This is a genomic window from Synechococcus sp. R65.1 (assembly GCF_047461755.1).
GTDB lineage: Bacteria > Cyanobacteriota > Cyanobacteriia > Thermostichales > Thermostichaceae > Thermostichus.
In genome coordinates this window covers 1-54,794 of the sequence record NZ_JANSHU010000006.1, presented here as the reverse complement: position 1 = coordinate 54,794, position 54,794 = coordinate 1, and the positions used below count along the sequence as shown (strand labels likewise).

The window sequence follows — 54,794 nt, the reverse complement described above, 5'->3', positions numbered from 1 at the left end:
GGCTGATGAGTCCCAGCTTGGCCAAGCGAGCACAGGCATAGCGAACTTCCAGAAGATCTGCACCCAACGCCCGGGCCACGTCAGTTAGCCTGCGCGAAGGCGAAACCTGCTCTAGGATCCCCCACTCCAAGGCAGAGAGCTTGTACAAGGGCAGCTCGGTGCTGGTGCGCCAGAAGTAGCTATCTGGTTGGGGCAAGTCTTCTTCCGGACGCTGATCCCACTTGATCTGCTGCAGCGCTTCTAGAACTGCAGCGGTGGCACTTTTGCTCAAGCCCGTCATCTCTCGATAAGGCATGGGTACGCCGGTCAGGAAACTGAACTGCCCCGCTTCCAGGGCAAAGAGGCAGTAGAGACCCACCTGGAGCTGATGGCGAAAGAGCTTGGCCAAATCTGCAGGCGAGATCAACCCCTGCCGCTGTAAATAGCGCCCCAGAGGCTCTTGCGCACCACAGAAGGAAGCCAACTTTTCCACGACCCGATCGCTAACAAGAGCGGAACGGGCTAACAACCTCTCTAAGCGGTGCTCCTCTTCGGGGGGCAGAGTAGCAATGACCCGACCTTGATAAAACCAGATTTTGTAGATGCCGTTTGGGGCCCAGATGGAAAGTTGCCCTGTTTTGCTGCCCCTTTCAACTAGCTGCAACAAGTCAGGCAAAGAAAATTCCCGGAGGTCTCCGACTATGGCCATGGCCAGCCTCCCTCGCGTAGTGTTTTAGGGATCCCCGCAACACATCCTATTCTCGACCAAATATTTTTCCCGGACAACTGTGCAGTAGCGGAAAAGGCTGACTTTCCCGCTACCCGACCTGGCAGCAGTTACCCTGAATCCCGAGTCGTTGACTCGACCAGCTATTTCTCGCGAATGCTCCTAAGAAGCATGGAGAGGCGGCTGACCAAGGAGGGCTTAACCGGCTCCCTTGTCTCTCCACGGTTACTTGCTCCCGAAGCCTTAGAAGTGCCCACCAGAGAAGGCTGAGGCATAGCTATTGGGCCTTCACAGGGAGCGATGAGTCCAAGCTTAGCTAAGCGCGCGCAGGCATAGCGCACCTCCAACAAATCAGCCCCCAATGCCCGCGCTAGATCAGCTAGCTTGCGGGAAGGAGAGACCTGCTCCAAGATCGACCACTCCAGCGGCGAAAGCTTGTATAGAGGAAGCTCAAGGCTGGTGCGCCAGAAGTAGCTGTCCGGCTGAGGCAAGTTTTCTTCCCGACGTTGATCCTGCTTCAGCTGCTGCAGCCCTTCCAAAACTACGGCCGAAGCCTCCTTGCTTAAGCCAGTCATCTCTTGATAGGGCAACGGTACGTTGGGTAAGAAGCTGAACTGGCCCGCTTCCAAGGCAAAGAGGCAGTAGAGCCCCACTTGCAGTTGATGGCGAAAGAGCTTGACCAAATCTACAGGGGAGATCAACCCTTGCTGCTGCAGGCAACGCCCCAGAGGTTCCTCTAGACCCCTGGCAACCAACTGGCTAATCACCTGGCTGTCCACTAGCCTAGAGCCAGTTAGCAGGTTTTCCAAGCGATGCTTTTCTTCAGGGGGCAAAGCGGCAATCACCCGGCCTTGATAAAGCCAGATGCGGTAGATACCATTGGGCGCCCAGACAGACAATTGCCCCGATTTCTTACCCTTCTCCATCAAATGCAATAGGTCGCTCAGGGAGAATTCCTGAAGATCCCCTAGCATTGCCATACTTTTACTCCCCTTGCCCCTCTAGGATCAGTTTCTCCAGTATTTTCACGGATCTTGCTCCGTTAGGCAAAAAACCAAAGAGTGCCCTCATGGGCTAGTCTGAACTTAATCATAAGCCCAGGTTGCAAAAGGTTAAAGATGATGCATTTTTTAGTCAGAGTTAGTCGAACTTGCTAAATTTTCCTAACTTGTATGCAGCAGTTGCTATGTCAGCAGCTCAGTAAAAACTCGGAAGATTAACAAATATTTAACAATCAATGTTCGGTTGTTCGCAGCCTCTAACACTTTTTAGCTGTAGCTACTCGAAAATTCACGGGGCACAAATGTTCTCCTCAAGAGAATCGAATTGAGGGTTACACTGAGGGAGCTCAAGGCCATGAGACCCCCAGCCATTGCCGGGCTCAAGCCAATGCCAAAGGCGGGCAGGAGCACCCCTGCTGCCAGCGGGATCCCCAGCAGGTTGTAGCCAATAGCCCAGAGGAGGTTTTGCTGGATCTTGTGAAAGGTGGCGCGGCTGAGACGGATGGCTTCCACGACGTCCCAGAGGCGGTTGCGCATGAGGATGATATCGGCAGTCTCCAGAGCGGCAGCAGTAGCAGAGTGCAGGGCAATGCCCACATCGGCCTGGGCTAAAGCCGGTGCATCGTTGATGCCATCGCCCACCATGGCAACTCTCTGGCCCTGGGCCTGCAGATCTCGGATGACTTGAGCCTTGTCGGCTGGCTGCACCTCGGCGATGACGCGGATCCCTGGCACCTGCAAAACTTGGGCCACCTGGTGAGCTACCTCGGCTCGATCCCCAGTCAGTAAGACCACCTGTAGGCCCATTTTCTGGAGCTGTTGCAGCGTTGCCTGGGCATCAGGCCGCAAGGGATCCTGGGCCGCCAGCAGCCCTGCCAGGGATCCCTCTACAGCCACGCCCACCACCGTTTTGCCAGCTTGCAGCAACACCTCGGCTTGGGCCTGCGCTGGAGGGGAAATCGGGATCCCCAGGGTAGCCAGCCCCTCGAGGGAGGCCAAGATAACCTGCTTTCCTTCCACCCGCGCCGAGGCTCCCACTCCCGCCTGGGTGTAAAACTCGTCGGCAGAAAGCAGGGGCAGTCCTTGCTCGCGGGCGGCTCCCAGGATGGCTTGGGCTAGAGGATGGCAAGTGCCGCTTTCCACGGTGGCCGCCAGCTGCAGCAGCCGAGCCGGATCCAGGGAGGGGTCGAGGGCAAGGCAATCCGTCAGGTGCGGATCCCCCTGGGTGAGGGTGCCGGTTTTGTCGAAGACGACTGTTTGCAAGCGGTGAGTCTTCTCCAGGACGTCGCCGCCGCGGATGAGCAGTCCCCGCTCCGCTCCCAGGCCGGTGCCTACCAGAATGGCTGTCGGCGTGGCCAATCCCAATGCACAGGGGCAGGCCACCACCAGCACCGAGATAGCCAGCTTAAGGCTGAGGAGCAGGGGAGTTGAAGGAGGGGGGTGATCCCCCAGGTGCAGGTAGGAGTGGAGGCCAACTCCCATCAGGATCTGGCTTCCCCAAAGAGGGATCCCGATCCAGTACCAGAAGGCGAAGATGAGAAAGGCTAGCGCCACTACGGCGTAGGTGAAGTAACCGGCCACCCGGTCGACCAGGCCCTGGATGGGGGCCTTGCGGGCTTGGGCTTCCTCCACTAGCCGGATAATCTGAGCCAGGATGGTGTCTTTCCCAGTGCGCGTAGACCGACACAGCAGCACTCCCGATTGGTTGACCGTCCCGGCCACAACCGGATCCCCTGGCTGTTTGAGCACGGGTAGGGATTCCCCGGTGAGCATGCCCTCGTTGACCATGGCCTGGCCGGCAATAACCTCCCCATCCACCGGGATCTGTTCGCCAGCGCGCACCTGCAGCCAATCCCCTACCCGGACTTGTTCAATGGGGCACCATTCTCCCTCCTGGGATACCCAGTCGGATCCCAGCCCTTTCTGGGCTCGCAGCCGGCGAGCTGAGGTGGGGTACAGGCTCACCAAAGCCTGCAAACTGCTAGCAGCCCGCAGACGGCTCTGCTGTTCCAGCGCCCGTCCCAGCAAGATGAAGCTGAGCAGCATCACCGGCTCGTCGAAGAAGCACTCCCAACCCACCTGCGGGGCCAACAGCCCCACCAAACTGGCCAGGTAGGCGGATCCGGATCCCAGGGTAACTAGCGTGTTCATGTTGGGAGCTAGCCGCCGCGCCGCCCGCCAGCCGTCCAGGACAATGCCCCGAGCTGGGCCAAGAAAAGTCAACGTCGCCAACCCCCAGTGCAGCCAGACGTCGTTGAGAACGGGCAAGCCCAAACGGGTGAACAGATCCAGGTGGCCAGCGGCAGAGACCAGCAGCAAAAAAGTGGCGGCGAGGGCCTGGCGACTTTGGTCTTGGGTTTGCCGCCGCTGCCGGGCCAGGGGATCCGCGGGCGCGTCCAGGGCCTTTTCGCCCGCTACCAAGGGGGCCTGATTTTGGGGAAAAGTGCTGGGAAACCCCGCCTCTGTCAAGATCCGGGCCAGCTGTTCTGGGTCAGGCTGGATCCCGGGGGCAAATTCCACAAGGGCCGACTCGGTAACCAAGTTAACCCTGGCCTTGACCACTCCAGGCTGGCTTAGGAGCAGCTGCTCAACGGTCCGGACGCAGCCAGCACAACTCATCCCCCCTACTTGGAGCAGCAGGGATCCGTTCCCAGCCAATTCTGAGGGCCTATCCTCCACAGCGGGCTTGGCTGGCTGGGTTTCTTCCCCAGGGTGCGGCGCCTCTGCAGGGGCCATTACAGGGACTCCCTCGACCTCGCTTTTTGGCGCCATCGGCAAAATCAGGAATGAGGGGTACTCTCCCCATCCTAACGCTGGGATCCCCGCCACTACCCCCTTTGAACTCGCCGCTCAAACTCCTCGCGGGTGGCATCCACCAGTTGCACTGCCTCTGGATAGAGATTGGGGTGGTTTTGCTTGAGCCAACTCAGGAGGCGCGCCAACTGGGCTGTGCAGAGATCCAGATCGGCCTGAAAAATCACCGCCGCCGCCATGTGCTGGGCATACTCAGGCGGGTGGCCTCTTTGGGTTAGCTCTGCAGTCAGGGCAGCCAGAGCCTGCTGACGAATCGAGGGCAAGGGGCCTTCGGGGGTGGACATGGGCAAGATCCCCTAGTCGGCGGAATAGCGGCGCAGGGCCAGGGTCACGTTGTGCCCCCCAAATCCGAAGGCGTTGACCAAGGCCACGTCAACAGCCATCTGCCGCGCCTTATGGGGGACAAAGTCCAGCCCTTCGCACTCGGGGTCGGGGTTATCCAAGTTGAGGGTGGGGGGAACCCAGCCGTGGTAGATGGCTAGGGCCGTCGCTACGGTGGCAATGCCGCCTGCTCCCCCCAACAGGTGGCCGGTCATGGACTTGGTGGCGCTGATGGCTAGGCGAGGGGCATGCTCACCAAAAACTGCCCTGATGGCCTGCGCCTCGGCAACATCCCCCACCGGCGTGCCGGTGGCATGGGCGTTGATGTGCTGCACCTGGTCAGGCTGGATCCCGGCATCTTTAAGGGCTAGCCGCATCGCACGGGCGGCACCTTCGCCAGCGGGGGCGGGGTTGGTGATGTGGTGGGCGTCGCAGGTGAGGCCGTAGCCGACGATCTCGGCATAGATCTTGGCGCCGCGGGCGCGGGCATGCTCCAGCTCCTCCAGCAGCAGGATCCCTGCCCCTTCCCCCATGACAAAGCCATCCCGATCCCGGTCAAAGGGCCGGCAGGCCTGCTCCGGGGCGTGGTTGCGGGTGGAAAGAGCTTTCATGGCGCTAAACCCGGCCACCGACAGAGGGGTTACGGCTGCCTCCGTACCCCCCGCAATCACAGCCTGTACCTCTCCCCGCTGCAGGAGCCGGAAGGCATCACCAATGGCGTTGGAGCCGGAAGCACAGGCTGTTACCGTACAGAAATTGGGCCCCTTGGCGCCAAAGTGAATGGCCACGTGGCCTGCTGCCATATTTGCAATCATCATCGGCACCATAAAGGGGCTGCAGCGATCTGGCCCTTTCTGGAGATAAATGGTCTGCTGCTCTTCCAAGACCCGGATGCCGCCGATGCCGCTGCCCAGCACCACCCCCACCTGCTCAGCATTGAGATGGGTAATCCGAAATTGGGCATCCTCTAGGGCCTGCTGAGTGGCAGCCAACGCCAGGTGGACAAAGCGGTCAGTGCGCTTGACATCCTTGCGATCTAGGTAGTCGAGGGGATCAAACCCCTTCACCTCCCCAGCAATGCGGCACTCGTGGCGGGAGGCGTCGAAGTGGGTAATTGGCCCAATGCCAGAGCGCCCTGCCAGCAAGCCCTGCCAAAACTCAGCAGGAGAATTGCCAAGCGGGGTTATTGCCCCCAGCCCCGTGATGACGACGCGACGCTTGGAGGGGAGTGGAACGGACATAGGAGCAAGGGCAGGATCTGTAGACAACGCTAAATCAGGGGAAGGCCCCCATCCTCCCGCAGGTTATGCAGCTTTCTTCTTGGAGAGGATGTAGTTGACGGCATCCTGCACAGTGGCAATGCCCTGAGCGTCCTCATCGGGGATCTCTAGATCGAACTCCTCCTCGAAGGCCATGACCAGCTCGACCGTGTCGAGGCTGTCAGCCCCTAGGTCGTTCTGGAAATTGGCTTCCAGGGTTACTTTGTCGTCTTCCACTCCCAGCTGCTCGGACACAATCTTGCGAACACGCTGGTAAACTTCCTCGGCGCTCATGCTTGGAACCCTAGAGTCTCTTAGCTATGGCTATCGAAGCACCCCCTATTGTATCGGAGAAAGGTTCTCCTCTTACGGAGCTCTACCCGCTTTTTTGGCCGCAGAGGGGGGAGGTGGCTTTTCCGGTTCCAGAAAGAGCAGCTAGGATAGTCAACTGCACCTCAAGTTGGATTCTCAAGGAGAACCTGCTTCCATGCCACGCGCTTACGAAACGATGCTGATTGTGCGCCCCGACCTCTCGGAGGAACCCCTCGCCCAACTCCTTAGCGAACAGGAGTCTCTCTTGCGAGAAAACGGGGCAACTGAGCTAGAAATTACCAACCGTGGCAAGCGCCGCTTCGCCGGGTTTGAGATGAAGAAGTTTAAGGAAGGACTGTACATCCAGGTCAACTACAAGGCCGAGCCGAAGACAGTGGCCACCTGGGAGAAGAATCTGCGCATCAACGAGAACGTCCTGCGCTACATGACCCTGCGCCTGGATTGAGTCGACAGAATCCCGGCCAGAGCACAGACTAGAAATATAAGGCCCTAGCAAAATTCCCGTGGCTTTGTTATGAACTCGATTGTTTTGATGGGGGAGGTAGCGAGCGAGCCAGAGCTGCGCTACACACCTGACAACTTGGCAGTTGCCTCTTTGCTCTTGCGCTTCCCCAGCTCGCGCCCAGAGGAGCCGCCCTACCAGGTGCGCGTTTCCTCTTTTGGAGAACTGGCCAAAAGGGTGGTGGACACCTGCCATGTGGGCGACCAAATCACAGTGGAAGGCCAACTGCACATGAATGTGGTGGAGCGAGATGGGCGCAAGGAAAAGCTGGCCGAGATCACCGCGCGCCGTGTCCATCAGCTGGGATCCGCTCGCGTTCTCTCCCTGACGGGGATGGGCGAACCGGCGATTGTGGAATCCTCTGAGGGGGATGTGGTTTCCCCACCGGAGCCGGACGATCTCCCGTTCTAACGGTTGCGAGACTTGCCGGGATCCCCCATGTCTCAGGAACTTGCTGCGGGTGAACCTTTGAGATCCCTGCGGGTCATCGGCTACTCGGTGCAGGGGCGTCCTATTCACCTTTGGCAGCTCACCCAAGGGATCCGCTCCTTGCTGCTGCTCGGCGGGGTACACGGGGATGAGGTGGAGGGCTATGCCCTGATCGAGCGCTATGTGGCTTCTGGGAAACGGGGATCCCTGGCCGGGAAAGCGACCCTATGGGCGATCCCACGCCTGAACCCGGATGGCTGTGCCTTGGGGCAACGGCTCAATGCCAACGGCGTCGATCTCAACCGCAATCTGCCCACCCAAGATTGGATCCCGGCCTCTTTGGAAGCTCGCTATCCGCCCGGAGCAGCCCCAGGCTCCGAGCCCGAGACGCAGGCGTTGTTGGGGGGCTTGGCCCAGATGCGGCCCCAATTTATCCTTTCTGCCCACTCCTGTCAGGCACACCCCTGCGTGAACTACAACGGCCCTGCCCTTGAGCTGGCCCAGGTGATGGCCGCTTGCAACGGCTTGCCCATTACCGCCGACATTATTGGCTACCCTACCCCTGGTTCTCTGGGCACTTGGGCAGGGCAGGAACGGCGGATCCCAACCCTAACGCTGGAAATCCTGCGGGGCACTCCCCTCGATCAAGTCTGGCAAGAGCAGGCCGAGGCGCTGCAGGCGGTGTTGGAGTGGGCAGCCCAAGGCGATGCCTTCTGACCGGTGTCAAGATCTCTGAACTTTCGTTGCCAATCTGCCTAGTTCGTTCAAGATATCTGGGGTTTTCTCACCCAAATCTTCTACAACACAGATAGGTGGGGCAGAGCAGAAACACAGATAGGTGGGGCAGAGCAGAGGGGAGCTTGGAGTCGAGGGAAAAGGGGTCAGAGGTCAACCCCGAAGTCACGCTGCTTCTGCCTTGTGCCCCGCTGTTAGCCATCTGGAGGAAGCCGATATGTTCAGCAGGATTTTGGTGGCATTGGATCGGTCGGAGCTGAGCGAAGGGGTATTTCAAGGGGCTCTGCAGGTGGCAAAAGCCATGCAGGCCGAGATGATGATCCTCCATGTTCTGTCTCAGGAAGAGCCCGGTGCCCCAGAGCCCCCTATGATTCTGGGCATGGATTACAGCTCCGCCATCAGCGCCGAGCTGTGGCAGTCCTACCGGGAGCAATGTGCCATCTTCGAGCAAAACCAGATCGACTACCTGCGCTCGCTGGTGGAGAAAGCGGCTGAGCACGGGATCCGTGCTGAGTACAGCCTCAACTACGGCAACCCCGGTCGGGTCATCTGCGATCTGGCCCGCTCTTGGGATGCGGACTTGGTGGTGGTGGGCCGCCGCGGCCACTCCGGCCTGAGCGAGCTGTTTTTGGGCAGCGTCAGCAACTACGTGCTCCACCGCGCTCCCTGCTCAGTTCTCACCATCCAGGGGGAGACCCTGAAGAAGGGATCCCAGCCCCAGGCAAACCAGGTGGCTGCCCCGCCCTCCTAGGGCGAAGCGGTGGGAGCAGGCGTTCCTTCCTCTGCCCCTTTCTCCTCCAGAAGACGCTTGACTTCTGTTTCAATGCTGTTGAAGGTGCTAAGGTCAAGCACAGCGATATCGGGCTGGCGGCTGCTGCGAGCGTAGGCCCGCAGGCCAGCAGAGCTTAGGCTCAGGGTCAAGGGCTCCTGCTCCGTCTCAGGCTTGGGTGTAATGTCAAGGGTAAGGTCGGGAGCAGCTAGGGCCTTTTGAGCCTCGGGATCGGTTGCGGGCACGAACTCCTTGGCGCGGGCAGCGTTGAGGCTGGCAAAGAGGGAGCTGAGGTTGACTACCTGGCCGGGCCGTTCTGGGTTTTCCCAGCGCACCTCCAGGGATCCCTTCTCCTGGGGCAGAGGATTGAGGGTAACCCGCTCCCCTTGGGATTCCAGGGTAACTGGGCCCACCTGGTTGGGGTTGAGGCGGGCGATGCGGTGATCCCGCAGCTCCTCGAAGTCGGAGCGGAGAATGTCGGCGGTGCTGGTGAGGAGGGTGGCCACCGCCGGGTGCTCGGAGGTGATGACGTACACCTGGCCCTCTTTTTCCGCTCCCAAGGCCACAGTCAGGGTTTTGCCATCCTTGAGCTCAACGGTTAGCTGGGCAGAAGGCTTCTCCAGACCATAAGGAGCCAGCTCCGCTTTGGTTTCAGCCGGAAACTCCACCGCTTGCAGGCGAGACAGCGTACTGAGCAGACGGTCGACATTGAGGTCATCAGCAGGCAGCACCCGGGGCTCGACGATCTGCCAAGTCTCTTCCTGCCGCTGCAAACGGACGACCTCTGCCTCGGCTAGTTGCACTTGGAGAGACTTCACCGCTGCCCTATCAAAGCTCAGCAGGGTTTTGTCCCGCAAAGCCAAGAGGGAAGGCAGCAGGGATCCCTTTTGGCTGCTGGCAAGAAGCACTACTTTTCCCCCTTCGGGCTGGGCGTAGAAGCCAGAGCCGTCGAAGTTGTCATTGCCGATGGCCAGCCGGTAGGGCTCCCCTTCTTTGGGGAAGAGGGCAATCTGCTGGCGCGGCTGATCCAGGCCAAAAGCAGCTAGATCGTTAGCTTCCTCCAAGGTTAGCTGAGGCGTGAGGCGGGAGAAGGTGTTGAGCAACTGCTCCACCGGGAAGTCCAGCGCCGCTGACTGGATAGGCTGGCGGATGCGCCAACGGGATCCCTTTTCTCCTTCCGGGGTCCGCTCCAGGAGGATAACTTCTGGCTGGCTGTCTTTCTGCTGGCGGATCTCGATGCGGGCAATGGTGTCGGGGGCAAAGTGGAAGAGCCGCGCCCGCTCCGCCTGCTGCTGCTGGCGCAGTTGCTGAAAGCTGTCAAGGAGGAAATACCCCAGAAGAGCAGCCACTGCCAAGCCCAAGAGAATCCAAGTGCTGCGCTTGAACATGCTTGTCCTCCTCCAGCTCTACCGCCTTTGCCACCAGAGCACGGCTCCCGATCCCAACGCCACCAGCGGCAGCAGCACTGTTGATCCCAGGATCAGCCAGCGGAAGTTTTGTTCCGTCAACGTGAGACGGCGGTCGGTAATGGACTTGGGGCGGATGGAGATTTGTTCCGTTCGCTCAGCAAGCCAGTTGAGGGTGTTGAGGAAAAGATCGCGGTTGCCCTGCTGCCGCAAGTTGCCGTTGAGGGCAAAGTTGACATTGCCAACCACCACCAAGCGGGCCTCTGGCGGCGCCCCCTGGGATTCTGACTCCTTCTTCTCGCTATCTAGGCGGCGGGTTAGGGCTACGCCGAGGGTTAGGGGGCCGGGCTTGTCTTGATCTGGCTCAAACTGCAGTGGGCCGCTTTCCAGATTGGGGCTGGTTTCCCCCCAGCTCTGGGGGCTGCTGCGCAGCAGAGGGGTAGCTTGGATCCCTTGCCGCTCCTGGGTTTCCACCGAGCGAGCTAGAGGGAAAAGAGTCATCAGCCGCTGGGCAGCTAGCGGGGCAGTGATGGGGTGATCCCCGTAGTCCGTAACCAAGGCTACGGCTGGCCCTGTCCCCAGAAGCTGGCTGATGCTGCTGACCTCCAGGATGAGGTCATCCTTGAGAACCACGCCCCACTCTTGCAGCAAGGGATCCAGGCCGGCATCCACCCGCGGCCCAATCAAGACCAGCAGCCGCCCTCCCTTGGCCAGGTAGTTTTGCAGCTTCTCCACCTCGCCAGGAAACAAAGCCCGCTGCGGCCCCGCCAACACCACTACATCCGCCTCCTCGGGGATCTCGGCCTGGACAAGGTTCAAGGGCTCCACTCGATAGCCCTCCTGCTTGAGAGCGGCCACCGCCTGGGCCAGGGTTGGGGTGCCCTCTCGAGCTTCTAGGCTTACTTCCCCATGTCCCTGGACAAAATAGGCCACCACCTCGCCGCGGTTGACCACCTTGGCCAGCACCGGGGTGAGCTTACTCTCCAACTCAGGGGCGGGTGGCTGGGGCAGTTGCTGGCGGCTGTTTCCAGCTTCCACCACCAGCGTGTTGTTCTGGGTTACCTGCAGCCGCTGGACGGTGAGAGGATCGCGGTTGGGATCGACGAACTCAAACTGGAAGCGGTCGGGGTTGAGGCGGCGGTAGCGCTCCAGCTGTTCCCGCAGGTTGGGATCGGGAGCGGTGGTTACCGCCCAGACTTTAACAGGTTGCGCCAGTCCCTGCACCAGTTGCCGGGTCTGAGGCGACAGGGTAAACAGGCCCTCCTCGGTGAGATCCAGGCGCAGGTCGTAGCGCACCGCCACCACATTCACCAGCACCAGAATGACGGCCATAGCCGTCACCGCCACCAGGATGTTGGCGTTGGTTTGAGTAGAGCGCAGGCCCAGGAAGACGCCGACTTCCCGTTGGTGGGTGAGGCCCCACACCACCACTAGGGCCAGGCCTGCTGCCAGCAGGCTCAGCGGCACAGCCGTCCAGCCCGTGAGGATAGCCCCCACCACCAGCCCAATGGTGATGACGCCCAGCCCAAGGATCCCCGTCCAATCTGCAAGTACCCGCCAATCCTTCATCAGCACACGTCTCCCAGGACAACCCTAGCCTTGCTGCCAGCGCAGGCTTTCCACCGCTTGCACCGTGGCAAACAACCCCAGCAGGATGATGCTGAGGAAAAGGACGATGCTACTGCTGCTGAGGATCCCTTGCACCCAGTTGCTGTACTGCTGCAGCAGCGAGACATGCCGCAGGGTAGCGGCAATCCACGTGTTTTCCTGGCCCGCTGCAGCGTCGATGACCCAAAGCAGCAGGATGAGCCCAAAGGTGGCCACTGCAGCAATGAGGGTGCTGTCGGTTAGGGAAGAGATGAACAACCCCAAAGCCATGACGCTGCCGGCCAGCAGAGCAAGCCCTACGTAGCCCATTAGGGTTAGGCGGTAGTCCACTGCTGGGTTAGAACTGCTCAGCACCAGCACGTGGTAAACCAGAGGCGGCAGCAGCAAGGTAATGAAGAACACCCACACCGCCAGCCACTTGCCCAGGGCCACCTCCAGGTTGGTAATGGGGGAAGTGGCCAGCAGCTCCATGGTGCCCCGCCGCCGCTCTTCGGCATAGGAGCTCATGGTGAAGATGGGCAATAGAAATAAGGAAAGGGTGCCCAGCAGATTGAGAAACTGCTGCGACAGGATGGTGGCAGCATCAAAAGGGTTCTCCTGGCCAAACTGGGCAAACAGATCCACCTGCTGGGAAAAATTGATGACCCGCACCAAGATGTTGACAAAGAAAAACCCTGCCAGCCCCCAAAACACTGCCGCCACCACATAGGCAATGGGGGAGGTGAAGTAGCCGCGCAGCTCTTTGCGGAAAATGGCAACCACGCCGTTCATGCCGCTTCCTCCAACGCGCCTGCTGCTTCCTCTTGGGTGGTGAGCTGCAGGAAAATTTCTTCCAGAGAAGCCTGAGGACGGCCAATCTCGTAGAGGTCGATCCCTGCCTGCACCAGAGCCCTGGCCACCTCTGGGATCCAGCCCTCTGCGGAAGCATTGCTCTTGAGCTGCAGCTGCCAGCGAGGGGGATCCGCGGCCAAGGGCTGTACACTTACCACCTCCACGTGCAGCAGGTTCTGCAGAGCTGCTCGAATGGCCGCTTCCTCGGCTGCCCCCACCACCAGCTTTGCCTGCTGCCGATCCTGCAACTGAGCCGTCAGCTCAGCGGGCGTGCCGACAGCCGCCACCTGGCCGCGGTTGATAATCACCACCCGGTCGCAGGTCATGCTTACCTCCGGCAGGATGTGGGTGGAGAGGATGATGGTGTGCTCTCCTGCCAGGCTTTTGATCAGGTTGCGCACTTCGATAATCTGCTTGGGATCCAGCCCAATGGTGGGCTCGTCGAGGATGATCACCGGCGGGTCGTGCACCAGAGCTTGGGCCAGGCCCACCCGCTGCTTGTACCCCTTGGAGAGCTTGCGGATAAGGGTGTGGCGCCTGTCTTCCAGACTGCAGCGGCGGATGACCTCGTCTACTCGCCTAGGTCGGTCACCGGCACTGACCCGCTTGATCTGGGCCACAAAGTGCAGGTAGGCCTCCACCGTCATATCGGGGTAGAGGGGCGGGTTTTCCGGCAAATATCCAATGCGCTGCCGCACCGCCATCGGGTTTTCGTGCACATCAAACCCAGCCACCCGCGCCGTTCCTTCCGTAGCAGGTAGATACCCTGCCAAAATGCGCATCGAGGTGGTCTTGCCGGCGCCGTTGGGCCCCAAAAACCCCATGATCTCGCCGGCATTGACCTGGAAAGAGATATCGCGGATGGCGGTAAAGCGGCCGTAGGTTTTGCTGAGGTGCTCCACTTCAATGGCAGCTCTGGCTACTGGAGCTGTGGGTAAACCGGTCATTGGCGCTTCCTCGCCTAGAGAGTTAGCGGCAGTTGCTGGCCTAGAAGGCCTAAGGCAGACGCCGAGGCCATCTGCAAACTTAGCATAGCGACGCTCAGCAGGAGCACAGGGGATCCCCATCCCCCTTTTGGTGGGGACTCAAGGCGCCAGGGATCCCCACTCCTCCAGCCCCAAGACCCGGCTCTCCCCAGGGCGGGCCGCTACCACCTCCCCAATGGGGAAGGCTTCGGGGAGCAAGGATCTCACCCGATTCTCCTCCTCAGGAGGGATCACCAGCACGTAGCCCACCCCCAAGTTGAAGGTGTTGAACATCTCCAAGGTTTCCACCTGGCCCTGCTCCTGCAGCCAGAGAAACTCCGGCGGAACTTGCCAACTGTGGGGCTCTATCCGCGCCGCCTGGTCAGGAGCCAAACAACGGGGCAGGTTTTCCGGGATGCCGCCGCCGGTGATGTGGGCCATGCCGTGGAGCTTGACCCCTGCTGCCTGGAGTTTCTGCACTGCTTGGACATAGATGCGGGTGGGGGTGAGAAACACCTCTGCCAACGGTCGATCCCAGCCGGAGGGTTGGTAATCCCAAGACCAGCCCCGCTCGGCCACAATGTGCCGCACCAGGCTAAAGCCGTTGCTGTGCAGGCCGCTGCTGGGCAAGGCCCACAGCCGATCCCCCAACTGCACCCGCGCGGTGTCTAGGATATCTGCCTTGTCCACGATCCCGACACAAAATCCTGCCAGGTCGTACTTTCCAGGCAGGTAAAATCCCGGCATCTCCGCCGTCTCCCCTCCCAGCAGTTGGCATCCAGCTTCCTGGCAGCCCGCTAAGATGCCATCGATGACTTGCCAGAGGGCTTCCAGCTCCAGCTTGCCAGTGGCAATGTAGTCCAGGAAAAACAGCGGCCTGGCTCCCACCGTCAGCACATCGTTGACACACATGGCTACCAGGTCGATGCCGACGCCGCGGTGCTGCCCCCACTGCTGGGCAATCTCCAGCTTAGTCCCCACTCCATCGGCAGCGGCAACCAGCACCGGGGCAAGGTAGCCCTTTGGCAGCTCAAACAAGCCGGCAAAGCCACCAATGCTCCCCAAAAGTCCTGGGGAACCTGCACCAAACCGCTCAACGCGCTCCCGAATCCCTTGGACAAAAGCGCGTCCGCGAGCGATGTCAACCCCTGCTGAGCGGTAGTCCAAGATGCCGAAAGGCCTTGTGATAACTGGGCTTGGGCTTTTGCGCCTGGGCGGGCAAACCCGTCACCTCAAAAATCCATGGTACATTAACTTCCGTTGTTTTAACCCTCGCGTTGGAAGTTGGACGAGTTGAAGAGGAGCGCGGCCTCATGCGAACTCAAAAATGGCTCGGACAGGGACTGGCTCCTGCCCCCAAGCTGGGCTTGGTTAGCTGTCTCTGTGTCACAGCCCTGAGCTGGCCCATGGGCCTGCTGAGTGAGGCAAGGGCCCAAGCGTCAGCCCGCAGGGGATCTGCCCCCACCCACGCAACAGAGCTACCGCTGGAAAACCCTTCGCTCTCCCCTGCTGCCGATCTGGTCTTTGCTCCCCAGTCCAAGGCTTCCCTTCCCGCAAAACTTGGCACCTTGAACCTGCAGGACTTTTCCCCTCAGGCAAGTTTCTCCCCGCTACCTGAAGAGCCTATCCTCAAGATTGGCGAACAGCAGCAGCCTGCTCTTCAACCCATTGCCACCCTCTACTCCTACGCAATGGACGGGCGGCAGGCAGTAACCGTCTATGTGCGGGACTTGCCCATCGTCACCTTTATCGAGCACCCTCGCTTGGAGCCGCCGCTGCTCCGGGCCAGTTCTCTGGTGGCCCAGCTCAACCAAATGGCGCAGGGATCCTTGAAAGACACCACCATCACCCTAGCTTGGACGGAGTTCCAAGCCGGAGATCCCCTCTATGCCGTTCAGGTCAACGACCAGGAACTGTTGCGCATTGACGAGGGCGTGCTGCTGGTGGATAGCCAACGCCCAGTGGATACCGCCCTTTTGGCCGCCAATCGGCTGCGCCGGCTGTTGCTGGATGCCCCTCCTCTCCCCGCTCCCGCCTTGCCGCAGCTTGCCACTCTACCTGCCAGGGCCGCCGCTCGGCCGCCGCAAAGGACAGCTCAGCAGGATCCCCTTTTCATGGTCGAGCGAGTGCAGGAAGGGATCGCCTCCTGGTACGACCTGCACCCCACTCGGCATGAGATGACGGCAGCCCACCCTACTCTGCCCTTCGGGACCGAGGTGCGGGTAACCAACCTGAAAAATGGCCGCCAGGCAGTGGTGCGCATCAACGATCGCGGCCCCTTTATCCCAGGTCGGATCATCGACCTCTCCTTGCGGGCGGCAGAAGCCCTGGGCATGGTCCGCGCAGGACTTGCCCCAGTGCGCCTGGAAGTGCTGCGGCGCCGCTAGAGTAGAGGCGAAGGTAGCTCAGTTAGTGGAACATGCTGCTGACGGAGCTATCTTCGTGGATACGCCAGATGGCTTCCCCTAGGACACTGGCCACCGAAAGGATGGTGAGGCCGGGAAACTGCTTCTCTGGAGGAACAGGAATGGTGTTGGTGACAATCACCTCTTCAAAGAGGCCACCCCGCAGGCGCTCAATAGCGGGATCGGAAAAGACGGGATGAATGGCACAGGCGTAAACTGCCTTGGCTCCTGCCTTGCGCAGCAACTTTGCCCCTTCAGAGATAGTGCCCGCCGTGTCGATCATGTCATCCACAAGGATGGCAATCTTGCCCCGCACGTCGCCGATGAGGTTCATGACCTCCACATCGTTGTGGGCCTGGCGGCGCTTGTCAATGATGGCTAGCGGAGCTTCCTTGAGTTTTTTGGCAAAAGCCCGAGCCCGGGCCACGCCGCCCACGTCAGGAGACACAACCACAATGTCTTCCTCCAGCAGGCCCTTTTCCTTGAGGTAGGCCTGAAGAACCGGCTGGGCATAGACGTGGTCAAGGGGGATGTCGAAGTAGCCCTGGATCTGGGCCGAGTGCAGATCCATGGCCAGCACCCGGTGGGCTCCCGCCTGAGTAATCATGTTGGCCACCAGCTTGGCGGTGATGGCTTCCCGCCCTGCAGTCTTGCGGTCGGCGCGGGCGTAGCCGTAGTAGGGCAAAACGGCAGTGATCTGGCGGGCAGAGGCGCGGCGGCAGGCGTCAATGATCACCAACAGCTCCATGAGGTGATCGTTGACTGGGCGGCAGGTGGGTTGGATTAAGTAAACATCAGCGCCGCGAATTGACTCCTGGATTTGAATGTACAGCTCGCCATCGGCAAAGCGCTTGCGCAGGATTGGCCCTAGATCCAAGCCCAAATATCGAGCTACCTCCTGGGCCAGGGCTGGATTGGCACTGCCGGAAAATATCTTCAGTCGGTTGCTCTCAGAAACAGGCGGCGGCGGGGAGGGACGAAGAAAGGGGGCAGAGCGAACCACAGATCGGTGTTGAACTCGTCCGTAGTAGCGCCCGAAGGCATGCTTCGCTATCGTAGCATCAGCTTTTCCCCCCTAAGCAACTAGGTTGAAGTCCCTCTAGGATGGAGAAAGTTTGCAGGGAGGAAAGCCATGCCTTCACTTGCCAATCAGGTGGTGCTGATTACGGGGGCCTCTGCCGGCATTGGGAAGGCCGTCGCCCTGGAAGCAGCCAAACGCGGAGCTTGCCTGGTGCTAGCGGCCCGCCGCGCGAAGCTGCTGCAAGAGGTCAAAACCTTGGTGGAGAAGCACGGAGTAGAGGCGCTGGCAGTGCCCACCGACATGGCCGATACCGCCCAGGTGGAGGCGCTGGCCCAAAAGGCCCTAGAGCACTTTGGCCGGGTGGACATCTTGATCAACAACGCCGGCTACGGCCAAATGGGGCCCGTGGAAGAGGTGGATGTGGCGGCGATGCGGCGCCAGTTTGAGGTCAATGTGTTTGGCCTGCACGCCCTTACCCGCGCCCTCTTGCCCCACATGCGGGAACGGGGCAGCGGCCGCATCCTTAACCTCAGCTCCGTGGCTGGCCAGATCTCGATGCCCTTCAGCGGCGTCTACAACGCCACCAAGTTTGCCGTGGAGGCCCTCAGCGATGCCTTGCGGGTGGAAGTAGCTCCCTTTGGCATCAAAGTTATTGTGATCGAGCCGGGGCCGGTGGCCACCGAGTTTAGCCGCGTGGCTGAAGAGACCTTTGCTGCCGTTGTCAATCCCAACGGCCCCTACAAGGCCATCTTGGGCAAAGCTGCCGAGCTGGCCCGCTCTTTTAACAGAATGGCCTGGCCAGTGGAAAAGGTGGTAGAGCCGATCCTACGGGCCATGACCGACCCTCATCCTTCCGACCGCTACACTGCTTTTACAGGCGGCAAGTTGGCTCTGGGGCTGATGCGGCTAATGCCGGCCGCTCTAGCTGACGCTATGTGGCGACGTGTCTATGGCCTCCCTATCTCGGCCCCGGTGCCCGCTAGGGCAAAGGAACCTACTGCCGCCGGGATCCCCTAGCCTCTGTGGGGTTGTGCCTGGTAGGAGCAAGAGGTTAAGTTTGTTAAAGGACTTTTAATGATGGGGTGTCCTTCTTCCTTATGAACAAGCTGCTTTCCCCCCAGCGCTGGTTGATGGCTCTTGTGCTGGGCTTTTGTCTCTGGCAGGGCTTTAGCCTAGATCCTGCTCACGCCGCCTTGGCCTCTGCCCTTACCTACGACCGCTTCTTGCGCTATGTCGAGGAGGGGCGCGTTACCGATGTGCGCCTTCTAGACAACAACCTGGTGGCAGAAGTTACGGCTATTGATCCCCAGACGCAGCGCTCCACCCGCTATCGGGTCAACCTACTGCCTACGACTGTGCCGCAACTGGTAGACCGCCTTACTGAGAAGGGGATCGAGGTGACGGTGGTGCCTAGCCGCGATGGCAGCGCCTTCTGGGCCATTCTAGGCAACCTGGTGATTCCCCTGATGCTTCTAGGGGGCCTGTTCTTACTCCTGCGCCGGGCAGGTGGGGGAGTGGGTGGCCCTGGGCAGGCCATCAACTTTGGCAAGTCGCGGGCCCGCTTCCAAATGGAAGCCAAAACTGGCGTTACGTTCGACGACGTAGCCGGGATCGATGAGGCCAAAGAAGAGCTGCAGGAGGTGGTCACCTTCCTGAAGAAGCCGGAGCGCTTCACGGCCGTGGGGGCAAAGATCCCCAAAGGCGTGTTGTTGGTGGGGCCCCCGGGGACGGGGAAGACCCTCTTGGCCAAGGCGATTGCCGGCGAGGCAGGAGTGCCCTTTTTCAGCCTTTCCGGCTCCGAGTTTGTGGAGATGTTCGTCGGCGTGGGGGCCTCGCGGGTGCGAGATCTCTTCAGGAAAGCCAAGGAAAACGCCCCCTGCATCGTTTTCATTGACGAGATCGACGCCGTGGGTCGGCAGCGGGGGGCTGGCATTGGTGGCGGCAACGACGAGCGCGAGCAAACCCTTAACCAGTTGCTGACGGAAATGGATGGGTTTGAGGGCAACTCGGGTGTCATCGTTATTGCCGCAACCAACCGTCCGGATGTGCTGGATGCGGCTCTCCTGCGGCCTGGACGCTTCGACCGCCAGATCACGGTGGATCGACCCAGCTTTAAGGGCCGCTACGAGATCTTGCGCGTGCATGCCCGCAACAAGAAGCTGGCGGAAGAGGTCAGCCTCGAAGCTATTGCCCGCCGTACCCCTGGTTTTGCCGGCGCTGATCTGGCCAACCTGCTCAACGAGGCGGCCATCCTGGCGGCCCGTCGCCAGCATAAGGCCATCACCAACCAGGACATCGACGACGCCTTCGACCGCATCACCATCGGCCTGACCAAGCCGCCGCTGTTGGACGGGAAGAGCAAGCGCCTAATTGCTTACCACGAGTGCGGCCACGCCCTGTTGATGACCCTCTTGCCCCATGCGGATCCGTTGAACAAGGTGACCATCATCCCTCGTTCTGGGGGTGCCGGCGGTTTTGCCCAGCAACTGCCCAACGAGGAGCAGATTGACTCCGGCATGTACAGCCGCGCCTGGCTGTTGGATCGGGTGGTGGTCGGTTTTGGCGGTCGGGCAGCGGAGGAGATTGTCTTTGGCTACTCGGAAGTGACGACGGGGGCCAGCAACGACCTGCAGCAAAACACCAACCTGGTGCGGCAAATGGTGACCCGCTTTGGGATGTCCGAGTTGGGGCCGCTGATGTGGGATCCACCCAACAACGAAGTCTTTTTGGGCGGCGGCTGGATGAACCGCGTCGAGTACTCCGAAGATGTGGCGGCTAAGATCGATCGGCAGGTGCGGCAAATCCTGGAAAGCTGCTACCAGAAAGCCAAGCAGATCCTGCTCGAGCACCGCGCCCTGCTGGATCGTCTGGCCGACACCTTGGTGGAGCGGGAAACCCTGGATGGGGACGAGTTTCGGGCCATTGTGGCCGAGTACGTTCCCATTCCCGAGAAGATTGGCTTGCCCAGCCCAAAGACAGCCTAGGGATCCCCTCTGACTGCCGAATGGACTAGCTTAAGGGGGTAGTTGTCGGGGTCGTGGCCTGGCAACTGTCCTTTTGAGTCGGGTTCTCTCATGCGCTCTTTTCCGTCTGCTCTGCCAGCTCATCTTTACCGCTGCCTCAGCTGTGGTCAGGAAGGGCTGAGCCTGCCGCCAGCGCGGGAGCCAGGATTTGCTGTGGATCGGGTTTACTGTTCTCGCTGTGGCCAGGTTTACCCCATCCTCCCTTCCGGGGCAGTGGATTTTCTAGCCACCTCGCCAGCGTTGCCCCTCACTCCAGCCCAAGCCATTGCCCATCTGCCCGGCTTTGCCTGGGGCTACGACCGCCTCTGGCGGCCCTGGGCCCTGTCGCTGTTGTCGGGGGAAAGCTTTGGCAGCGAGCGAGAAGGCCAATTGCTGGCCGAGCTGGTGGGAGAGGCAGATCCGGTCTTGGACCTAGGCACGGCAGGAGGGTACTGGAGCCGCCTCCTCCTAGCCAGGGATCCGCAGCGGACGGTGATTGGTCTGGACAATGCGGCGGGGGTGCTGGCAGAGGCAGCCCAACAAGCCCAGCCCCAATGGCAGCACTACAGCCTGGTGCGGGCGCGGGCGGAGCAGCTTCCCCTGGCCTCTGGAGCCTTTGGGGCAGTAATTAGCGGCGCCACCTTAAACGAGGTGCCGTTGGATCCCTGTCTGGAGGAAGTGGCTCGCATCTTGCGTCCCGGAGGCGTCCTGGTGTCCATGCACAGTCAGCAGGTTCAGGGGTGGGGGCAGGTGGTGCAGCGCTGGCTGGAGACGACAGGACTCCGCTTTTTCTCTGCCGATGAGCTGCGCCAGCACCTGGAAGCAGCAGGGCTGCAGTTGGAGCGCTATCTCAGTTTTGGCTGGGTAGCTTTTGTGCAGGCGGTGCGCCGCTAAGGGATCCACTCCAGGCCAACTCCAAAGCTGGATTCCCGCGCTAGGGTGGAGTGGCGCAGGCTGTAGTGGGCAGCAAGACGAAAGGAAGGGCTGATAGCGTAGGCAGCTGTAAGCTCCGCCAGGGTAACCTGGACTTCTCCTGGCTCCTGAGGGGTCAGCCAGGTGTAGCTGGCGGTTAAGTCGGCAGCTTGGAGAGCTAGGGACAAGACAACGAAGGCCCCATAGCTCACACCCCTGAGGCGGCGGTTCTCTTGTTCCAATTCCAAGGCGCGGTAGCCCAGTTGGGGGGCTAGATTGAAGCGGGATCCCATAGGGGCAAGAAAGTAGCGCACCTCTAAGCCGTACTGGCGGACTACTGGGTTCTCAGAAGATTGGCGATAGTCGCCGCTGAGGGTGAGGCGATCCCCCAAGCGCAAGTCCTGCAAGGCAATTCGCCACGCAGAAGCCGACTCAAAACCCGCCTGCAAACGGGTGGGCAAAGCGGGAGTATTGCGGATTTCTTCCAGGAGATTGGGCGGGCCTTGCAGCCAGCGGCGCAACACGGGGCTATCGATTTGGCCCTCCAGCCCCAAAGTATCTCCCTGGGCGGTTGAGGTCAAATTGGCCCAGGCTGGCCACCGGGGCATCAGTCCAGCTCCAAGGAGCAACACACCCAAGCAAAGCCCTCTGCCCACTTCCCCCCTCCCTGCCAGCCCCACCTGGCCGAAAACTATTTGTTTCGGCTGTTGGCCATGATCCGCAGCCGCTGCGACAGGTTTTGCAGTTGCCGCTCAAGTTGCAAATCTTCCCGCTGCAACTGACTAATTTTTTCACAGCTATAGAGAACGGTGGTGTGATCTTTTCCACCAAAGTAGTCGCCAATTTTGGGCAAGCTGAGACGGGTATGTTGGCGCATCAAAAACATGGCGATTTGACGTGCATGACTGACGTCCCGCCTGCGGGAAGATCCCAATAAGCTCTCTCGGTCGATGCCAAATTCCTCACAGACTACATCAACAATCATATCGGGAGTAATTTCCTTGGGTTCGCTGGGAGGGTTGAGGATGGGCCGAATCGTCTCTACACTCATCGGCAAGCCAGAAATGGAGACGTAGGCAACGGCCCGGATGAGGGCACCCTCCAGCTCGCGGATGTTGCTGGTGTAGGTGGTGGCAATATATTCGATGACCTCCAGCGGCAAGCTCATCCCCTCATACTCAGCTTTTTTCTTGAGGATGGCCATACGGGTCTCGATGTCGGGCGGCTGAATTTCTGCAATCAAGCCCATTGAAAACCGAGAACAGAGCCGCTCCTGCAGCCGCGGGATTAGATGAGGGGAGCGGTCGGCGGCCAGCACAATCTGCTTGCCCGATTCATGGAGGGTATTAAAGGTGTGAAAAAACTCCTCCTGGGTGTACTCTTTGCCTTCAATAAATTGGATGTCGTCCACCAACAAAATATCCACATCTCGGTACTGCTCCCGAAAAGACTGCATACTGTCCCGCCGGATGGCGTCGATGAGATCGTTGGTAAAGCGCTCGGTGGACACGTAGAAGACCTTAGCCCGGGGATTGGCCTCTAGCTGGTAGTGGCCAATTGCCTGCATCAGGTGAGTTTTGCCTAGCCCTACGCCACCGCAGAGAAACAGAGGGTTGTAGGCCCGCCCCGGCTTGTCAGCCACGGCCAGGGCTGCAGCATGGGCCATGCGGTTGTTGGGGCCGACCACAAACCGCGAGAAGGAATACTTGGGGTTGAGCTCTGGTGCCCGCATAGGTAAGCTGCTGCCCCCCTCCAGCCCCCGAGGAACAGAATCCGGGAAACTGCCAGCGCAGTAGGAGCTTGGCCTCTCAACTGTCGAAGGAGGCTCTTCCGCAGCCAAGGCTTGGGGAGCAACGGAAAACTCTACCTGCAAAGGGATCCCTGCTACCCGCTGCACCACCTCGGTGATGGTAGAGGCATAGTGCTTCTGCAGCCAGCCTCGTGCCCATTCGCTGGGAGTGGAGATGGTGAGGCGGTTGCCCACTAACGACTCAGGCCGTGCTGTTTTGATCCAAGCCTCAAAGGTTGGCCGGCTGAGCTGCACTTGTAGATGGCCCAGAGCCTGATCCCAGAGCTGATCTAGGGAGATATCCACGCCACACACCCAGAGCGACACACCACAAACCCCGAGAGCTAAGCAGTGCCTCCACTCTCGGGATTCCCAATTTAACTGCTTGGCGTGGGGCCTCCAATCTACCCATTTTCCGATAGGTTTGCTAGCATGGCCTCTCAGTAACTGTCTTTAGGTGAACTGGATTGCCCCCTCGCCAGCCGCGGTGGGCTGTGTTGAAGTTGCGAGTTAGTTTCTCACCATGCCTCAGCGTACCCTTCGTGGCACCAATCGCAGACGCATTCGTGTTTCTGGGTTTCGAGCCAGAATGCGCACCCCAGGTGGGCGGCGAGTCTTGAAGCGGCGGCGGGCCAAGGGGCGTTATCGCCTGGCTGCTTGCTGAGGCACCCAACTCCCCTGCTAGAGGCACAAGCAAGTGTTAACTTGGGGTGGGATCTGGGAGCCGCCACCATGCTACCTGCTCCTTATCGCTTGCGGGATCGGCGGGCATTTCAGGCACTTTACCAGGCAGGTCAGCGGCGTTCTACGGCGGGCTTGACCCTGCTGTTTCAGCCAATGCCGGCAGGAGGTGAAGGGATCCCTAGCCAGGTGGGGCTGGCGGTTAGCAAAAAGGTAGACAAATCGGCGGTACGGCGAAATCGGCTGCGACGTCGCTTGCGGGAGGCCATACGCCTTCTCTGTCCCCAGCTAAAGCCCGGCTATCAGCTGCTGTTTATCCCCAAGCCCAATTTGCTTACCTACAAGTGGCCGGAGCTGCAAGCAGAGGTGCGCTACCTTCTCCAGAAGGCCGATTTACTCGCTAGCCCAGAGGCGAATTCCTAGGGGCGGGCAGGCTGGGCTACCCATGCTAGCCTGAGGTCATCCTTTGCTTGCTATCAAGGAAGTCGGGCCACACCAGCGATAATTCCCGGCTCGATGCTACACTCTGAGGGTTGCCAAAAGCGGTGGGCAATGGGCAGAAACAGGCCCTGGTTATCGCCGTACAGTTCTACTCGTTTGGGCACTTCTGCAAAAAACTTCGCTTCAAGCGTAGATTCCAGAAACTTGGCAGGGCAAACCATTTCCAGGAGACTTTGGGGAAAATGCAAGCTCTTCTATTGCAAAGTTGCCGACCGGGCCTGAGGAAAGTCCCATCAGCATTGTCGATAGCACCAACGCTACTACTTTTGGGCGGCAATGTCTTTTCTCCAACAGCGCAATTCCTGGACGAAGGTGGATCCAAGGCAGAAGCTCCTACAGCTTCCCTTCAAGTTTTGTCGGCTTTGCCAGCTGCCACAGCGAGAACTTGGGTCGCGCAAACCTTGCCAAACCCCGGCAGCTCTGGTGATCGCACTGCCATAAGGCAAGCTGTGCTCACCGACCCATTGATCAACGGGTATCTCCGACAAGCAGCAGCTCGATCTCCCGGTGTGCCGGTTCATCCTCTGGAAACCGGAGCAATCGCCATTGCCGAAAACTATGCTCTGGTTGAAGTCTCTGCCGGAGTTGGCGACCTTCCGGTAATTGATGGCTGCTATTTGCTTAAAAAACACAGTGGTCAGTGGGTAGTGGTGGCTCAGGCGGGCTGGGAGCCAGGGCTAAGCATTAATCAAAGTTGGCTCTCGACAGTGCTAGATGTGCCCAAAGATGTTGTCAGTCGGCTAATTGATACACTTCGCAGTGCCGGCAAGGAGGTTGAGATCGACGACACCTTGTACACAGATGTCCCCCTGCCCTGCATTACTCAGATAGAGGATCCCAATCCGCCGACTAATGTACGGTCGACACCCGCTGTAGCCGCAGGCAATGTTATCGGTCAACTGCCCAATGGAACCGAAGTGCGGGTCATGGAAGTACTCAACGGCTGGCTCAAGATTCGGCAGCCATTGGTGGGCTGGGTATCGATGGGTCTGACACGGGTATCCTGTGGCAACTCCCTGGCAGAAGTGGAAAAGAATCTAGAAGCTCTGCATTCTCTGGAGGGGGAATTGGCCAGAGAGGTCGCCGATACCCTGGTGCGATACCTCTATCGGGGTGCAGAGGGATCCCTTGCCGAAGCAGCGCTGGCCCACTTCAACGAGCTTGCCACCAACCGGTTTTATGCTCTGAAAATGGTGCTTGACAGGCACACTGAAGAGGTGCGTCGTCAGGTATTGCAGCAAGCCATCGCAGCAGGGATCCATCCTCAAGCCCGGACACACTTCGAGCAGGAAATTGCCCAGAGCAAGACTCTCTCCCCTACTCTCAAGACCTGGAAAACGTTGAATCAGAGCCAAACCAGACTGAGACTTTATAAACTAGAGCCCTAGAGCCAGGGCTCCCAATTGCTTCCTATTGCCCTTCAGCAGGGGGTTATTCTGGAATCCAGTTTTGCATGGGAATGTCCAGTTCATGCCATGACGGCCTTGACGCTCAATCTCAGCCCCTTGATGACTCTGACGCGAGAGGATTTTATCCGGCTATGTGCGGCCAATCCTGAGCTAAAGCTAGAGCGCACTGCCCGAGGAGAGCTGGTGATCATGTCCCCCACTGGCGGTGAAGTTGGCCACTGGAATGCAGAGATCACCACAGAGCTAACCCTCTGGAATCGCCAATCAGGCCGAGGCAAAACCTTTGATTCTTCCACGGGGTTTTCTCTGCCCTCAGGCAGCGACCGCTCTCCCGACCTGGCCTGGATCCCGCTGGAAAAGTGGGAGGCTCTGGATCCCCAGACCCGCCGGGGATTCTTGCCCCTGTGTCCTGACTTTGTGGTGGAGATCCTCTCGCCCACCGATTCTTGGGTTCAAGCCCAGGCCAAGATGCAGGAGTACTTGGACAACGGCTGTCGCTTGGGGTGGCTTTTGGATCCCAAGGCCAAGCGGGTGATGATCTACCGGGCAGGACAGGCGCCGGAGCTAGTGGAAGACCCAGAAACCTTGTCGGGAGAAGACGTGCTCCCCGGCTTCACCCTGCCCATCCGCAAAATTTGGTCTGCCGAGAGCTAAGGGATCCGCAAAAGGGGAAACAACTGGTAGTGTCTTAATGGCTTAAAAAACAAGCATTTGGCCCTGCCGACAGGGTGGAGCAGATTGCCCAGAGTTTATCCTATTCACAGCATCTGCAAACAAGGGCAGGCCACCATGAAGGGGTTTGCGCGGGCAATTCGGGTATGGGGCACGGTCGTGGCGCTCAGCGGAGCCCTTCCTGGCAAAGTGATGGGACAGCCAGGCTTGCCGCCGGTGCCGGTCGTCCCCTCTGTTGAGGAGCCGAGAGTCGATCCAGTTCCTCCGTCCCCAGAGGTGTCCCCTGCTGCCAGGATCCCGGCCGCTTCCCCGCCAATGGGCCAGGATCTGCGCTACCTGGTGAGGTTGTTCATCAACGAGTCTTGGCAAGCGGGCAAGCAAGCTGCTGCGGTCAACTACAACGACCTCTACAGCCGCCTGTTGACCCGCACCTACAGGGATCCCCGCCCGCCTATCGAAGTCGAGTACGAGCTGATTCGAGAGATCCTGCGCGAATACGGGGATCCCGCCGATCGCTTCTGGGATCCGCAAAGCTTCAGGGACCTGCTCAACCGTCCTCGCCCGCCTCTCCAGGCGCGTCAGATGGGCCCGCGCCAGGTTTATCTGGCAGTGCCGGAGCTCACCCCTGCCACTGCCCAGCAGATCCGCCAAGCCCTCTACACCCAGGATTACAGCCAGGGCATTGTCCTCGACCTGCGCGGGTCGGTGGGCTATGACCCGCAAGTGATAGCGGATGTGGCGCGCCTATTTTTGCCTCGCTCCGTGCAACCGCTGCTGGTTACCGAAGACCGCTTTGGTCAGTCCACCCCCTGGAACAGCGAAAACCTGCCGCTAGCGGCCGGGATCCCCTTGGTCGTTCTTGTCGACAGCAACACCCGCCAGGGGGCCACCCTCCTGGCAGCTCAGTTGGGAGCTAGCGGCAACACCGTTATTGTGGGACAGACCGCCCAAGGCAGCGAGCGGCAGACCCGCTTCTTTGCCCTTCCTTCTGGCGCAGCGGTGGAGCTGGCCGTGGCCACCTGGAAGACCGGCGATGGACGCTCCTTAGCCCAGGGCTTGGTGCCCCTGCAAAAGGTAGAGGGAGATGAGGACGCTTGGCTAAAGGCCGCTCTAGAGGCCCTGGCCCTACCCCCCCGCCAGCCCAGCCCCCCGCCCCGCCCCACCGTCCTGGTTCAAGAGGGCCGCGTCGGTCGCTTTGTCCTGGGCATGGATACCCGCAACGTCGACACCCACCTTTTGGGCAACGTGGATCTCATCCCCGCCGAGTCACGGGCCAACGTCTTTCAGCCCAACAGCGACCTGAAGATCTTCTACTTGCAGGACTACATCCTCTTTGCCTACCGCCGTCCGGGCGTCCTCAATAGCTTTTTTGCCGACCGCATCTACACCACCCACCCCGAAGCCATGACTGGCGAAGGGATCCGCATCGGCTCCACCTACTCGGAAGTCATTGCCACCTACGGCGGCCCCGGGGAAAATGGCTACAACGAGGTCGTGCCCTATCCCAAAGGGAGCCGGGAATACCTGCGCGACGACCGCTACTATGTCAACTACGACGCCCTCGGCCTGTCTTTTGCCTTTGCGGTGGGCTCTAACCGGGTTACCGCCATTGGCCTGTTCAAGCCGGGGAGTTGAGAGAGCAAAAAGTTAATCGATTGTTAACCTTTTTGTCAAAGGCCCTCAACACCAGCCGGAGCAATGGGGTAAATTAGTGCAGCGGCCCCGGAAGAGGGGTTTTTGTGCTGTTTACATTACCGACTGGGGGAGAAGCCTTTGGCAAACGTTGTGGTTGTTGGTGCCCAGTGGGGCGACGAGGGAAAAGGGAAAATTACCGACCTCCTCAGCGAAAAAGCCCATGTGGTCGTCCGCTACCAAGGCGGCGTCAACGCCGGCCACACCGTGGTGGTGGGGGGCCAGACCTTTAAGTTGCACCTCATTCCCTCTGGCATTCTCTACCCCGATAAGCGCTGCGTCATCGCCAGCGGCACGGTGATCGATCCCGAAGTCTTGCTGGCCGAGATCGACCAGCTGCACCAACTGGGGATCTCCACCCACAACCTCTACATTGCCGAAACGGCCCACGTAACCTTGCCCTACCACCGCCTCATCGACGTGGCCGAAGAAGAGCGGCGCGGCATCTACAAGCTGGGCACCACTGGGCGAGGCATTGGCCCCACCTATGCCGACAAGGCCGAGCGCATGGGCATCCGCGTCGTGGACTTGATGTACCCGGACCAACTGCGGGAGCGCCTCAGTTGGGCCATTCCCTACAAGAATGTTTTGCTGGAGAAGATCTACAACCTGCCCCCCTTAGATCCCGAGCCGATTATCGAACAATACCTGGCCTATGCCGAGCGGCTGCGCCCCTATGTTACCGACGCCGCCCTGCTTCTCACCCAAGCCATCGAGGAGCGGCAGAACATCCTCTTTGAGGGGGCGCAGGGTACGCTGCTGGACATTGACTATGGCACCTACCCCTACGTCACCTCCTCTCATCCCATTGCTGGCGGCGCCTGCGTGGGGGCTGGAGTTGGCCCCACCAGCATCGACCGGGTGATCGGGGTAGCCAAGGCTTACACCACCCGCGTCGGCGAAGGCCCCTTCCCCACCGAACTGAAAGACGAGATTGGCGCCTATTTGCAATCTGCCGGCGGCGAAGTCGGCACCACTACCGGGCGGCAGCGGCGCTGTGGGTGGTTTGATGGCGTCATCGGGCGCTACGCTGTGCGCATCAACGGCCTCGACTGCCTGGCCATCACCAAGCTGGATGTCCTGGATGCTCTGGACGAAATCAAGGTGTGTGTGGCCTACGAGTACCAGGGCCGTGAGATCCACCACTTTCCCAGTGACGCTCGGGTCTTTGCCCAGTGCAAACCCATCTACAAAACCCTGCCCGGCTGGAGGTGCTCCACCAAAGGCTGCCGCTCCGTTGAGGACTTGCCCCCCGAAGCCTACGACTACCTGAAGTTTTTGGCCCAGTTGATGCAGGTGCCGATTGCCATTGTCTCGCTGGGGGCCAGCCGCGACGAGACCATCATTGTCGAGGATCCCATCCACGGCCCTAAGCGCGCTCTGCTCTACCCCAACGGCAGCAAGCAGGTTCACGCCCTCATGCCGGACTGAGGATCGGCGGCTAGTCCCCTGGGGAGCACTGCTTTGGCAAAGCCAGCCCCAGCTTGGGCCGCCCCGAGGGGTCGAGGGAACCCTTGGAGTTGCCGCCACTGCTTCACTTAAGGATCCGCTAAGCTCAAAGGTAGAGATTGCTTGCCCTGTCTTCTGGTCTTCCCATGGCTGCTCCCACCTACTCCATCATCACCTTCGGCTGTCAAATGAATCGGGCCGACAGCGAGCGCATGGCCGGGATCCTGGAGTCGCTGGGGTATGTGCGTGCCGAAGACGCGCTGCAGGCGGACTTGGTTCTCTTTAATACTTGCACCATCCGCGACAACGCTGAGCAAAAGGTGTATTCCTACCTAGGCATCCAGGCGCAGCGCAAGCGGAAAAACCCCGCTATCAAGCTCATCGTGGCCGGCTGCGTGGCCCAGCAGGAGGGAGAGCGGCTGCTGCGCCGCGTCCCCGAGCTCGATCTAGTCATGGGCCCTCAGTACGTCAACCGCCTTGGGGATCTGCTGGCCCAGGTGGAGGCCGGCAACCAAGTGGTGGCCACTGAGCCCGTCGAGATCCCAGAAGACATCACCAAACCCCGCCGCGACAGCCGGGTAACAGCCTGGATTAACGTTATCTACGGCTGCAACGAGCGCTGCACCTACTGCATTGTGCCGCTGGTGCGGGGACGGGAGCAATCGCGCCAACCCCAGGCCATCCGCGCCGAGATGGAGGACGTAGCCCGAGCTGGCTACCGCGAGGTAACCCTACTGGGGCAAAACATCGACGCCTACGGGCGGGATCTGGATCCCAAGACCAACTTGGCCAGCTTGCTGCGCTTTGTCCACTCAGTGGAAGGGATCGAGCGGATCCGCTTTGCCACCAGCCACCCGCGCTACTTTACTGAAGAGCTCATTGCCACCTGTGCTGAGCTGCCTAAGGTGTGCGAGCACTTCCACATTCCCTTCCAGGCGGGCAGCGACGAAGTCCTCAGGCGGATGCGGCGCGGCTATACCCAGGAGCGCTACCGCCAGCTCATCCAGCTCATCCGCCAGTACATACCTGAAGCCACCATTAGCGCCGATGCCATCGTTGGCTTCCCCGGCGAAACAGAGGCCCAGTTCCAGGAAACCCTGCAACTGGTGAAGGATATCGGCTTCGATTTCCTCAATACCGCTGCCTACTCCCCCCGCCCTGGCACGCCAGCAGCCGAGTGGCCCGACCAAGTGCCGGAAGAGGAAAAAAGCGATCGCCTGCAACGACTCAACCGCCTGGTAGCCGAGGTGGCTGCCGCCCGCAGCGCTCGCCTGCTGGGCCAGGTGCAGGAGGTGCTGGTGGAGGGCCCCAACCCCAAAAATCCTCGCCAAGCTATGGGACGTACCCGCGGCAACCGCATCGTTTTCTTCGACGGCGATCCTGAACAACTGCTGGGATCCCTGGTGCCAGTGCGCATCACCGCCACGCGGGCCTTTTCCCTCAGCGGCGAGATTGCCAAGCCTGGGGAAGAGAAACCCCAAGCCGCAGAACTTGGGGCTTGCGCCTAAGCCCACGACGAGGATTGAACTCGTGACCTCCCCCTTACCAAGGGGGTGCTCTGCCACTGAGCTACGTGGGCGGCATGGTGGGCCGAGTTGGATTCGAACCAACGTAGGCGTAAGCCAGCGGATTTACAGTCCGCCCCCTTTAACCACTCGGGCATCGACCCATAGACGCTGGTCCTCCATGGTAGCAGAAAAAAGAGACTAATGCCCAGGAGCAATCTCTGCCCAGGGGGGTAGAGGGGATCTCCCCGAGGCCAAACTGGAGAGAAAACTTGGTAGGGTGGAAGACAGTCTTTTAGCTGGCAACTATGGTTTCAACCCTCGGCACGCCCCCTTCTGTGGTTTCTCCCAACCAGTCGCTGCAGCCGTTAACCAGCCGCGTCAACAGCCAGGGCCACCTGGAAATTGGCGGCTGTGACGTGGTGGAGCTCGTGCGCCAGTTTGGCTCCCCCCTCTACATCCTGGACGAATGGACCCTGCGGCAGGCCTGCCGTCTCTATCGCGACAGCTGGGCCCGCTGCTACGCCGGCAGCTATCGGGTGTTGTATGCCACCAAAGCCTGGAGCTGCCTGGCCATCTGCGCCTTGGCGCTGCAAGAAGGGCTAGGTCTGGACGTGGCCTCTGGCGGCGAGCTGTACACCGCCCTGCAAGCAGGGGCCAAGGGGGAAGATCTCTACCTGCACGGCAACGCCAAGTCGGCAGAGGAGCTGGCCATGGCCCTTGAGGTAGGCTGCACTCTGGTGGCAGATAGCCTCCACGAGCTGCAGCAGCTGGCCGCTCTGGCCACCCCTGACCGGCCGGCCCGTCTGTTGGTGCGGGTTAACCCTGGTATTGACGTCCACACCCACGAGTACATCCGCACCGGCCAAACCGACAGCAAATTCGGCATTGGCCAATGGCAACTGCCGGAGGTGTTTGATTTTCTGGCAGCCCATCCCCAACTGCACTGCGTCGGGCTCCACGCCCACATTGGGTCTCAGATTTTTGACCTGCAAGGACACCGGGATCTGGCAGGAGTGCTGGCCCGCATTTGGCAGCAAGGGCTAGACAGAGGTCTGCCCCTTCAGGAGCTCAATGTGGGCGGCGGCCTGGGGATCCGCTACGTCGAGTCCGACGATCCCCCATCCATCTCCGAGTGGGTGGAAGCGGTGGCCACGGCAGTGCAGCAGAGTTTCACCGCCGCCGGGATCCCACTGCCCAAGGTGCTCTGCGAGCCTGGGCGCTCTGTGGTTGGGCCAGCGGCGGTAACCGCCTATACCTTGGGGGGCAAGAAGTGGATCCCGCCCAGCGACGACCTTCCCGAAGGCCGCCTCTATGTCACCATCGACGGCGGCATGTCCGACAACCCCCGGCCTATCACCTACGGGGCCCGCTACACCGCCCTCTTGGCCAACCGCCCCGAGGCCGAGGCCACCCAGCGGGTGACAGTGGCCGGCAAACACTGCGAGTCGGGAGATGTGCTCTTGAAAGATGTGCTTTTGCCCAACCCAGCGCCCGGCGAAGTCCTAGTTGTGTTGGCCACTGGGGCCTACAACTACAGCATGGCCTCCAACTACAACCGCTTTCCTCGGCCAGCAGCGGTGCTGGTTAACCAAGGGAAGGCCCAGTTAATCCTGCGGCGGGAAACTTATGCCGATTTAATCCGTCTGGATATCCTACCAGAGCAGTTACGGCGCTAGGGGGCTGCCCCAACTTGCCAAGGGGGATCTAGCCCGCTGGTCTCAACAGGGAAGAGCTGGAGGCCAGGGAGGAGAGCAATGGTAGGCTGGTCAGGGAACCAAAGTCCAGCAAGATTCTCACTGCAGGACAGCGCAGGCAGAAGGTCTGGAGCACGAGGGGAGCGTGAACGGGGTTTTTCGGCATGCGGGCGGCCTTATGGGCTTGGCTACAGCAATTTAACCCTCTCAGCCTCTTGGACGGGGCTCTGGCTGTCCTGCTACTGGCTTTGGCCCTCTATTCCACCCGCAAGAGCCGGGCTGGTGTCCTACTGCGGGGATTTACGGTACTGTTGGTACTTTACCTGGCCTCAGCCTCGCTGCCGCTGGTGCACCTCATCTTGGATCGCCTGCTCCTGGCTGCGGCCGTGGCCATGGGGGTGCTCTTTCAGCCGGAGCTTCGGCAGCTCTTGGAGCAGTTGGCAAAGACCATTCCCCTGGAGTGGTCAGATTCGCCAGACGAGGAGGAGGAAGATTCTGAGGAGGGCTTGGTGGAGGAGGTGGTGCAAGCGGTGCGGGAGCTCTCCCAAAGTCGAACGGGGGCTCTGATTGTGATTGAGCCGGATCAGCCCATTGACTCGCGGGTGTTTACGGACAAGGGGGTCTCCCTTCAGGCACGAGTATCGCGGGAACTCTTGCAGACGATTTTTCAGACCTCGACCTTGCTCCACGACGGGGCAGTTCTTATCCATCGGGATCGCATTCGGGCAGCAGGGGTAATCCTGCCAGTCTCGGAGCGGCCTGCTGGGAGGCACCTGGGCACACGACACCGCGCCGCCATGGGGATTACCGAGCAAGCCAATTGCTTGTGTATCGTGGTTTCAGAGGAAACTGGCTCCATTTCTCTAGCAGAGGGTGGACGCATCGAGCGCCCCCTGACCAGTGCCAGGTTACAGGAGCTGCTGCTGGAGCGGCTGCGCCATTCCCGCCAAGCCAAAAAACGAGAGGCTCCTCTGGGGAAACTGGGGATCCACCCTTGGGTTTGTAACGGACTGTTGGGCTGGGGGAGATCCCTGATTGAACTGGCAAAACGCTTTCGCAAACCTAAGAAAACGCTTCCCAAAGGATAACCTCCATGACCCTTTCTCCTGCTCATCTTCTGCAGTTGCCTGCCGATCTCGATCCGCAGTTGTTACCCCGCCACGTGGCCGTGGTGATGGATGGCAACGGGCGGTGGGCGCAAAAGCGAGGGCTTCCTCGCAGCGTCGGCCATCAGCGGGGGGTGGCGGCCTTGAAGGAGCTGGTTCGCTGCTGCCACGACTGGGGGATCCCCCTTCTGACCGTCTACGCCTTCTCCACTGAGAACTGGGGCCGCGCCCGCGAAGAGGTGGATTTTCTCATGACCTTGTTCGAGCAGGTGCTGTGGCAAGAGCTCGAGGAAATGATGGAGCAAGGGGTGCGCCTCCAGTTTGCTGGCCAGCTATCAGCCCTGCCCCCCTCTTTGCAGGAGGCCATTGGGCAGGCAGTGGAGTGTACCCAGCACAACGAGAGCCTTTGCTTGACGGTGGCTCTCAACTACGGAGGAAGGCAAGAGATTCTGGAGGCTTGCCGCTCCATTGCCACCCTGGTTCAGCAGGGACTGCTGCAGCCGGATCAGATCGACGAGGCCCTTTTCTCCCAGTTTCTCTACACCAACGGCCTCTCGGACCCTGACTTGTTAATCCGCACCAGTGGCGAGATGCGCCTCAGTAACTTCTTGCTCTGGCAGATGGCCTACACTGAGCAGTACTTCACCCCCATCCTTTGGCCAGATTTTGACCGCGCTGCTTTTCACCAGGCTCTGCTCAGCTACCAGTCGCGCCAGCGACGATTTGGCAAATGAGAAAACCCCCACTTCTGGAAAAAGGTGAGGGATGAGAGCTCCTTTAGGCGGCACTAGCGCAAAAAGCTGGTTACCAGCCACATCAACCCAAACGTCATCCCCACCAACAGGATGCCAGGAGCATCGCCGCCAGTAAGGGGCAAAGCAAGGGCATAGGCCAACGCCAGCCCCAGGATCAAGGCTGCCAGCGCTAGGAGGAAAGAGCGAAGGAAGCGGCGTTCCTTGCGGTACAGGAAATAGGTAGAGGTCATCAGCCCCAGCGCTAGTTGTAGGGAGGGATACTCTTCAGGGGAGAGGACAACCCAACCCAACAACCCTCCCAAAATCGCTGCCGGCCAAAGGACAGCGGCTACCGAAGGAGTGTCCAGCCAGCGACTCTTCTGGACGGGGCGGGGTAAATTCAACGCTGGCTCGGGAGGAGCAGGACGCTGTTCAGCGTAGCGAATGCGATCCGGGACAGGGATCTTGCCCTCTTTGCGCAGGCGCAGGCGCTGCATCAGAATGGCGTCGTAGGCTTGTTCCACCCGCTCTTGCTGCTCTTCATCGGCAGCCAAGCTGGCCAGGAGCCGTGCTCGCGCCGACTGGATCTCCTCAAAAGAGGCTTCTTCACTGACCCCCAGCACTTGATAGGGACTCATCTCAGCCATGGCGACCAGTCTTGTGACTCTCTATCACCTTAACCTAGCCGCCAATTCAGGAAGGGGTTGGGGAGCTGGCTCGGAAACAGAAAGGAGCACCGCCCGCAGCGATTGGGCCACTTGCTCAACTGCTGCTTGAGTGGTGGCTCTGCCAAGGCTAAGGCGGATAGATCCTAGGGCCTCGGCTTCGGAATAGCCCATGGCTAGGAGAATGCGGCTAGGGATCTGTTGGCCGCTGCTGCAGGCAGAGCCAGCACTGATAGCGATCCCCTGGCGGCTCATTTCCCGCACCAGCACGTTCCCCGAAATCGCGGTAGTGCAGTAACTGAGGTGGTGGGGCAGTCGTTGCTCCAGCTCCGCAGGGCCAGTTAGCCGCAAACTGGGCACGGCAGCTAGTAATTGTGCCAAGTGCCGTTGCAGCTGTCGCAGGCGGGCCGTCTCCTGCTGCAGCTCTTGGGCTGCCAAGGCCGCCGCCACCCCTAGACCGACAATGGCAGGGATCCCTTGGGTGCCGGGCCGCAGCCGCCGTTCTTGCCCGCCCCCCCCTAGCAGCGGCTGCAGCTCTACTCCTGGCCGGACATAGAGCGCTCCCACCCCTTGAGGGCCGTAGAGCTTGTGCCCAGAAAGGGAGAGCAGATCCACCGGCAGCTGCGCCAGATCCAAGGGGATCCGCCCCACCGTCTGCACCGCGTCGGTGTGGAACAGGACCCCCGCTTGGCGGCAGATCTGCCCCAGCTCGGCAATGGGCTGCAGGGATCCCACCTCGTTCTGACCATGGACAACGGAGACCAAAACGGTGTTGGGCTGGAGCGCCTGGAGCAACGCTTGGGGATCCACCTGGCCGGCAGCATTTACCGGCAGGCGGGTCACCTGCCAGCCCTGGGCCTGCAAGCGGCGGGCGGCATTCTCCACCGAGGCATGCTCAACGCTGGAGATGATTAGGTGCTGCGGCTGGGAGTAGCGCTGCGCCACCCCAAATAAGGCCAAGTTGTTAGACTCCGTCCCGCCGGAAGTAAACACCAGGGCCTCCGGCTCACAGTTGAGCAGCCCAGCCACCTGCTGCCGCGCCCGTTCCATGGCCATGGCAGCCCGTTCTCCCCACCCGTGCAAGCTGGAGGGGTTGCCCCAACTTTCTTGCATTGCCAGCCGCATGGCCTCGATCACCTCCGGACGCGGCGGGGTAGTGGCGCTGTGATCGAAGTACAGGGCGGGATCCAGATTGGGCATGGGCAGCTCAGCTTCTAGGATTTGCTGTCCCCATCTTAGTGTTGGCAGCAGCTTACTGGGGCTTTGTCCTCCTTCGCGACGGCTAGGTTACTTTTTCCTGAAAAGGCTAGGGGGTTGGCGGTGCAGAACCACCGATTCCACCAGGCCAATGGCCAGAAAGTTGGCTAGCAAAGCCGAGCGGCCATAGCTTAAAAAAGGCAAGGGCAAACCTGTGATGGGAGCTAGGCCAACAGTCATGCCGATGTTGACCACTGCTTGAAAGAGGATCATCGCTAGCACCCCAATGGCGATCAGAGACCCGAAGTTGTCCTTAGCTCCTTGGGCAATCCAAATTAGCCGTGCACACAGAATCCAAAGCAGGATCAACACCGTTAAGGTGCCGACAAAGCCCATCTCTTCCCCGATGGCGGAGAAAATGAAGTCGGTGTGTTGCTCGGGGATGAAGTCCAGTTGGGTTTGGGTGCCCTGGTGGAGGCCGCGGCCCCAGAGCCCGCCAGCGCCAATGGCAATGCGAGACTGGATGAGGTGGTAGCCAGATCCCCAGGGCTCTTGGGTGGGGTCGAGGAAGATCTCCAGCCGCCGCCGCTGGTAGGGCTTGAGCAGGTTCCAGGCCACCTGGCCTAGCTGCCCCGAGAGCAGGTTAATGACACCAAAGGTCACTGCCCCTGTCCACCGCCAAGGCAGCTTCCAAGCGGCTAGGCTTGCCATGCCCAGACACCAGAGTAACCAAACCCAGATCATCCAACTCAGCTCGGGGCGGGTGTGCAGGCCGTAGAGAATGGCTCCCACCCCTGGCGACACCAGCAAGAGGATCCAACTGCCCTTGGCTCCAGCCCAGTAGAGCATGGCTAGCAAGATAGCCACAAACACCAGGGCCGTACCCAAATTGGGCTGAAGAAAGATCAAAATCCAAGGAGGGGCGACGACGGCAACAGCTACCCAAATCTGGCTGAAGTACCTGATTGGCCAGTGATGCAAAATGGCCGCCAGGGTAATAATGACCCCCACCTTGGCAAACTCGGACGGTTGCACCTGAACGCCGGCAATGGAGAACCACCGCTCGGCTCCCCCTGCTGCTGTGCCGAAAAAAAGCACCGCAATCAAGCCCGCCAAGCTTAGGAAGTAGGTCAACCAGTGCCAGCGCAACAGCCGCTCATAGGGGATCCGGGCCACCATCCCCAAGAGCACCAGGCCGATGCCAGCCATGATCAACTGCTGCAGCCAGTAATGGCTGACGGGGCGCCCCCAGACCGCGCTGCGGATGGCAATGATGCCGATGCCCGTCAAGGTCAGCACCGTAGCTAGCAAAATGCCGTCAAACTCCTGCCAAGGCGACAAGATTTGCTGTAGGCGCTGTTTCCAGCTTGCCCGGGGGGGCACTTTCGGCTCAGCGCTGTGCAGGGAGCGGGTCATACCTAGGGAGCAACGCCGGCACTAGTTTATCCCAGCTCTGCCGTTGTCCCCACCAGGCAGCAGCAAGTAATCGGTATCGACCGCCATCCCTGACCCAGGACGCTAGGCCACAACCTCGCCCCCAGTTGCCCGTAGGTTTCAGTATCCAGGCGGGTACTGAAGCCGATAACGGCTTTATTCACACCATCACACGGTACTCCTCGTGCGGCCGCCCTGGTTTTGACCAATTTTTAGCGGGGGCCAGCTAGTGCCCACTGAGGCGATAGACCGGCAGGGTGAAATGAAAACTGCTGCCCTTACCTGGGATAGATTCCACCCAAATCTGGCCGTAGTGGGCACGCACGATGCGACGGCAGAGGGAAAGGCCAATGCCGTAGCCCTCCTGCTGCTGATCGCGCTCTAGGCGCACAGCCTCGGAGAAGATCTTCTCTTGCTCAGCTTCAGGGATCCCAGGGCCAGTATCGCTGACAGTCACTTGGATCTTTTGACTGGTGCGGTGAAGGATGGCAAGGCGAATAGATCCCCCAGCAGGGGTGTACTTGATGGCGTTGTCCAGGAGGTTAAAGATCACCTGGCGGATTTTGTCGGGATCCACGTGAACCGTGGGCAGATCCAGGGGAATATCGACTTGAAACTGCAACTGCTTGGCCTGGATACGGGGCTGCAGCTCCTCAATAAGCGGCTGGCATAGGCTAGCCAGTTGGGTTTCTACCGCCCGGATCCTCAGCTCCGAAGCGCTGCCGCGGGCCGATTCAAGAATGTCGGTGATCATGCTGTCCATCTTGCGCAACTGCTGGCGGGCGTGCTCGAACAGTTGCCGCTCCAGAGCCTTGTCCAGGGATCCCTCGCGCGCTTGCTGCAGGGTTTCCACCGCTAGAGCTGTAGCCGTCAGAGGGCTGCGCAAATCGTGAACCAGCATCGCCAGAACGCGGTCTTTAAAATCCAGCTGTTCCCGCAATTGGGCTCGCTCTTGCCGCAGCAAGAACACCTCCTCTGACAGCTGGAGCAGCGCCTCGGTGATGGGAGGAGGGGTGGGATCCTGACCCTCCTTTTGTTGGTGGGAGGCAAGAGCCGCCTGACCCTGCCAGCGAGGCCACCACACTTCCAGTTGCGTCGCCAAGTCCTCCCCCGCCAAAACCTGGGCTGGCAAGGGCTCTGCCTTCACTAAAGCGGGGGTCACCACCAGCTTGTAGTGCTCCGCCAGGTAGGGGTGCTCTTCTAGCGGCACCACTTTTAGATGGGCAGGATATTGGCCAGGTAAGCTCTGGATGTGCCGACGGAGTTGCTCTGCCAGTTCTTCGACGTTGGCTCGGCCTTGGGCAAACAACAGCAGCCGAATGGTGGAACGGGTAGAAGCGCAATCTAGCGAGGTTTGCATAGGCCAAAGTCCAAAGGGCGGCGGGTACCTTGAGCTCACCCTCCACGCCGTTGAGCTTAGCGAAACAGGTAGGCCAGACCCACCAGCACAGCCACTAGCCCCACCGTGGTCAAGCTGAAGTGCAGGAGAGAGGTTCTGCCTTTGCGCACCATGTTGCGCATGGCCAGGCGAACATAGCTGGGCGAGGATCCCTTCTCGCTCTGCGAGGAGCTAACCGGCGAAGGCTGGGACATTGGGATGTCGGAAACGCGGGCCGATACCTCTAACCTAGCTCAAGCTGCCCCCGTTAATACACCTGCGGCCACCAGCTCATCAGTCAAACCGGCAAGGGATCCCTAGGCACTGCTGCAACAACAGCTTTCGGTACTCTTGGCCATCCACGAGAAAAGCCCCAAAGCGGGCCAGGTGCGGGTTCATTAGCTGGGCGTCAAAAAGGCGAAAGCCCCGCTCCCGCAGGTGTTCCACCAACTTCACCAGCGCCACTTTGGAGCCATTGGGAATGCGGTAAAACATCGACTCGCCAATGAAAGCCGCCCCCAAGGTAATGCCCAGGATCCCGCCTGCGAGAACTTCTCCCTGCCAGGTCTCAAAGCTGTGAGCAAACCCCGCTTGGTGCAGAGCTAGGTAAATCTGCTTTAACTCCGAGCTAATCCAGGTTTTTGGTCGAGCAGCGCAGCCCTCCACCACCTGCTCAAAAGCGCTGTTGATGCGCACCTGAAAGCGACCGCCGCGCACTAGGGGCCTCAGGGAGCGCGGACAGTGAAACCGCTCGTCCAGAGGGATTAGCGCATGCTGCCTACAGCCATACCACCCCAGGGATCCCCTCTCTTCATCGGCCATGAGAAAGTAGCCCTGGGCATAGCCGGCCACAATGGCGGTTATGTCTACCTGCATACTCATTGCCAGTTTGGCGAGAGGGTGGCGAAATCCCCCGCCTCGGCCTTGGGGTGACAATCCACACAGCCACTTACTCGCACTGGGGTAGGAAAGTCCACCTGCAGGTGCAAAGCCCGGAAGTAGCGAGACTCGGCTAGACGATAGGGCACTGGCTCCCCCTGCCGCAGCGGACGAGAGTTGGGCCGTAAATAGCCCCAAGCCAGTTGGAAAGTCACACCGGTCAAGGGCTGAATCTGCTGGCCGTAGTGGTTGGGATCCTGCAGCAGCCGTTGCCAGGTTTCGGTGGGCAACACCTGAGCGGGCAGCGCCACGTGGCAGGTGCCGCAACTGCGCACGTACTGAGCCTGCGCCAGCTGGGTCGGGGTGAGATCCTGCTGCGCTTGTACCCCAGCTAGCAGGGATCCCATCAAGCCGGCCAGCAGCGCAATCCAGCTGACAAGCCAAAATTGCCGCCGTCGTTTTAAGGAAGCCATGCTCTTGCCTTGAGTTTCAATAGATCCCCTAGTGAGTTTCCAGGATGAGCCTCTCCTGCCAGCCAGTAATCTAGAGCAGCCGGGTGCTGTTTGGCTGGCCTAATCCCGGCAGAGGGATCCAAGACGAGCCCGGCAGATGGCAATTTCCGCGGGGGTAAGGCTATCCCAGCGGACATCGCGGCGCAGAACCAAGCCATTGTGACTGGTGAGGAAGCGAGGGAGCTGGGCCTGGTCAATCACACTTAGATCCCGCATGTCGTAGGTTGTGTAGTGGGTAATCTCTGGGGAGGCGAAGTCAATGTCGATGAGGGTAAGGGTCTTGCGGGGTGGCAGGGGGCTGCCCAACAGGGGGCGGGGCCCAGAGCCGAGAGCGCCACAGTGAAGCAGCTGCAACTGTCCCTTGTAGCCAGGATAGTAGGCGTGGTGGTGGCCGCTGATGTAAACATGGACGCGGTACCTTTCCAGCAGAGCTCGCTTGGCTTCAGCATCCAGCAGCACTTCTCCTGGATGGTCGCGCCCGACGGCAACGGCATAGAGGGGCAGGTGACCAATGACGATGCGCAGCTTGGCCTGTTGAGCCCGCTCGCTGGCTAGCGCTGCTTCTGCCCAAGCCATCTGTTCAGAGGGAATGAAGTTGCAGCTAGCGTCCCAAACTAGGTAGAAAACCCCATCTTTTTCAAAGGTGTAATAGAAGGGGAAATCGCCCCGATCCACAAAATTCAGGCCGGGATCATGGGCGGGATCGTTCCAAAACTCGCGGGCCAGATCCCGTTCCTTTTGAAAGAGAAAACCACCGCGGGCGTTGCGGGCACAGGAAGCATCGTGGTTGCCCAAGGTAAAGCCATAGGGCAGCTGGGCAGCGCGCAGCGGAGCTGCCACATGTTGGTCAAAGGCTGCCCACATGGCGCGGATGCGCTCTTCAGAAAGGCGGGGATCCTGCCCTGCCACCATGTCCCCTCCTCCCAAGACGATATCCGGCTGGAAGTAGGGGATGAGGCGGATGGCCCGATCCACCTCTGGGTCATAGTCCACCGAGCCGTAGAGGCCATTTAGGTCACTAATCACCACGAGGCGCAGATCTCGGCGGGGAGGGATGTAGAAGCCGCGAGGAGCTTCGGGACGGAGGACAGCCGTAGGGGTGGGCTGCGGCAGCAGAGGTGGCGCTTTCCTTGTCGGCTTTGGCTGAGAAGCCAGGGGCTGCCGACTGGCCCAGTAGGCCCCTGCCCATGCGCTGCTAACGGCTAACCCCAACAAGCCTAGGAGCAGCTTGCGCCGCCTCATCCTAACTCCTCCTCCACACCCCAGCGGTATTGTAGAAAATGGACAGGCTGCTGTTGGCGCCACGGCCTGGAGAGGTCGACGGCCAGTTTTTTGAAGGCTTTGGGGTGGCTTCTAGAAGCCAAATCGCGGATGCTAGGCTAAGTTGGATTGGCAATTCGCTATCTCGAACTCGGTATGGCTTGAGGTTTTCCCATGCCTCGCCCTGTGGATTCTTTGGAAGCTGCGCTAGAGCGATGCCGGGAGTGCAATCTTCGTCTTAGCCGGCAGCGCCGCTACATTTTGGAACTCTTGTGGCAATGTGGCGAGCACCTCTCGGCGCGAGAAATCTACGACCGTCTTAATCGGCAAGGCAAGCCCATTGGCCACACTTCCGTCTATCAAAACCTAGAGGCTCTGGCTAGGCACAACATCATTGAGTGCCTGGATCGCGCTGATGGGCGCCGCTACGGCAGGTGTACCCACCCCCACAGCCATGTCAATTGTCTAGATAGCAACCGCATTCTCGACGTAGAGGTAGAGTTGCCGCCGGAGTTGCTGGCTGAGGTGGAGCAAAAGACCGGCACCCGCATCCACAGCTATCGCATCGAGTTCTTTGGTGTGGAAAATCCAGGAAGAAGCTAAGTCAGTAGGAGCGGTTTTGTCCCCTGTTGATCTGAGACTGGATTTGTTCCAGCGAGCTGGCCGGGGCCAGGCACTTGCTGCCCCAACACACCAAGCCCACCGTCCCTGGCGGCAGGGGCTCTGCCTCTGCAGGCAAAGTAAAGACGGCAGTGGGCCAGGGGCGCTGTTGGAAGGTGGGGATGTGCTCAGCTCCTAAGGTCACCTTCACCCAGTTGCTGTACCAGTCTAGCCCAAGGAATAGAGTGGGACAGACCCGCGGCTGGGTACTCATAGGGTGGGCAAAAGTTTTCAGGGCCTGCTCTGCTCGCTCCAGATAGTCCAGATCGCCCGTGAGGGCAGCCAGACGCACCAGGTTGGCGATGGCCACACCATTGGCTGACGGCATGGCGCTGTCCTGGAAGTCTTTCTCCCGCACCAGGAGTTCAGCGGCGCTCTGGGCATCACTGACAAAGTAGCCTCCTCTGGCCGTATCCCACAGTTGCGCGTCCATCTCCTGCTGCAACCGGATGGCAGCCTCCAGCCAGTGCTGGGAACTGGGATCCCCTGCTCGACCTAGGCAGGCCTGGTGCAGATCCAACAGGGCCTTGATGAAGAGGGCGTAGTCTTCGGATTTGGCAGGCACCTGGGGTGTGCCGTCGTAGTTCAACCGCAGCAGGGATCCCGTGTCGGGATGGCGCTGGCGGCTAAGGATGAACTGGGCAGCCCGCAAGGCCAACTGCAGGTACTCCTCGTCGCCAAACACCTGGTAGGCCCGTGCCAGCCCCGAGATCATCAGGCCGTTCCAGGAGACGATCATCTTGGTGTCCGTAACAGGCGGGATCCGCCCTGGCCAAGGGTGTTGGCGGGCCGATTGGGCATCTACTGCCGGCGGGAAGGGGATCCTGCGCTCGGTGGAGCCGTAGCGAGCCCGAAACAGATGAGTGGTCAAGGCGGTCTCGACTTCCGGCGGCAGCTCTCCCCCCTGTTGGCGCTGGAGGACAATGCAGCCGGGCCGGTCGGGGAAATTGCCCCCTGGCAACAGGAAGAAAGCCTGCTGCAGAGCGCGGAAGGTTTCTTCATCGAGCAAATCTTGCAGCTCCTGCCAGCGCCAGACATAGAACTCCCCCTCCTCGGGCTCCGCATCTTCTCGCCGGGCAAAACTATCGGCATCCTGGGCCGCATAGAAATACCCAGCAGGAGCTGTCATCTCCCGCGCCACCCACTCCACCGTCAGGCGCACCGCCCGCTCGATGGCAGCGTCCCGGATGCCGTGGGCCCACAGCTCTGCCAAGAACTCCAAGATCTGCCCGTTGTCGTAGAGCATCTTTTCAAAGTGGGGCACCGTCCAGGTGGGATCCACGGTGTAGCGGTGAAAGCCACCGGCCACATGGTCGAAGATCCCACCCAACACTAGGGCCATGGCCCGCTCCTTGGCCCGTTCCAGAGCTGTCGGCAAGCCAGTGATCCCTTCCGGCGGGTCGAAGCGGGCCGAGCGCAGCACCAACTGGGCATAGGGCATCATGGGGAACTGCTGCACCGCCCCAGCGTTGGTGAGCAAGGGCTGGATCTTGGCGATCCCGGAGCGCAGTAAGTCGGGTGGAATATGGTCTTCTGGCACTAGGTCGCTGAGGGTGGTCAGGGCCGTCAAAATCTGGCCCTTCATCTCCGCAATTTTTTCTTTTTCCTGCCGGTAAAACTGCAGGACGCGCTGCAGCACCGTTAGAAACCCTGGCCGGCCAAAGCGGGGCTTCACGGGAAAATAGGTGCCTGCATAAAACGGCACCAGGTCATTGGGTGTGAGAAAGACATTGAGAGGCCACCCTCCCTGCCCGCTCATGAGTTGCAGCGCCTGCATGTAGATGCTGTCCAGATCGGGCCGCTCCTCGCGATCGACCTTGATGGGCAAAAAGTGGGCATTCAAGAAAGCGGCAATCTCGGGGTCCGAGAAGGCCTCTCCCTCCATGACCGTGCACCAGTGGCAACTGGAGTAGCCAATGGACAGAAAAATTGGCTTATCCTCAGCCCGGGCTTTCTCCAGGGCCTCCGGGATCCAAGGCCACCAATCCACTGGATTATTGGCGTGCTTGCGCAGGTAGAGGCTAGAACACGTGGCGAGGCGATTGGCCATAGGTAAACCCTCTCACCTTTTTTGCTCAGGCTAGCGCGTCCTCCCCTCGAGGCCAAGCCAGACCCCTGTCCCCCCTTGCCTCGGGGGTTAGACCTGCTCCTGTTTGGCGGCTGGGATTAAAAACTCCAGCGATCGCCCATAGAGAACCAAAGTGGTGCTGGGGTTTTCCACAAAACCAATCCGCTCGTAAAAGCCGCGCTGATGGGTGGTGAACACGTAGATGCGCTCCACTGACTGTAGGTGGGGATGGCTAATTAGGGTTTCCACCAGCTTGCGCCCAATGCCTTGGCGGCGGTAGTCGGAGTCCACCACGATATCCCAGAGGACGGCCCGGTAAACTCCATCGGAGGTGGCGCGGCCAAAGCCAATCAGGCGCTCCCCGTCCCAGGCGCTGACCACCGGATGGCTGTGGGCAATGGCCCGCTCCATCTCTTCCCGACGGCGGTTTTGCGCCCAAAAGGCATTGCGGTTCAATAGCAGCAGAAGCTGATCCAAGTCCAGCTCGCCCCGCTCTAGAGAAAAGCGAATGTTGCGGTTGTCAACAGGCTGAGAAGAAGAGGCAACAAGAGGCTGAGGAGGGGGATCGGGCATGTTCAAATCTTTGCCGCAGCGAGAGTGGTCAAGCAAGAAGCCAAGAAGACAGCTTGCCCAACCAGGCGGAGCTAGCTGGCCGAGGCGCTGTCAGAGCTTAACCTCGCCTGCTCCAAGGCATAGGCTTTGAAGCGCTCCAAGTCCGCTTGGATGGTGCTTTCCACTACCTTACCCACGAACAGGCCATCTAGAATTTTGCCCAGAATGCCTGGAATCTTGTAGGCCACTGACAGCTTCACAATGGTACTACCCTTGCGATCATAAAACCGCAGCGCCCCCCGATTGGGCAGCCCTTCCACCGATTGCCAGGCGATGCGTTGGTGTTTCACCACCGTGTGGGTGCGGGAGATCCAACTGAAGGTGAAGCCGCGCGTAGCAAGCGTCCACCGCGATAGGTCGTGATCCAGCAATTCCACCGAGCGAATCCACGGCATCCAACGCGGCATGAGGGCCAGGTTGGACCACAGCTCCCAAACCTGTTCAATGGGAACCGGCACCTCCACCTGACAGGTGTGCTCTAACCAATCTGACTCCGCCATGGCGCCTCCCACACAAGATGTAGCAGAAAGGGGAAGCCACCCTCAGCCCTGGCCACCAAGCCGCTGGGGGATCCCTGCCTTTACAAAATTTTATATCGGCCTAAGATAGCATTATCAGCCCAAGGCAAGATCGGGGGCTTTGCGCCTTTGGCCAGCAAAGTGCGGTCGATGCCTATTATGAGGTGAGGCAGAAGGGGGGTATCATGATTGCCACCTGCAAGCTTCACCTGCATTGGCCCGCTGCACTCAGCTGTTTGACTTGACGGGACGACCTCACCATGGTTTCTCAGTGGAAACAGCATCTTAAAAACTACTTCGTGGCGGGATTGCTGGTGGTGATTCCTCTAGCAACCACCATTTGGCTGATGGTGGAAGTGGCCACCTGGAGCATCGGTTTTCTGACCAGCATTCCTAAGCCGTTTAACCCCATCCAAGGGCTGCACCCCATCCTGGTTAACCTCATCAACCTGGCGGTGGGCTTGCTGACGCCAATCTTGCTTATTTTGCTGATTGGCTTCATGGCCCGCAACATTGTCGGCCAGTGGCTGCTCAACCTAAGCGAGCAGCTGCTCCATGCCATCCCAGTGGCGGGGCTGGTGTACAAGACCCTAAAGCAATTGCTCAGTGTCTTATTTGCTCCCAACAACCAGGGGTTTCGGCGGGTGGTGCTGGTAGAATACCCCCGGCCAGGGATCTGGGCTTTGGCTTTTGTAACGGGCAGCATTCAAACTCCCATCCGAATGGGCGGGCCCCAGCGTTCCCTTAGCGTGTTTATCCCCACCACTCCCAACCCAACCACTGGCTGGTACGCGATCGTGCCAGAAGATCAAGTGGTGGAGGTGTTCATGCCGGTGGAGGATGCTTTTAAGATGCTCATCTCCGGTGGGATCGTGACCCCGGAAACCTTTGAGGCTGGGCTGCAGCGGCGCGAGGGAGCTCTGGCGGTAACCATGCCCAGCTTGCGGGAGCTGGTGGAACAAGAGCGGGCGGCAGCCTCTGCTAGGACGGACTCAACGGCTGCCGAGGTGGGCTTTGAGGCTTCTTAGCTGGCCGGTTCCTCTCCTAGGAGGTTGGGCTGCCAGAGCTGGTATTCTTTGGCTTGCTCCAGGCGCATGTAGAAGGGCTGCATCTGCCGATCCAAGGCTTCCGCCTGCTCTGGGGGGAAAGCTTTCCAGGCGGCGCGGCTAGCCCAGCGAATGATGAGGTGAACAAGTTCGGGATCCTCGGCGTCAAGCCAGACTTCCTTGCCCAGAAAACCCGGCTGTTGGCGCAGGGCCGCTCCCCAGATCCGCTCGTCTTCCCGAAGGAAAGCCACCTGGCCGCCGGGGGGGACTCGAAAGCAGAGGTGTTCGATGGCAATAGGCTGGTCGGACATCGGCAAAAGTTGTCTTAAGACGCTAATGAAGGGTTGGTCAGCCGCTGCAGGGTGGGAATGAAGTCGGGGTAGGAGATGCGGGCGCAGTCGGCACCGCTGAGGGTGGTGGATCCCTGGGCGGCCAGGGCAGCTACCATCAAGCTCATGGCGATGCGGTGGTCGGCGTGGCTGTCCACCTCTGCTCCCTGCAAGGGGATCCCTCCTTTGATTTCCAGGCCGTCGGGATATTCGGTTACCTGGGCACCCATGCGGCTGAGTTCCTGAGCGATGGCCGCCAAGCGGTCACTTTCTTTTACCCGCAATTCCGCTGCATCGCGAATGACCGTAGTTCCTTCGGCAAAGGCTGCTGCCACCGCCAAAACCGGGATCTCGTCGATTAGGGTGGGAATCAGCTCGCCGCCGATGCTACAGCCTCGCAAACGGGCCGAGCGCACGCGCAGATCCCCCAGAGGCTCGCCGGTCACTTCCCGCTGGCTCTCCACTTGAATGTCGGCCCCCATCTCCTGCAGCACCTGCAGCAGCCCGGTGCGGGTGGGGTTGAGGCCCACACCCTCTAGCAGCAATTCGCTCTCGGGCACAATCGAGCCCGCCACCAACCAGAAGGCTGCCGAGCTGATGTCCCCGGGCACCTGCACCGTCTGGCCCACCAGGCGGGATCCCCCCACCACCGCCACGGTTTTTGTCGCCACATCGACCTGGATCTCGGCTCCGAAGGCCCGCAACATCCGCTCCGAGTGGTCGCGGGAAAGGGCCGGCTCCGTAACCTGAGTGGTGCCTTCTGCCAACAGGCCCGCCAGCAGCAGGCAGGACTTTACCTGGGCCGAGGCCACAGGCGAGTGGTAGTGGATCCCCTTTAAGGATCCCCCCTGCACAGCCAGAGGTGCCAGGTTGCCCCCCGCCCGCCCCCAGATCTGAGCCCCCATCTGCCGCAGCGGCTCCACCACCCGCCCCATAGGCCGCGAGCGCAGGGAGCGATCCCCAGTGACGGCAAAAAAGCGCCCCCGCTGGCCAGCCAGGATCCCCAACATCAGGCGCAAGGTGGTGCCGGAATTGCCGGCATCCAAGACATCTGCCGGCTCCTGTAGGCGATCCAAACCCACTCCCCGGATGCGCACACACTCGCTGTTGAGCTCAGGGATCTCGACTCCCAAAGCCCGAAAGCAAGCCGCTGTGCTGTGGGGATCTTCCCCTAATGACAGACCCTGGATGACCGTTTCCCCTTCCGCCAGGGATCCCAGCATCAGAGCACGGTGGGAGATGGACTTGTCCCCTGGAACCTTAATCTGGCCGCGTAGGCCCTGGGCAGGGGAGAGCGTCAGGACGTTGGGAGAAGCAGCAGTGGTTAGCACGGCAGCCGTAAGGAGACTAGGGGCAGTCTCAATGATACGTTGAACCCACACCGCTCTTGCCGCAAAGACAGCCTGTCTTTTGACAGCAGCCCTCCTCTTTCAGGATGAGCTTAACAACATGGATTCCTCGGTTGAGGCCGGGCCTCGGCCTTTTTTCTGGGAATCTAACAGGCTGTAGCGGGAAGCCTCCAAATTGTAAGGCTCGGCTAAATGGTCGACTGCCCTTGTCTGGGCTGCTCAGCTGCGCGGTAGCAAGGATTGCCTGCAGATTCCCGATGGCCTGGTGGCCCGGGAAAAAGCCTGGATAGAATCATCGAGGTTGCCCCTCTGCAGCCACTGACCTCATGGACTTGCCGGAAACTCGGCTCGGGGAGAGCTCTCCGTATCACCACGAGTCCGTTTTGACCGAGGAGGTGATGGCCTACCTGCAGCCCCAGCAGGGCGGCACGTTTTTGGACGTAACCTTGGGAGGAGGCGGACACACCTTGGCCCTACTGCAGGGGGGAGCAGAACGGGTGGTGGGGCTGGATCGGGATCCGCTGGCTTTGCAGGCAGCTCGGGCGCGCTTGGCAGCAGCAGGGATCCCCCAGGAGCGCATCCAGCTTTGGCACCTCAACTTCGCCAATTTCGATCCGCAGCGGCACGGCTGGCGCGACGAGCAAGGGCGGCCTATCCTCTTCGATGGCATCGTGGCCGACCTGGGGGTGAGCTCGCCCCAGCTGGACTGCCCTGAGCGCGGGTTTAGCTTTCGCGCCGAGGGGCCGCTGGACATGCGCATGGATCCCACTGCCGCTCAGGAAACCGCTGCCGATTGGGTCAACCGGCGCCCTGCCGAGGACTTGATCGACATTTTCGTTCGCTATGGCGAGGAGCGCTTTGCCCGCCGCATCGCCCATCACATCGAACGCTCCCGCCCCCTTTTTACCACTACCCAACTGGCTCAGGTAGTCTGGCAGGCAGTACCGCCGGCAGCAAGGCGGGGCCGCATCCACCCAGCTACGCGGGTCTTTCAGGCCCTGCGCATTGCCGTGAACCGAGAACTGGAAGCCCTAGAAACCCTGCTGGCCCAGGCTCCTGCTTGGCTAAAGCCCGGCGGTAGGTTGGCTGTAATCAGCTTCCACAGTCTGGAAGATCGCCTAGTGAAATGGGCCTTCCGTACCGATCCCCGCTGGCAGGTGCTCACCCCTAAACCTCTGCGCCCTTCCAAGCAGGAGCAGCAACGCAATCCCCGGGCCCGCTCTGCCAAACTGCGAGTAGCTGCCCGCCTCGGATAGAGTGGGATCCAGTTGGCAGCAAGTGCTTGGTGGGTGAGGTGTAGACTCTATGGTTAGCCAAAACACAAGCCGTGGTCGCAGCTTTCTCCCTATCCAGCCCAGAACTGCAACTTTGGCTCCCTCTTCCCACTCCAAAACAGCTTTGTCTCCTGCAGCTTACAAAGGCAGCTCCCCTCAACCTTTGAAGTCCGCCCATCCCCGCCGTTGGGATCCCACCTGGAGAGAGCATCTCATCTGGTGGCACCAGGTTTCCACCGGCATTGCCATCGTCTCGGGGTTAGCGGTGCTAGGTGTTTATAGTTGGACAGTGCGTACCCAAAGCCAATGGAGCCAGCACTACCAGGTTTGGCAGCGGCTGCAACGCCATGAGCAGCAGTTTCTCCTCACTCAAGAATCCATCGTCAATTCTCTGCGAGAGATTGCCGAGCGCTCCGACATGGTTTCTCTGGTGCCGGAGCGGGTGATCGAGGTTCCCATCGCTCCCCCCCGCCGAGTTTCGGGGCAGGGTCAAAACACCCCCCAGCAAGCCAAAGCTAGCCCCTTTTATCCAGTTGGGTATTGAGCAGCCAGTTGCAACAGCCACAGCTAGTCACCTAAGGCGCCCCTTGATTTACTGGAAACTGCTGCCATTCCTGGCGGACTCGCTGCAGCTTCTGGAGCAGCTCTTCCCACTGTTCGCCCTCGATTAGCTGCTCTAGTGCCTTCAACTCAGCTTGGTAGCCACGCAGAGCAGCTAGCAGCGCTTGCCGGTTGTAGCGGGCCATCTCTAGCCCTAACTGTGGGATCCCACCGCCAACCCGACTTGTATCTCGAAAGCCACTGCTGGCCAAAGTGCGGGCCAGTGCCAGAATATCGGGGTTTCCCTCCTGGCTGACGGCGGCAATTAAGCCAGCTCCCACCATGACCGGCAGATGGCTAACCCAAGCTACTGCCTGATCGTGACGGACAGGATCGGCAAGGACAACTTCGGCACCCACTGCTGCCACTAGCTCCTGCATCACCGCAAGGGCTTGGGGTTGCGTCTGGGGAATGGGAGTGAGCACATAGGGTCGCCCCAGAAACAAGTTAGCTTCCGCTCCCTGGATCCCTTGTAACGTCTTGCCGGCCATGGGGTGCCCCCCCACGAATAGGGGCCATAGCGCTGTTGCCGGCCCAACAATTGGCTGCTTGACGGAGCCGACATCGCTTACCACTGTCTGGGGCGACAGATAGGGCACCAGGGCTGCCAGGGTGGCCAACACCTGCTCCAGGGGAGTACAGATCACCACCACCTGAGGGTTGAAAAGCGTCAACTGGGCCAACTCGGTTCCGCAGCCCTGAACCGCTCCACGTTCTAGGGCCTCTTGACAGGTAGCCGGATTGCGGCTGATCCCCCAGACGGAGTACCCTGCTTCGGTAAGCTTAAGAGCCAGGGATCCGCCGATCAACCCCAACCCGACAATAGCGATGCGCATACTGTCTCCTTGAAGATCAAGGCTTTGCCAAAGCCGGCGGCAGAGGGAGACTGCCTTTTGGGATTTCTTCCGGATTAGAAAGTTAATTCTGCCCCATGAAGGGCATACAGGGGAGGGATCCAGCCGCTAAGATGGAAGGGTGAACTGGGTAACCCCCACAACAGTTCGCCCGGATCTTTTATCGCAGGAGGGAACCGTGCTTCATCGTAGGATCTATCAACTCAGCCGCGAAGGCAAGGAAGTGTGGATCTACCTGCGCGATCAGGGACGCTGGCTGGAACGAGCCAAGATCCTCGATATCGAGGGGGACACTATCCTGGTTCGCTACGAAACAGAAGATGAAGAGGAGATTTGCTCCTGGGAGGAGATGATTCGTCTGGAGAGCATCGGGGCTGTCGCCCAGCGCCTCTCTTCCATCCCAAAAGGAGTGCTTAGCACTTCCGACCTGCCCACAGCCGAGGATTGCCCTCCTGCTGAACTCCTCCGTTTACCACCCTCCCTTCGCGCCGCAGAGCCCCTTAACGGAGAGCGTGCCGGCAGCGAGCGCCTTGGGGAAGACCTGGAGCGGGAGGCCTCTCCCCTTCGCGAGAGCGGAATGGAGTCCCTGAGGCCGCTGCGCCCGAACGGAGAGGAGCTCAAACGGGTAGATCGGTTCCGGAACGACCCAGAAGGCCAGCGGGAGGGTAACCACGACTAGGTTGAAGTTTTCCGGAGATCGACAGGAAGGCATCCCACCATCGTCCTGGACAGGGGCAAATGGCAAGGAGGCCGTAGAACTCCTCTGCGTAGAGCTCTAGCTGACAAGGGGAGGTCACTTGCCCATCGCGCGGGTCGATCTCGGCCTGTAGAGCAACTGCTTCTTCGCCCAGCCAAGGGCTTTAGTCCTCGTTTGCAACAGCGGTGCGGAGCACCTTTCTTGTCCAGTGTTGTAGCAGCAGTGGTACAATAGAGGCTAGCTTTAGTAAACCCTAGAAAGGGCGGTTAGCGCAGCGGTAGCGCACTTCCTTCACACGGAAGGGGCCACAAGTTCGAATCTTGTACCGCCCATGAGTTTCGCCCTTTGGCGGGCAAGCTTTCCCTGCAAGGTGTTGCTTCTATCTACAGGCTCCCTTGAGGAGGGGCCACTGGTTGTCTGACGGGCAACTTCTGACACACCCCCCTTTGCGCAAGTGCTTCGAGCTGGGTGGACTATGCAGCTACGGGAATCCCACTGCTGTAACCAGAAGCTAGAAGATATCGATTCATGAAACCCTTTGCCAATCCTCCTCAGCCATTGACTGCCAGCGAGTTTTTATCCCACTTAGAGGAGATAACGAGAGCTTACGAAGTCAAGACATCTATCATCACCTTCTACAGCAGAATTTGGAGTCAGGTATTCGACCTCAAATTTTCTAGGGGCCAATGGATTTTTGGGAACAGCCCCCACTGGAGAGCGCTTCTGGAAGCTAAGCTCCGGAAAAGCGAATACTATCCAATATCTTGCGTTGTCAGAACCTTCACTGACGAAAAGCACAAGCGCGGGGCTCCAAACGGCGAAACTATCTTGATCCCAACCAAAGAGCTGAGAATGTTTTTTCTTCCGGCTTCAGGTCAGGTTATTAAGCTAACTCCGGAGGAGTGCTTTGCCTGCCACAACACAGATGCCCAAACAGGAGAGCCACTCCCCATCGAGCAAGATGTTAAGTTCTTGTAGTGGCAGCAGTGGGAGTTGGGAAACCCTGTTGGGGCTAATCCTACAGGACCAGGGCTATTTGACCTCAATCAAGAGCTTGGCTCCAAGCGCAACAGGGATCCGTTGGGGGCGTCAGTCAACAAGTAGAGCAAGCCATCCGGCCCCTGACGCACATCCCGGATACGGCCGACAGCTCCCTCTAGGAGACGCTCCTCAGCCACCACCCGATTCCCTTCCAAAACCAGCCGTGCCAAATGCTGGCCAGCCAGTGCTCCCACAAAGAGGTTGCCCCGCCATTCGGGAAAGACGTCTCCCGTGTAAAAGGTCATGCCAGAGGGAGCAATGGAGGGGGTCCAGTGAAGCAGCGGCGAAGCCAATCCAGGAGCTGCTGCTAGTCCCTTGCCAACTGGTTCGCCGCTGTACTCGCGGCCATGGGTGATTAAAGGCCAGCCGTAGTTCACGCCGGGAGCGAGGATGTTGATCTCATCTCCCCCTTTGGGCCCATGTTCGTGTATCCAAATAGCCCCTGTTTCCGGGTGGCGGGCCATTCCCTGAATGTTGCGGTGGCCATAGGTGAAAATTGCTGGCAGAGCCCCTGCTTGCCCAACAAAGGGGTTGTCTTTCGGGATCCCGCCCGTGTCGGTAAGGCGCAACACCTTGCCTGCTGCATCCCCCAGATCCTGAGCCCGATTCCGTTCTCCGCGATCCCCAGTACTGATGTAGAGAAACCCTTCTTCGTCAAAGACCAAGCGGGAGCCGAAGTGCTGCTGGGCAGGCGTCTTGCGCTCCATGTCAAAAATCACTTCCAGGTCCTGGAGTCCCTTTTTCCCTAGGCGGGCCCGCGCCACTCGTGTCCCCCCTCCACCCGGCCCGGGAGCCGCGTAGGACAAGTAGATCCAGCCGTTCTCCGCGTAGTTGGGGTGCAAAGCGATATCCAGCAGTCCCCCTTGGCCGCGGGCAAACACCTCCGGCACCCCGGCTATGGGCTGGGGATCCAACCCTCGGTCGGTAACCCGCCGCAGGCGGCCCGGACGTTCGGTAACCAAAATGGTTCCATCTGGCAGAAAAGCCATCCCCCACGGATGCTCCAGGCCGGTTGCCAAGGTTACCACCCGAAAGCGTTGCTTCGTTTTGGCTCTGGGCAGCGCTTGAGCGTGATCCCCCCGTTGCAGAGACATGACCGTTTTGGGGCTGACCGGATAGGCCCCTACGGCAACAGGGGCGGACAGCCCTCCCAAAAGCAGCAGTGAGGAGAGAAGCTTTATCACCGAGATCCTCATGGCGATTGCCGCCTCGTTTTCGCAATAGAGCTAAGGGCAGGCGTTGTTCTCTCTCGGCTTTAGGTTAGCCCTGAGGGCGGCGATCTGTCCCCAAACCATTAAACCTGTGAATCCCTCTCGAGACTTCCCAAAGCTCCTCCGAGGAGTGCATGCATAACCTCTACGGCCTCCTAATGGCCCGCGCCCTCCCGCAAGGGTCTACGACAGCTCGACTCCAACCCGTGCTCCTTTGTCCTTACTCGCTCCGGCTTTGCCAGGATCTTGCGCTGGGCTGCCGTCTGGACGGGCGACAACCAGGCTGGATAAGAGCCCCTCGGTCCAAGAGCGGCCAGGCACACCAGATCTATCTGTCCAGCCCAGTGAGGATCCTGCCCCTAGTCAATTGCCCTCACTACCTCCAGCAGCTCGCGGTTGTCACGCTTGAAGATGGGCAGCCACTCCACATGCTGGTAGCGTAGGATCCCTTGGCTGTCCACTACAAAATAGGCCCGTCGTATCCCCAGCAAGCTATCCACCCCGTACTGCTGGCTTACCCTCCTGTCCACGTCACTCAGCAGAGGGAACTCCAGCTTGAGCTGCTCGGCAAAGGCTTCGTGTCGAGAGATGGGGTCGCTGCTGATCCCCAAGATCTCACACCCTGCCGCCCGAAAAGCTCCCCAGTCCTCCCGAAAACAGCGCATCTCGCTCGTACACACCGGCGAAAAGTCTGCGGGGTAAAAAGCCAGCAGCACCTTGCTCTTGCCCCGATAGGCCCCCAGCGAAATCTGGGCCCCCTTGGGAACCCCTTTCCCAACCGCAGGCAGGCTAAAGTCGGGAGCTGGCATCCCAATCTCAATCCCCATTTGTCCGAACCCCCTCCGAACTCACTTTCTCAGTCTAGCGGTGGCCTGTTCCCAAAAACCCCTTATGGGTCTTGACGGTGGGGGTGAGTGTGGGATAGGGTAGTGAAGCGCTGACAAGGCCACCAGGCC

Annotated in this window: 53 protein-coding genes, 3 tRNA genes and 2 pseudogenes (1 of these 58 running past the window's edge); 26 read left to right on the top strand and 32 right to left on the bottom strand. The window is 60.1% G+C overall.

The annotated features are described in order from the left end of the window. From NW814_RS04400 to NW814_RS04375, 6 genes are all read right to left on the bottom strand, one after another. On the bottom strand, positions 1 to 688 hold the 5' portion of the coding sequence (locus tag NW814_RS04400) for a DUF4388 domain-containing protein (RefSeq protein ID WP_414405342.1). The gene continues 170 nt to the left of window position 1, outside the view; 688 of the gene's 858 nt are visible here — the first part of the coding sequence; its start codon is at positions 686 to 688; its stop codon lies off the left edge, out of view. A gap of 161 nt (positions 689 to 849) precedes the next feature. Further along, entirely contained in the window at positions 850 to 1,686 is an 837-nt protein-coding gene (locus NW814_RS04395) for a DUF4388 domain-containing protein (protein ID WP_414405341.1), read from the bottom strand. Between the two features lie 288 nt (positions 1,687 to 1,974). Next, positions 1,975 to 4,443, bottom strand: a complete 2,469-nt coding sequence (locus tag NW814_RS04390) for a heavy metal translocating P-type ATPase (RefSeq protein WP_414405340.1) — start codon at positions 4,441 to 4,443, stop codon at positions 1,975 to 1,977. A 92-nt stretch (positions 4,444 to 4,535) separates the two neighbouring features. Beyond that, entirely contained in the window at positions 4,536 to 4,805 is a 270-nt protein-coding gene (locus NW814_RS04385) for a hypothetical protein (protein WP_414393669.1), read from the bottom strand. A gap of 12 nt (positions 4,806 to 4,817) precedes the next feature. Continuing rightward, the gene (gene fabF / locus NW814_RS04380) at positions 4,818 to 6,083 is read right to left on the bottom strand and encodes a beta-ketoacyl-ACP synthase II (RefSeq protein ID WP_414405339.1); all 1,266 of its coding nucleotides are present in this window, start codon (positions 6,081 to 6,083) and stop codon (positions 4,818 to 4,820) included. A 63-nt stretch (positions 6,084 to 6,146) separates the two neighbouring features. Further along, positions 6,147 to 6,395 (bottom strand): acyl carrier protein, encoded by a 249-nt coding sequence (locus tag NW814_RS04375; RefSeq protein ID WP_414393674.1) that lies wholly within the window; start codon positions 6,393 to 6,395, stop codon positions 6,147 to 6,149. Between the two features lie 193 nt (positions 6,396 to 6,588). Between NW814_RS04375 and rpsF the strand changes: the two genes are divergently transcribed. From rpsF to NW814_RS04355, 4 genes are all read left to right on the top strand, one after another. After that, positions 6,589 to 6,879 carry a 30S ribosomal protein S6 gene (gene rpsF, locus NW814_RS04370; protein ID WP_414393677.1) on the top strand — a complete coding sequence of 97 codons (291 nt, stop codon included), beginning with the start codon at positions 6,589 to 6,591 and terminating at the stop codon, positions 6,877 to 6,879. A gap of 69 nt (positions 6,880 to 6,948) precedes the next feature. Continuing rightward, positions 6,949 to 7,347, top strand: a complete 399-nt coding sequence (locus NW814_RS04365; RefSeq protein ID WP_414405338.1) for a single-stranded DNA-binding protein — start codon at positions 6,949 to 6,951, stop codon at positions 7,345 to 7,347. 27 nt (positions 7,348 to 7,374) lie between these two features. Beyond that, positions 7,375 to 8,082: a M14 family zinc carboxypeptidase gene (locus NW814_RS04360; protein WP_414405337.1), complete on the top strand. Its 708-nt coding sequence runs from the start codon at positions 7,375 to 7,377 to the stop codon at positions 8,080 to 8,082. 121 nt (positions 8,083 to 8,203) lie between these two features. After that, a complete protein-coding gene (locus tag NW814_RS04355; protein WP_414405336.1) occupies positions 8,204 to 8,851 on the top strand; it encodes a universal stress protein in 648 nt (215 codons plus the stop codon). Here NW814_RS04355 and NW814_RS04350 read toward each other — a convergent pair. The 5 genes from NW814_RS04350 to purM all read right to left on the bottom strand — a co-directional run bounded on the left by NW814_RS04350 (position 8,848) and on the right by purM (position 14,846). Beyond that, complete coding sequence (locus NW814_RS04350) at positions 8,848 to 10,257, bottom strand: DUF4340 domain-containing protein (protein WP_414405335.1); 1,410 nt, start codon at positions 10,255 to 10,257, stop codon at positions 8,848 to 8,850. The two genes, NW814_RS04355 and NW814_RS04350, sit on opposite strands and share 4 nt — an antisense overlap. Positions 10,258 to 10,275: 18 nt before the next feature. Then, positions 10,276 to 11,844: a GldG family protein gene (locus NW814_RS04345; RefSeq protein WP_414405334.1), complete on the bottom strand. Its 1,569-nt coding sequence runs from the start codon at positions 11,842 to 11,844 to the stop codon at positions 10,276 to 10,278. 24 nt (positions 11,845 to 11,868) lie between these two features. Continuing rightward, positions 11,869 to 12,654 (bottom strand): ABC transporter permease, encoded by a 786-nt coding sequence (locus NW814_RS04340; RefSeq protein WP_414393689.1) that lies wholly within the window; start codon positions 12,652 to 12,654, stop codon positions 11,869 to 11,871. Next, the gene (locus NW814_RS04335) at positions 12,651 to 13,661 is read right to left on the bottom strand and encodes an ABC transporter ATP-binding protein (protein WP_414393691.1); all 1,011 of its coding nucleotides are present in this window, start codon (positions 13,659 to 13,661) and stop codon (positions 12,651 to 12,653) included. The genes NW814_RS04340 and NW814_RS04335 overlap by 4 nt, the downstream gene beginning before the upstream one ends. A gap of 138 nt (positions 13,662 to 13,799) precedes the next feature. After that, complete coding sequence (purM, locus tag NW814_RS04330; protein WP_414405333.1) at positions 13,800 to 14,846, bottom strand: phosphoribosylformylglycinamidine cyclo-ligase; 1,047 nt, start codon at positions 14,844 to 14,846, stop codon at positions 13,800 to 13,802. 146 nt (positions 14,847 to 14,992) lie between these two features. Between purM and NW814_RS04325 the strand changes: the two genes are divergently transcribed. Then, positions 14,993 to 16,066, top strand: a complete 1,074-nt coding sequence (locus tag NW814_RS04325; RefSeq protein ID WP_414405332.1) for a septal ring lytic transglycosylase RlpA family protein — start codon at positions 14,993 to 14,995, stop codon at positions 16,064 to 16,066. A 22-nt stretch (positions 16,067 to 16,088) separates the two neighbouring features. Here NW814_RS04325 and NW814_RS04320 read toward each other — a convergent pair whose 3' ends face one another. After that, on the bottom strand, positions 16,089 to 17,087 hold the full coding sequence (locus NW814_RS04320; RefSeq protein ID WP_414405331.1) for a ribose-phosphate pyrophosphokinase: 999 nt from the start codon (positions 17,085 to 17,087) through the stop codon (positions 16,089 to 16,091). 129 nt (positions 17,088 to 17,216) lie between these two features. On the opposite strand from NW814_RS04320, the gene NW814_RS04315 reads away from it, so the two are divergent. The 3 genes from NW814_RS04315 (at position 17,217) to NW814_RS04305 (ending at position 21,001) form a co-directional block, all read left to right on the top strand. Continuing rightward, the gene (locus NW814_RS04315) at positions 17,217 to 18,122 is read left to right on the top strand and encodes an SDR family NAD(P)-dependent oxidoreductase (RefSeq protein WP_414405330.1); all 906 of its coding nucleotides are present in this window, start codon (positions 17,217 to 17,219) and stop codon (positions 18,120 to 18,122) included. Between the two features lie 80 nt (positions 18,123 to 18,202). Then, positions 18,203 to 20,089 carry an ATP-dependent zinc metalloprotease FtsH gene (ftsH, locus tag NW814_RS04310; protein WP_414405329.1) on the top strand — a complete coding sequence of 629 codons (1,887 nt, stop codon included), beginning with the start codon at positions 18,203 to 18,205 and terminating at the stop codon, positions 20,087 to 20,089. Between the two features lie 90 nt (positions 20,090 to 20,179). After that, positions 20,180 to 21,001, top strand: a complete 822-nt coding sequence (locus NW814_RS04305) for a class I SAM-dependent methyltransferase (protein ID WP_414405328.1) — start codon at positions 20,180 to 20,182, stop codon at positions 20,999 to 21,001. On the opposite strand, the gene NW814_RS04300 is transcribed toward NW814_RS04305, so the two are convergent. Beyond that, positions 20,998 to 21,627 (bottom strand): hypothetical protein, encoded by a 630-nt coding sequence (locus tag NW814_RS04300; RefSeq protein WP_414405327.1) that lies wholly within the window; start codon positions 21,625 to 21,627, stop codon positions 20,998 to 21,000. The genes NW814_RS04305 and NW814_RS04300 overlap by 4 nt on opposite strands. An 83-nt stretch (positions 21,628 to 21,710) precedes the next feature. Then, complete coding sequence (gene dnaA, locus NW814_RS04295; RefSeq protein ID WP_414405375.1) at positions 21,711 to 23,114, bottom strand: chromosomal replication initiator protein DnaA; 1,404 nt, start codon at positions 23,112 to 23,114, stop codon at positions 21,711 to 21,713. A 217-nt stretch (positions 23,115 to 23,331) separates the two neighbouring features. Between dnaA and rpmH the strand changes: the two genes are divergently transcribed. The 7 genes from rpmH to miaB all read left to right on the top strand — a co-directional run bounded on the left by rpmH (position 23,332) and on the right by miaB (position 30,720). Further along, entirely contained in the window at positions 23,332 to 23,472 is a 141-nt protein-coding gene (gene rpmH, locus NW814_RS04290; RefSeq protein ID WP_414393711.1) for a 50S ribosomal protein L34, read from the top strand. Positions 23,473 to 23,540: 68 nt separating this feature from the next. Further along, entirely contained in the window at positions 23,541 to 23,912 is a 372-nt protein-coding gene (gene rnpA / locus NW814_RS04285; protein ID WP_414393714.1) for a ribonuclease P protein component, read from the top strand. Positions 23,913 to 24,499: 587 nt separating this feature from the next. Next, positions 24,500 to 25,378 (top strand): SH3 domain-containing protein, encoded by an 879-nt coding sequence (locus NW814_RS04280; RefSeq protein ID WP_414405326.1) that lies wholly within the window; start codon positions 24,500 to 24,502, stop codon positions 25,376 to 25,378. An 87-nt stretch (positions 25,379 to 25,465) separates the two neighbouring features. Further along, positions 25,466 to 26,053 (top strand): Uma2 family endonuclease, encoded by a 588-nt coding sequence (locus tag NW814_RS04275; RefSeq protein WP_414401362.1) that lies wholly within the window; start codon positions 25,466 to 25,468, stop codon positions 26,051 to 26,053. A gap of 135 nt (positions 26,054 to 26,188) precedes the next feature. Next, the gene (locus tag NW814_RS04270) at positions 26,189 to 27,706 is read left to right on the top strand and encodes a S41 family peptidase (protein ID WP_414405325.1); all 1,518 of its coding nucleotides are present in this window, start codon (positions 26,189 to 26,191) and stop codon (positions 27,704 to 27,706) included. A gap of 138 nt (positions 27,707 to 27,844) precedes the next feature. After that, positions 27,845 to 29,194, top strand: a complete 1,350-nt coding sequence (locus tag NW814_RS04265) for an adenylosuccinate synthase (RefSeq protein ID WP_414393723.1) — start codon at positions 27,845 to 27,847, stop codon at positions 29,192 to 29,194. A gap of 164 nt (positions 29,195 to 29,358) precedes the next feature. Next, positions 29,359 to 30,720, top strand: coding sequence for a tRNA (N6-isopentenyl adenosine(37)-C2)-methylthiotransferase MiaB (gene miaB, locus NW814_RS04260; RefSeq protein WP_414393726.1), 1,362 nt, complete (start codon positions 29,359 to 29,361; stop codon positions 30,718 to 30,720). Here miaB and NW814_RS04255 read toward each other — a convergent pair. Further along, a tRNA-Thr gene (locus NW814_RS04255) sits at positions 30,720 to 30,791 on the bottom strand. The two genes, miaB and NW814_RS04255, sit on opposite strands and share 1 nt — an antisense overlap. Positions 30,792 to 30,795: 4 nt before the next feature. After that, a tRNA-Tyr gene (locus NW814_RS04250) sits at positions 30,796 to 30,881 on the bottom strand. A gap of 144 nt (positions 30,882 to 31,025) precedes the next feature. Here NW814_RS04250 and lysA point away from each other — a divergent pair. From lysA to NW814_RS04235, 3 genes are all read left to right on the top strand, one after another. Further along, complete coding sequence (gene lysA / locus NW814_RS04245; protein ID WP_414393729.1) at positions 31,026 to 32,396, top strand: diaminopimelate decarboxylase; 1,371 nt, start codon at positions 31,026 to 31,028, stop codon at positions 32,394 to 32,396. 182 nt (positions 32,397 to 32,578) lie between these two features. Next, positions 32,579 to 33,502: a diadenylate cyclase CdaA gene (cdaA, locus tag NW814_RS04240; RefSeq protein ID WP_414393732.1), complete on the top strand. Its 924-nt coding sequence runs from the start codon at positions 32,579 to 32,581 to the stop codon at positions 33,500 to 33,502. A gap of 5 nt (positions 33,503 to 33,507) precedes the next feature. Continuing rightward, a complete protein-coding gene (locus NW814_RS04235) occupies positions 33,508 to 34,254 on the top strand; it encodes an isoprenyl transferase (RefSeq protein ID WP_414393735.1) in 747 nt (248 codons plus the stop codon). A gap of 53 nt (positions 34,255 to 34,307) precedes the next feature. Here NW814_RS04235 and NW814_RS04230 read toward each other — a convergent pair whose 3' ends face one another. The 8 genes from NW814_RS04230 to NW814_RS04195 form a co-directional block, all read right to left on the bottom strand. Beyond that, positions 34,308 to 34,892, bottom strand: coding sequence for a CPP1-like family protein (locus NW814_RS04230; RefSeq protein WP_414405324.1), 585 nt, complete (start codon positions 34,890 to 34,892; stop codon positions 34,308 to 34,310). Between the two features lie 33 nt (positions 34,893 to 34,925). Beyond that, complete coding sequence (locus NW814_RS04225; protein WP_414405323.1) at positions 34,926 to 36,119, bottom strand: cysteine desulfurase family protein; 1,194 nt, start codon at positions 36,117 to 36,119, stop codon at positions 34,926 to 34,928. An 87-nt stretch (positions 36,120 to 36,206) separates the two neighbouring features. Beyond that, positions 36,207 to 37,532: a rod shape-determining protein RodA gene (gene rodA, locus NW814_RS04220; protein ID WP_414405322.1), complete on the bottom strand. Its 1,326-nt coding sequence runs from the start codon at positions 37,530 to 37,532 to the stop codon at positions 36,207 to 36,209. Positions 37,533 to 37,776: 244 nt separating this feature from the next. Beyond that, positions 37,777 to 38,910, bottom strand: coding sequence for a histidine kinase (locus NW814_RS04215; RefSeq protein ID WP_414393744.1), 1,134 nt, complete (start codon positions 38,908 to 38,910; stop codon positions 37,777 to 37,779). 56 nt (positions 38,911 to 38,966) lie between these two features. Continuing rightward, entirely contained in the window at positions 38,967 to 39,143 is a 177-nt protein-coding gene (locus NW814_RS04210; RefSeq protein WP_414393745.1) for a DUF3285 domain-containing protein, read from the bottom strand. Positions 39,144 to 39,222: 79 nt separating this feature from the next. Beyond that, complete coding sequence (aat, locus tag NW814_RS04205; protein ID WP_414405321.1) at positions 39,223 to 39,804, bottom strand: leucyl/phenylalanyl-tRNA--protein transferase; 582 nt, start codon at positions 39,802 to 39,804, stop codon at positions 39,223 to 39,225. Positions 39,805 to 39,806: 2 nt separating this feature from the next. Then, positions 39,807 to 40,280, bottom strand: a complete 474-nt coding sequence (locus NW814_RS04200) for a hypothetical protein (RefSeq protein WP_414393749.1) — start codon at positions 40,278 to 40,280, stop codon at positions 39,807 to 39,809. 99 nt (positions 40,281 to 40,379) lie between these two features. Next, positions 40,380 to 41,561: a metallophosphoesterase family protein gene (locus NW814_RS04195; RefSeq protein WP_414405320.1), complete on the bottom strand. Its 1,182-nt coding sequence runs from the start codon at positions 41,559 to 41,561 to the stop codon at positions 40,380 to 40,382. A gap of 192 nt (positions 41,562 to 41,753) precedes the next feature. Here NW814_RS04195 and NW814_RS04190 point away from each other — a divergent pair, with 192 nt between their 5' ends. Next, the gene (locus NW814_RS04190) at positions 41,754 to 42,182 is read left to right on the top strand and encodes a Fur family transcriptional regulator (protein ID WP_414405319.1); all 429 of its coding nucleotides are present in this window, start codon (positions 41,754 to 41,756) and stop codon (positions 42,180 to 42,182) included. A gap of 1 nt (position 42,183) precedes the next feature. Here the strand turns inward: NW814_RS04190 and NW814_RS04185 are convergent, their stop codons facing one another. From NW814_RS04185 to NW814_RS04175, 3 genes are all read right to left on the bottom strand, one after another. Further along, on the bottom strand, positions 42,184 to 44,289 hold the full coding sequence (locus NW814_RS04185; RefSeq protein WP_414405318.1) for a thioredoxin domain-containing protein: 2,106 nt from the start codon (positions 44,287 to 44,289) through the stop codon (positions 42,184 to 42,186). A gap of 87 nt (positions 44,290 to 44,376) precedes the next feature. Further along, the gene (locus NW814_RS04180; RefSeq protein ID WP_414405317.1) at positions 44,377 to 44,880 is read right to left on the bottom strand and encodes a GNAT family N-acetyltransferase; all 504 of its coding nucleotides are present in this window, start codon (positions 44,878 to 44,880) and stop codon (positions 44,377 to 44,379) included. A gap of 71 nt (positions 44,881 to 44,951) precedes the next feature. Beyond that, positions 44,952 to 45,419 carry an SRPBCC family protein gene (locus tag NW814_RS04175; RefSeq protein ID WP_414405316.1) on the bottom strand — a complete coding sequence of 156 codons (468 nt, stop codon included), beginning with the start codon at positions 45,417 to 45,419 and terminating at the stop codon, positions 44,952 to 44,954. A gap of 278 nt (positions 45,420 to 45,697) precedes the next feature. On the opposite strand from NW814_RS04175, the gene NW814_RS04170 reads away from it, so the two are divergent. Next, positions 45,698 to 46,465, top strand: coding sequence for a DUF502 domain-containing protein (locus NW814_RS04170; RefSeq protein ID WP_414405315.1), 768 nt, complete (start codon positions 45,698 to 45,700; stop codon positions 46,463 to 46,465). On the opposite strand, the gene NW814_RS04165 is transcribed toward NW814_RS04170, so the two are convergent. Both NW814_RS04165 and aroA read right to left on the bottom strand, forming a co-directional pair. Next, on the bottom strand, positions 46,462 to 46,794 hold the full coding sequence (locus NW814_RS04165; protein ID WP_414405314.1) for a TIGR03792 family protein: 333 nt from the start codon (positions 46,792 to 46,794) through the stop codon (positions 46,462 to 46,464). The two genes, NW814_RS04170 and NW814_RS04165, sit on opposite strands and share 4 nt — an antisense overlap. 14 nt (positions 46,795 to 46,808) lie before the next feature. After that, complete coding sequence (gene aroA / locus NW814_RS04160; protein ID WP_414405374.1) at positions 46,809 to 48,143, bottom strand: 3-phosphoshikimate 1-carboxyvinyltransferase; 1,335 nt, start codon at positions 48,141 to 48,143, stop codon at positions 46,809 to 46,811. Positions 48,144 to 48,487: 344 nt separating this feature from the next. On the opposite strand from aroA, the gene rsmH reads away from it, so the two are divergent. After that, positions 48,488 to 49,417, top strand: coding sequence for a 16S rRNA (cytosine(1402)-N(4))-methyltransferase RsmH (gene rsmH / locus NW814_RS04155; RefSeq protein WP_414405313.1), 930 nt, complete (start codon positions 48,488 to 48,490; stop codon positions 49,415 to 49,417). A 181-nt stretch (positions 49,418 to 49,598) separates the two neighbouring features. Then, positions 49,599 to 49,979, top strand: a complete 381-nt coding sequence (locus NW814_RS04150) for a hypothetical protein (protein WP_414405312.1) — start codon at positions 49,599 to 49,601, stop codon at positions 49,977 to 49,979. A 31-nt stretch (positions 49,980 to 50,010) separates the two neighbouring features. Here the strand turns inward: NW814_RS04150 and NW814_RS04145 are convergent, their stop codons facing one another. After that, positions 50,011 to 50,871, bottom strand: a complete 861-nt coding sequence (locus NW814_RS04145) for a prephenate/arogenate dehydrogenase (RefSeq protein WP_414405311.1) — start codon at positions 50,869 to 50,871, stop codon at positions 50,011 to 50,013. A gap of 196 nt (positions 50,872 to 51,067) precedes the next feature. Here NW814_RS04145 and NW814_RS04140 point away from each other — a divergent pair. The 3 genes and pseudogenes from NW814_RS04140 to NW814_RS04130 form a co-directional block, all read left to right on the top strand. Next, a pseudogene (locus NW814_RS04140) lies at positions 51,068 to 51,349 on the top strand (DUF6679 family protein); the annotation flags it as partial. 497 nt (positions 51,350 to 51,846) lie between these two features. Next, positions 51,847 to 51,918, top strand: a tRNA-Val gene (locus NW814_RS04135). Positions 51,919 to 52,114: 196 nt separating this feature from the next. Continuing rightward, positions 52,115 to 52,564 carry a hypothetical protein gene (locus NW814_RS04130; RefSeq protein WP_414405310.1) on the top strand — a complete coding sequence of 150 codons (450 nt, stop codon included), beginning with the start codon at positions 52,115 to 52,117 and terminating at the stop codon, positions 52,562 to 52,564. A gap of 68 nt (positions 52,565 to 52,632) precedes the next feature. Here NW814_RS04130 and NW814_RS04125 read toward each other — a convergent pair whose 3' ends face one another. Beyond that, a complete protein-coding gene (locus NW814_RS04125; protein WP_414405309.1) occupies positions 52,633 to 53,823 on the bottom strand; it encodes a PQQ-dependent sugar dehydrogenase in 1,191 nt (396 codons plus the stop codon). Positions 53,824 to 54,063: 240 nt separating this feature from the next. On the opposite strand from NW814_RS04125, the pseudogene NW814_RS04120 reads away from it, so the two are divergent. Next, positions 54,064 to 54,129 (top strand): annotated as a pseudogene (locus NW814_RS04120) (hypothetical protein); the annotation flags it as partial. Positions 54,130 to 54,197: 68 nt separating this feature from the next. On the opposite strand, the gene NW814_RS04115 reads toward NW814_RS04120, so the two are convergent. Further along, positions 54,198 to 54,665: a peroxiredoxin family protein gene (locus tag NW814_RS04115; protein WP_414393776.1), complete on the bottom strand. Its 468-nt coding sequence runs from the start codon at positions 54,663 to 54,665 to the stop codon at positions 54,198 to 54,200. Positions 54,666 to 54,794 lie beyond the last annotated feature (129 nt).

Excerpts from the sequence above, each read along its gene's own strand:
- NW814_RS04395 (WP_414405341.1), bottom strand. The coding sequence starts at position 1,686 with ATGGCAATGCTAGGGGATCTTCAGGAATTCTCCCTGAGCGACCTATTG.
- NW814_RS04390 (WP_414405340.1), bottom strand. The coding sequence starts at position 4,443 with ATGGCCCCTGCAGAGGCGCCGCACCCTGGGGAAGAAACCCAGCCAGCC.
- NW814_RS04385 (WP_414393669.1), bottom strand. The coding sequence starts at position 4,805 with ATGTCCACCCCCGAAGGCCCCTTGCCCTCGATTCGTCAGCAGGCTCTG.
- fabF (WP_414405339.1), bottom strand. The coding sequence starts at position 6,083 with ATGTCCGTTCCACTCCCCTCCAAGCGTCGCGTCGTCATCACGGGGCTG.
- NW814_RS04375 (WP_414393674.1), bottom strand. The coding sequence starts at position 6,395 with ATGAGCGCCGAGGAAGTTTACCAGCGTGTTCGCAAGATTGTGTCCGAG.
- rpsF (WP_414393677.1), top strand. The coding sequence starts at position 6,589 with ATGCCACGCGCTTACGAAACGATGCTGATTGTGCGCCCCGACCTCTCG.
- NW814_RS04365 (WP_414405338.1), top strand. The coding sequence starts at position 6,949 with ATGAACTCGATTGTTTTGATGGGGGAGGTAGCGAGCGAGCCAGAGCTG.
- NW814_RS04360 (WP_414405337.1), top strand. The coding sequence starts at position 7,375 with ATGTCTCAGGAACTTGCTGCGGGTGAACCTTTGAGATCCCTGCGGGTC.
- NW814_RS04350 (WP_414405335.1), bottom strand. The coding sequence starts at position 10,257 with ATGTTCAAGCGCAGCACTTGGATTCTCTTGGGCTTGGCAGTGGCTGCT.
- NW814_RS04345 (WP_414405334.1), bottom strand. The coding sequence starts at position 11,844 with ATGAAGGATTGGCGGGTACTTGCAGATTGGACGGGGATCCTTGGGCTG.
- NW814_RS04340 (WP_414393689.1), bottom strand. The coding sequence starts at position 12,654 with ATGAACGGCGTGGTTGCCATTTTCCGCAAAGAGCTGCGCGGCTACTTC.
- NW814_RS04335 (WP_414393691.1), bottom strand. The coding sequence starts at position 13,661 with ATGACCGGTTTACCCACAGCTCCAGTAGCCAGAGCTGCCATTGAAGTG.
- NW814_RS04325 (WP_414405332.1), top strand. The coding sequence starts at position 14,993 with ATGCGAACTCAAAAATGGCTCGGACAGGGACTGGCTCCTGCCCCCAAG.
- NW814_RS04315 (WP_414405330.1), top strand. The coding sequence starts at position 17,217 with ATGCCTTCACTTGCCAATCAGGTGGTGCTGATTACGGGGGCCTCTGCC.
- ftsH (WP_414405329.1), top strand. The coding sequence starts at position 18,203 with ATGAACAAGCTGCTTTCCCCCCAGCGCTGGTTGATGGCTCTTGTGCTG.
- NW814_RS04305 (WP_414405328.1), top strand. The coding sequence starts at position 20,180 with ATGCGCTCTTTTCCGTCTGCTCTGCCAGCTCATCTTTACCGCTGCCTC.
- NW814_RS04300 (WP_414405327.1), bottom strand. The coding sequence starts at position 21,627 with ATGCCCCGGTGGCCAGCCTGGGCCAATTTGACCTCAACCGCCCAGGGA.
- rpmH (WP_414393711.1), top strand. The coding sequence starts at position 23,332 with ATGCCTCAGCGTACCCTTCGTGGCACCAATCGCAGACGCATTCGTGTT.
- rnpA (WP_414393714.1), top strand. The coding sequence starts at position 23,541 with ATGCTACCTGCTCCTTATCGCTTGCGGGATCGGCGGGCATTTCAGGCA.
- NW814_RS04275 (WP_414401362.1), top strand. The coding sequence starts at position 25,466 with ATGACGGCCTTGACGCTCAATCTCAGCCCCTTGATGACTCTGACGCGA.
- NW814_RS04270 (WP_414405325.1), top strand. The coding sequence starts at position 26,189 with ATGAAGGGGTTTGCGCGGGCAATTCGGGTATGGGGCACGGTCGTGGCG.
- miaB (WP_414393726.1), top strand. The coding sequence starts at position 29,359 with ATGGCTGCTCCCACCTACTCCATCATCACCTTCGGCTGTCAAATGAAT.
- lysA (WP_414393729.1), top strand. The coding sequence starts at position 31,026 with ATGGTTTCAACCCTCGGCACGCCCCCTTCTGTGGTTTCTCCCAACCAG.
- cdaA (WP_414393732.1), top strand. The coding sequence starts at position 32,579 with ATGCGGGCGGCCTTATGGGCTTGGCTACAGCAATTTAACCCTCTCAGC.
- NW814_RS04235 (WP_414393735.1), top strand. The coding sequence starts at position 33,508 with ATGACCCTTTCTCCTGCTCATCTTCTGCAGTTGCCTGCCGATCTCGAT.
- NW814_RS04230 (WP_414405324.1), bottom strand. The coding sequence starts at position 34,892 with ATGAGTCCCTATCAAGTGCTGGGGGTCAGTGAAGAAGCCTCTTTTGAG.
- NW814_RS04225 (WP_414405323.1), bottom strand. The coding sequence starts at position 36,119 with ATGCCCAATCTGGATCCCGCCCTGTACTTCGATCACAGCGCCACTACC.
- rodA (WP_414405322.1), bottom strand. The coding sequence starts at position 37,532 with ATGACCCGCTCCCTGCACAGCGCTGAGCCGAAAGTGCCCCCCCGGGCA.
- NW814_RS04215 (WP_414393744.1), bottom strand. The coding sequence starts at position 38,910 with ATGCAAACCTCGCTAGATTGCGCTTCTACCCGTTCCACCATTCGGCTG.
- NW814_RS04210 (WP_414393745.1), bottom strand. The coding sequence starts at position 39,143 with ATGTCCCAGCCTTCGCCGGTTAGCTCCTCGCAGAGCGAGAAGGGATCC.
- aat (WP_414405321.1), bottom strand. The coding sequence starts at position 39,804 with ATGCAGGTAGACATAACCGCCATTGTGGCCGGCTATGCCCAGGGCTAC.
- NW814_RS04200 (WP_414393749.1), bottom strand. The coding sequence starts at position 40,280 with ATGGCTTCCTTAAAACGACGGCGGCAATTTTGGCTTGTCAGCTGGATT.
- NW814_RS04195 (WP_414405320.1), bottom strand. The coding sequence starts at position 41,561 with ATGAGGCGGCGCAAGCTGCTCCTAGGCTTGTTGGGGTTAGCCGTTAGC.
- NW814_RS04190 (WP_414405319.1), top strand. The coding sequence starts at position 41,754 with ATGCCTCGCCCTGTGGATTCTTTGGAAGCTGCGCTAGAGCGATGCCGG.
- NW814_RS04185 (WP_414405318.1), bottom strand. The coding sequence starts at position 44,289 with ATGGCCAATCGCCTCGCCACGTGTTCTAGCCTCTACCTGCGCAAGCAC.
- NW814_RS04180 (WP_414405317.1), bottom strand. The coding sequence starts at position 44,880 with ATGCCCGATCCCCCTCCTCAGCCTCTTGTTGCCTCTTCTTCTCAGCCT.
- NW814_RS04175 (WP_414405316.1), bottom strand. The coding sequence starts at position 45,419 with ATGGCGGAGTCAGATTGGTTAGAGCACACCTGTCAGGTGGAGGTGCCG.
- NW814_RS04170 (WP_414405315.1), top strand. The coding sequence starts at position 45,698 with ATGGTTTCTCAGTGGAAACAGCATCTTAAAAACTACTTCGTGGCGGGA.
- NW814_RS04165 (WP_414405314.1), bottom strand. The coding sequence starts at position 46,794 with ATGTCCGACCAGCCTATTGCCATCGAACACCTCTGCTTTCGAGTCCCC.
- rsmH (WP_414405313.1), top strand. The coding sequence starts at position 48,488 with ATGGACTTGCCGGAAACTCGGCTCGGGGAGAGCTCTCCGTATCACCAC.
- NW814_RS04145 (WP_414405311.1), bottom strand. The coding sequence starts at position 50,871 with ATGCGCATCGCTATTGTCGGGTTGGGGTTGATCGGCGGATCCCTGGCT.
- NW814_RS04130 (WP_414405310.1), top strand. The coding sequence starts at position 52,115 with ATGAAACCCTTTGCCAATCCTCCTCAGCCATTGACTGCCAGCGAGTTT.
- NW814_RS04125 (WP_414405309.1), bottom strand. The coding sequence starts at position 53,823 with ATGAGGATCTCGGTGATAAAGCTTCTCTCCTCACTGCTGCTTTTGGGA.
- NW814_RS04115 (WP_414393776.1), bottom strand. The coding sequence starts at position 54,665 with ATGGGGATTGAGATTGGGATGCCAGCTCCCGACTTTAGCCTGCCTGCG.